At 63.3% G+C, this 53833-nt stretch carries 60 protein-coding genes and 2 tRNA genes (1 of these 62 only partly in view); 32 read left to right on the top strand and 30 right to left on the bottom strand.

The window, feature by feature from the left end:
• Positions 1 to 51 precede the first annotated feature (51 nt).
• The 3 genes from NO877_RS03810 to NO877_RS03800 form a co-directional block, all read right to left on the bottom strand.
• Entirely contained in the window at positions 52 to 1941 is a 1890-nt protein-coding gene (locus tag NO877_RS03810) for an ATP-binding protein (protein ID WP_256394978.1), read from the bottom strand.
• A complete protein-coding gene (locus NO877_RS03805) occupies positions 1938 to 3038 on the bottom strand; it encodes an FIST signal transduction protein (protein ID WP_256394977.1) in 1101 nt (366 codons plus the stop codon). The genes NO877_RS03810 and NO877_RS03805 overlap by 4 nt, the downstream gene beginning before the upstream one ends.
• 124 nt (positions 3039 to 3162) lie before the next feature.
• Positions 3163 to 4146 (bottom strand): isocitrate/isopropylmalate family dehydrogenase, encoded by a 984-nt coding sequence (locus NO877_RS03800; RefSeq protein ID WP_256394976.1) that lies wholly within the window; start codon positions 4144 to 4146, stop codon positions 3163 to 3165.
• A gap of 104 nt (positions 4147 to 4250) precedes the next feature.
• Here NO877_RS03800 and NO877_RS03795 point away from each other — a divergent pair, with 104 nt between their 5' ends.
• Both NO877_RS03795 and NO877_RS03790 read left to right on the top strand, forming a co-directional pair.
• Positions 4251 to 4616: a MarR family transcriptional regulator gene (locus NO877_RS03795; protein ID WP_256394975.1), complete on the top strand. Its 366-nt coding sequence runs from the start codon at positions 4251 to 4253 to the stop codon at positions 4614 to 4616.
• 82 nt (positions 4617 to 4698) lie between these two features.
• On the top strand, positions 4699 to 5103 hold the full coding sequence (locus NO877_RS03790; protein WP_256394974.1) for a DoxX family protein: 405 nt from the start codon (positions 4699 to 4701) through the stop codon (positions 5101 to 5103).
• Between the two features lie 52 nt (positions 5104 to 5155).
• Here NO877_RS03790 and leuD read toward each other — a convergent pair whose 3' ends face one another.
• The 6 genes from leuD to NO877_RS03760 all read right to left on the bottom strand — a co-directional run bounded on the left by leuD (position 5156) and on the right by NO877_RS03760 (position 12342).
• Complete coding sequence (leuD, locus tag NO877_RS03785) at positions 5156 to 5758, bottom strand: 3-isopropylmalate dehydratase small subunit (RefSeq protein WP_256394973.1); 603 nt, start codon at positions 5756 to 5758, stop codon at positions 5156 to 5158.
• Positions 5758 to 7218, bottom strand: coding sequence for a 3-isopropylmalate dehydratase large subunit (gene leuC / locus NO877_RS03780; protein WP_256394972.1), 1461 nt, complete (start codon positions 7216 to 7218; stop codon positions 5758 to 5760). Before leuC ends, leuD begins: the two co-directional genes overlap by 1 nt.
• 28 nt (positions 7219 to 7246) lie before the next feature.
• Positions 7247 to 8254: a ketol-acid reductoisomerase gene (gene ilvC / locus NO877_RS03775; protein ID WP_256394971.1), complete on the bottom strand. Its 1008-nt coding sequence runs from the start codon at positions 8252 to 8254 to the stop codon at positions 7247 to 7249.
• Between the two features lie 23 nt (positions 8255 to 8277).
• Positions 8278 to 8979, bottom strand: coding sequence for an acetolactate synthase small subunit (ilvN, locus tag NO877_RS03770; protein WP_256394970.1), 702 nt, complete (start codon positions 8977 to 8979; stop codon positions 8278 to 8280).
• Positions 8976 to 10748 carry a biosynthetic-type acetolactate synthase large subunit gene (ilvB, locus tag NO877_RS03765; protein ID WP_256394969.1) on the bottom strand — a complete coding sequence of 591 codons (1773 nt, stop codon included), beginning with the start codon at positions 10746 to 10748 and terminating at the stop codon, positions 8976 to 8978. The genes ilvN and ilvB overlap by 4 nt, the downstream gene beginning before the upstream one ends.
• A 352-nt stretch (positions 10749 to 11100) precedes the next feature.
• A complete protein-coding gene (locus tag NO877_RS03760; RefSeq protein WP_256394968.1) occupies positions 11101 to 12342 on the bottom strand; it encodes a LeuA family protein in 1242 nt (413 codons plus the stop codon).
• 283 nt (positions 12343 to 12625) lie between these two features.
• On the opposite strand from NO877_RS03760, the gene NO877_RS03755 reads away from it, so the two are divergent.
• From NO877_RS03755 to NO877_RS03745, 3 genes are read left to right on the top strand one after another with little or no spacing between them, the layout of a single operon-like run.
• Positions 12626 to 12910 carry a DUF5779 family protein gene (locus NO877_RS03755; RefSeq protein ID WP_256394967.1) on the top strand — a complete coding sequence of 95 codons (285 nt, stop codon included), beginning with the start codon at positions 12626 to 12628 and terminating at the stop codon, positions 12908 to 12910.
• Between the two features lie 55 nt (positions 12911 to 12965).
• The gene (locus NO877_RS03750) at positions 12966 to 13652 is read left to right on the top strand and encodes a hypothetical protein (RefSeq protein ID WP_256394966.1); all 687 of its coding nucleotides are present in this window, start codon (positions 12966 to 12968) and stop codon (positions 13650 to 13652) included.
• A gap of 2 nt (positions 13653 to 13654) precedes the next feature.
• Positions 13655 to 14083, top strand: a complete 429-nt coding sequence (locus NO877_RS03745; RefSeq protein WP_256394965.1) for a JAB/MPN domain protein-containing protein — start codon at positions 13655 to 13657, stop codon at positions 14081 to 14083.
• Here the strand turns inward: NO877_RS03745 and NO877_RS03740 are convergent, their stop codons facing one another.
• Complete coding sequence (locus NO877_RS03740) at positions 14084 to 14317, bottom strand: ribbon-helix-helix domain-containing protein (RefSeq protein ID WP_256394964.1); 234 nt, start codon at positions 14315 to 14317, stop codon at positions 14084 to 14086. It abuts the gene before it with no gap.
• Positions 14318 to 14414: 97 nt separating this feature from the next.
• Here NO877_RS03740 and NO877_RS03735 point away from each other — a divergent pair, with 97 nt between their 5' ends.
• The gene (locus NO877_RS03735; protein WP_256394963.1) at positions 14415 to 14741 is read left to right on the top strand and encodes a hypothetical protein; all 327 of its coding nucleotides are present in this window, start codon (positions 14415 to 14417) and stop codon (positions 14739 to 14741) included.
• A 21-nt stretch (positions 14742 to 14762) separates the two neighbouring features.
• Here NO877_RS03735 and aglJ read toward each other — a convergent pair whose 3' ends face one another.
• Positions 14763 to 15767, bottom strand: a complete 1005-nt coding sequence (aglJ, locus tag NO877_RS03730; protein ID WP_256394962.1) for an S-layer glycoprotein N-glycosyltransferase AglJ — start codon at positions 15765 to 15767, stop codon at positions 14763 to 14765.
• Between the two features lie 169 nt (positions 15768 to 15936).
• Between aglJ and NO877_RS03725 the strand changes: the two genes are divergently transcribed.
• From NO877_RS03725 to NO877_RS03715, 3 genes are all read left to right on the top strand, one after another.
• On the top strand, positions 15937 to 16212 hold the full coding sequence (locus NO877_RS03725; RefSeq protein ID WP_256394961.1) for a helix-turn-helix transcriptional regulator: 276 nt from the start codon (positions 15937 to 15939) through the stop codon (positions 16210 to 16212).
• 50 nt (positions 16213 to 16262) lie between these two features.
• A tRNA-Lys gene (locus tag NO877_RS03720) sits at positions 16263 to 16336 on the top strand.
• Between the two features lie 389 nt (positions 16337 to 16725).
• The gene (locus NO877_RS03715) at positions 16726 to 16917 is read left to right on the top strand and encodes a DUF8106 domain-containing protein (protein WP_256394960.1); all 192 of its coding nucleotides are present in this window, start codon (positions 16726 to 16728) and stop codon (positions 16915 to 16917) included.
• A gap of 1 nt (position 16918) precedes the next feature.
• On the opposite strand, the gene NO877_RS03710 is transcribed toward NO877_RS03715, so the two are convergent.
• Positions 16919 to 17785 carry a COX15/CtaA family protein gene (locus NO877_RS03710; protein ID WP_256394959.1) on the bottom strand — a complete coding sequence of 289 codons (867 nt, stop codon included), beginning with the start codon at positions 17783 to 17785 and terminating at the stop codon, positions 16919 to 16921.
• 58 nt (positions 17786 to 17843) lie between these two features.
• Positions 17844 to 18140 (bottom strand): PadR family transcriptional regulator, encoded by a 297-nt coding sequence (locus NO877_RS03705; RefSeq protein WP_303646871.1) that lies wholly within the window; start codon positions 18138 to 18140, stop codon positions 17844 to 17846.
• Positions 18141 to 18403: 263 nt separating this feature from the next.
• On the opposite strand from NO877_RS03705, the gene NO877_RS03700 reads away from it, so the two are divergent.
• The 4 genes from NO877_RS03700 (at position 18404) to NO877_RS03685 (ending at position 23501) form a co-directional block, all read left to right on the top strand.
• A complete protein-coding gene (locus tag NO877_RS03700; RefSeq protein ID WP_256394958.1) occupies positions 18404 to 19522 on the top strand; it encodes a M24 family metallopeptidase in 1119 nt (372 codons plus the stop codon).
• Between the two features lie 70 nt (positions 19523 to 19592).
• Positions 19593 to 20633 carry a DUF7544 domain-containing protein gene (locus tag NO877_RS03695; protein ID WP_256394957.1) on the top strand — a complete coding sequence of 347 codons (1041 nt, stop codon included), beginning with the start codon at positions 19593 to 19595 and terminating at the stop codon, positions 20631 to 20633.
• A gap of 86 nt (positions 20634 to 20719) precedes the next feature.
• Complete coding sequence (locus tag NO877_RS03690) at positions 20720 to 22969, top strand: NADP-dependent malic enzyme (protein ID WP_256394956.1); 2250 nt, start codon at positions 20720 to 20722, stop codon at positions 22967 to 22969.
• Positions 22970 to 23030: 61 nt separating this feature from the next.
• Positions 23031 to 23501 carry a hypothetical protein gene (locus NO877_RS03685; protein ID WP_256394955.1) on the top strand — a complete coding sequence of 157 codons (471 nt, stop codon included), beginning with the start codon at positions 23031 to 23033 and terminating at the stop codon, positions 23499 to 23501.
• Positions 23502 to 23548: 47 nt separating this feature from the next.
• Here the strand turns inward: NO877_RS03685 and NO877_RS03680 are convergent, their stop codons facing one another.
• Positions 23549 to 23827 carry a DUF8072 family protein gene (locus tag NO877_RS03680; protein WP_256394954.1) on the bottom strand — a complete coding sequence of 93 codons (279 nt, stop codon included), beginning with the start codon at positions 23825 to 23827 and terminating at the stop codon, positions 23549 to 23551.
• 210 nt (positions 23828 to 24037) lie between these two features.
• On the opposite strand from NO877_RS03680, the gene NO877_RS03675 reads away from it, so the two are divergent.
• The 3 genes from NO877_RS03675 to NO877_RS03665 all read left to right on the top strand — a co-directional run bounded on the left by NO877_RS03675 (position 24038) and on the right by NO877_RS03665 (position 25313).
• On the top strand, positions 24038 to 24286 hold the full coding sequence (locus NO877_RS03675; RefSeq protein ID WP_256394953.1) for a DUF8028 family protein: 249 nt from the start codon (positions 24038 to 24040) through the stop codon (positions 24284 to 24286).
• Positions 24287 to 24463: 177 nt separating this feature from the next.
• Positions 24464 to 25054, top strand: a complete 591-nt coding sequence (locus tag NO877_RS03670) for a DUF1684 domain-containing protein (protein ID WP_256394952.1) — start codon at positions 24464 to 24466, stop codon at positions 25052 to 25054.
• Between the two features lie 73 nt (positions 25055 to 25127).
• Positions 25128 to 25313 carry a DUF8178 family membrane protein gene (locus NO877_RS03665; RefSeq protein ID WP_256394951.1) on the top strand — a complete coding sequence of 62 codons (186 nt, stop codon included), beginning with the start codon at positions 25128 to 25130 and terminating at the stop codon, positions 25311 to 25313.
• A 146-nt stretch (positions 25314 to 25459) separates the two neighbouring features.
• On the opposite strand, the gene NO877_RS03660 is transcribed toward NO877_RS03665, so the two are convergent.
• Positions 25460 to 25611 (bottom strand) — tRNA-Met (locus tag NO877_RS03660).
• 206 nt (positions 25612 to 25817) lie between these two features.
• Between NO877_RS03660 and NO877_RS03655 the strand changes: the two genes are divergently transcribed.
• A complete protein-coding gene (locus NO877_RS03655) occupies positions 25818 to 26954 on the top strand; it encodes a DUF7115 domain-containing protein (protein ID WP_256394950.1) in 1137 nt (378 codons plus the stop codon).
• Between the two features lie 7 nt (positions 26955 to 26961).
• Here the strand turns inward: NO877_RS03655 and NO877_RS03650 are convergent, their stop codons facing one another.
• Entirely contained in the window at positions 26962 to 27345 is a 384-nt protein-coding gene (locus NO877_RS03650) for a DUF5830 family protein (protein ID WP_256394949.1), read from the bottom strand.
• An 84-nt stretch (positions 27346 to 27429) separates the two neighbouring features.
• Between NO877_RS03650 and NO877_RS03645 the strand changes: the two genes are divergently transcribed.
• The gene (locus NO877_RS03645; protein ID WP_256394948.1) at positions 27430 to 28086 is read left to right on the top strand and encodes a TVP38/TMEM64 family protein; all 657 of its coding nucleotides are present in this window, start codon (positions 27430 to 27432) and stop codon (positions 28084 to 28086) included.
• A gap of 31 nt (positions 28087 to 28117) precedes the next feature.
• Here NO877_RS03645 and gpmI read toward each other — a convergent pair whose 3' ends face one another.
• Positions 28118 to 29632 (bottom strand): 2,3-bisphosphoglycerate-independent phosphoglycerate mutase, encoded by a 1515-nt coding sequence (gene gpmI / locus NO877_RS03640; protein WP_256394947.1) that lies wholly within the window; start codon positions 29630 to 29632, stop codon positions 28118 to 28120.
• Positions 29633 to 29730: 98 nt separating this feature from the next.
• On the opposite strand from gpmI, the gene NO877_RS03635 reads away from it, so the two are divergent.
• Together NO877_RS03635 and NO877_RS03630 are read left to right on the top strand one after the other, a co-directional pair.
• The gene (locus tag NO877_RS03635; protein WP_256394946.1) at positions 29731 to 30426 is read left to right on the top strand and encodes a DUF1405 domain-containing protein; all 696 of its coding nucleotides are present in this window, start codon (positions 29731 to 29733) and stop codon (positions 30424 to 30426) included.
• Positions 30427 to 30497: 71 nt separating this feature from the next.
• On the top strand, positions 30498 to 31190 hold the full coding sequence (locus NO877_RS03630) for an ArsR/SmtB family transcription factor (protein WP_256394945.1): 693 nt from the start codon (positions 30498 to 30500) through the stop codon (positions 31188 to 31190).
• A 1-nt stretch (position 31191) separates the two neighbouring features.
• Here the strand turns inward: NO877_RS03630 and NO877_RS03625 are convergent, their stop codons facing one another.
• The gene (locus NO877_RS03625) at positions 31192 to 31695 is read right to left on the bottom strand and encodes a hypothetical protein (RefSeq protein WP_256394944.1); all 504 of its coding nucleotides are present in this window, start codon (positions 31693 to 31695) and stop codon (positions 31192 to 31194) included.
• Positions 31696 to 31798: 103 nt separating this feature from the next.
• Between NO877_RS03625 and gatD the strand changes: the two genes are divergently transcribed.
• Together gatD and NO877_RS03615 are read left to right on the top strand one after the other, a co-directional pair.
• Positions 31799 to 33085 (top strand): Glu-tRNA(Gln) amidotransferase subunit GatD, encoded by a 1287-nt coding sequence (gene gatD, locus NO877_RS03620; RefSeq protein ID WP_256394943.1) that lies wholly within the window; start codon positions 31799 to 31801, stop codon positions 33083 to 33085.
• A gap of 59 nt (positions 33086 to 33144) precedes the next feature.
• Complete coding sequence (locus NO877_RS03615) at positions 33145 to 33402, top strand: hypothetical protein (RefSeq protein WP_256394942.1); 258 nt, start codon at positions 33145 to 33147, stop codon at positions 33400 to 33402.
• An 18-nt stretch (positions 33403 to 33420) separates the two neighbouring features.
• On the opposite strand, the gene NO877_RS03610 is transcribed toward NO877_RS03615, so the two are convergent.
• The 3 genes from NO877_RS03610 to NO877_RS03600 all read right to left on the bottom strand — a co-directional run bounded on the left by NO877_RS03610 (position 33421) and on the right by NO877_RS03600 (position 35638).
• Positions 33421 to 33840: a universal stress protein gene (locus NO877_RS03610; protein WP_256394941.1), complete on the bottom strand. Its 420-nt coding sequence runs from the start codon at positions 33838 to 33840 to the stop codon at positions 33421 to 33423.
• A gap of 85 nt (positions 33841 to 33925) precedes the next feature.
• On the bottom strand, positions 33926 to 34666 hold the full coding sequence (locus tag NO877_RS03605) for an Nmad3 family putative nucleotide modification protein (protein ID WP_256394940.1): 741 nt from the start codon (positions 34664 to 34666) through the stop codon (positions 33926 to 33928).
• A 12-nt stretch (positions 34667 to 34678) separates the two neighbouring features.
• On the bottom strand, positions 34679 to 35638 hold the full coding sequence (locus tag NO877_RS03600) for an acyltransferase (RefSeq protein WP_256394939.1): 960 nt from the start codon (positions 35636 to 35638) through the stop codon (positions 34679 to 34681).
• A gap of 141 nt (positions 35639 to 35779) precedes the next feature.
• Between NO877_RS03600 and NO877_RS03595 the strand changes: the two genes are divergently transcribed.
• The 3 genes from NO877_RS03595 to NO877_RS03585 all read left to right on the top strand — a co-directional run bounded on the left by NO877_RS03595 (position 35780) and on the right by NO877_RS03585 (position 37520).
• Complete coding sequence (locus NO877_RS03595; protein ID WP_256394938.1) at positions 35780 to 36220, top strand: CBS domain-containing protein; 441 nt, start codon at positions 35780 to 35782, stop codon at positions 36218 to 36220.
• 62 nt (positions 36221 to 36282) lie between these two features.
• Positions 36283 to 37350, top strand: coding sequence for an aldo/keto reductase (locus NO877_RS03590; RefSeq protein ID WP_256394937.1), 1068 nt, complete (start codon positions 36283 to 36285; stop codon positions 37348 to 37350).
• A gap of 2 nt (positions 37351 to 37352) precedes the next feature.
• A complete protein-coding gene (locus tag NO877_RS03585; RefSeq protein WP_256394936.1) occupies positions 37353 to 37520 on the top strand; it encodes a hypothetical protein in 168 nt (55 codons plus the stop codon).
• 65 nt (positions 37521 to 37585) lie between these two features.
• Here NO877_RS03585 and NO877_RS03580 read toward each other — a convergent pair whose 3' ends face one another.
• The 3 genes from NO877_RS03580 to NO877_RS03570 form a co-directional block, all read right to left on the bottom strand.
• A complete protein-coding gene (locus tag NO877_RS03580) occupies positions 37586 to 38692 on the bottom strand; it encodes a CNNM domain-containing protein (protein ID WP_256394935.1) in 1107 nt (368 codons plus the stop codon).
• A 69-nt stretch (positions 38693 to 38761) separates the two neighbouring features.
• Positions 38762 to 40276: a heme-binding protein gene (locus NO877_RS03575; protein ID WP_256394934.1), complete on the bottom strand. Its 1515-nt coding sequence runs from the start codon at positions 40274 to 40276 to the stop codon at positions 38762 to 38764.
• A gap of 93 nt (positions 40277 to 40369) precedes the next feature.
• Positions 40370 to 42196, bottom strand: coding sequence for a site-2 protease family protein (locus NO877_RS03570; RefSeq protein WP_256394933.1), 1827 nt, complete (start codon positions 42194 to 42196; stop codon positions 40370 to 40372).
• 100 nt (positions 42197 to 42296) lie between these two features.
• On the opposite strand from NO877_RS03570, the gene NO877_RS03565 reads away from it, so the two are divergent.
• Positions 42297 to 42521: a DUF8024 family protein gene (locus NO877_RS03565; protein ID WP_256394932.1), complete on the top strand. Its 225-nt coding sequence runs from the start codon at positions 42297 to 42299 to the stop codon at positions 42519 to 42521.
• Positions 42522 to 42690: 169 nt separating this feature from the next.
• The gene (locus NO877_RS03560) at positions 42691 to 43347 is read left to right on the top strand and encodes a lactate utilization protein (RefSeq protein WP_256394931.1); all 657 of its coding nucleotides are present in this window, start codon (positions 42691 to 42693) and stop codon (positions 43345 to 43347) included.
• Between the two features lie 43 nt (positions 43348 to 43390).
• Here the strand turns inward: NO877_RS03560 and NO877_RS03555 are convergent, their stop codons facing one another.
• From NO877_RS03555 to NO877_RS03545, 3 genes are all read right to left on the bottom strand, one after another.
• Positions 43391 to 44314, bottom strand: a complete 924-nt coding sequence (locus NO877_RS03555) for an LLM class oxidoreductase (protein WP_256394930.1) — start codon at positions 44312 to 44314, stop codon at positions 43391 to 43393.
• Positions 44315 to 44438: 124 nt separating this feature from the next.
• Positions 44439 to 45422: a 5,10-methylenetetrahydromethanopterin reductase gene (locus NO877_RS03550; protein ID WP_256394929.1), complete on the bottom strand. Its 984-nt coding sequence runs from the start codon at positions 45420 to 45422 to the stop codon at positions 44439 to 44441.
• Entirely contained in the window at positions 45422 to 46192 is a 771-nt protein-coding gene (locus NO877_RS03545; protein WP_256394928.1) for a coenzyme F420-0:L-glutamate ligase, read from the bottom strand. The genes NO877_RS03550 and NO877_RS03545 overlap by 1 nt, the downstream gene beginning before the upstream one ends.
• Before the next feature lie 102 nt (positions 46193 to 46294).
• On the opposite strand from NO877_RS03545, the gene NO877_RS03540 reads away from it, so the two are divergent.
• Entirely contained in the window at positions 46295 to 47539 is a 1245-nt protein-coding gene (locus tag NO877_RS03540) for an eIF2B alpha/beta/delta subunit family protein (protein WP_256394927.1), read from the top strand.
• 15 nt (positions 47540 to 47554) lie between these two features.
• Here the strand turns inward: NO877_RS03540 and NO877_RS19790 are convergent, their stop codons facing one another.
• Complete coding sequence (locus NO877_RS19790) at positions 47555 to 48220, bottom strand: helix-turn-helix domain-containing protein (protein WP_256394926.1); 666 nt, start codon at positions 48218 to 48220, stop codon at positions 47555 to 47557.
• Between the two features lie 81 nt (positions 48221 to 48301).
• Here NO877_RS19790 and NO877_RS03530 point away from each other — a divergent pair, with 81 nt between their 5' ends.
• The 3 genes from NO877_RS03530 to NO877_RS03520 all read left to right on the top strand — a co-directional run bounded on the left by NO877_RS03530 (position 48302) and on the right by NO877_RS03520 (position 51510).
• A complete protein-coding gene (locus NO877_RS03530; protein ID WP_256394925.1) occupies positions 48302 to 49957 on the top strand; it encodes an NADH-quinone oxidoreductase subunit D in 1656 nt (551 codons plus the stop codon).
• A gap of 268 nt (positions 49958 to 50225) precedes the next feature.
• The gene (locus tag NO877_RS03525; RefSeq protein ID WP_256394924.1) at positions 50226 to 50651 is read left to right on the top strand and encodes an EamA family transporter; all 426 of its coding nucleotides are present in this window, start codon (positions 50226 to 50228) and stop codon (positions 50649 to 50651) included.
• Between the two features lie 205 nt (positions 50652 to 50856).
• Positions 50857 to 51510, top strand: coding sequence for a helix-turn-helix domain-containing protein (locus NO877_RS03520; protein WP_256394923.1), 654 nt, complete (start codon positions 50857 to 50859; stop codon positions 51508 to 51510).
• A gap of 32 nt (positions 51511 to 51542) precedes the next feature.
• Here the strand turns inward: NO877_RS03520 and NO877_RS03515 are convergent, their stop codons facing one another.
• Positions 51543 to 51803, bottom strand: coding sequence for a hypothetical protein (locus NO877_RS03515; RefSeq protein WP_256394922.1), 261 nt, complete (start codon positions 51801 to 51803; stop codon positions 51543 to 51545).
• Positions 51804 to 51898: 95 nt separating this feature from the next.
• Positions 51899 to 52792, bottom strand: a complete 894-nt coding sequence (locus tag NO877_RS03510) for a tetrahydrofolate dehydrogenase/cyclohydrolase catalytic domain-containing protein (RefSeq protein ID WP_256394921.1) — start codon at positions 52790 to 52792, stop codon at positions 51899 to 51901.
• Positions 52793 to 53064: 272 nt separating this feature from the next.
• Here NO877_RS03510 and pabB point away from each other — a divergent pair, with 272 nt between their 5' ends.
• Positions 53065 to 53833: the 5' portion of an aminodeoxychorismate synthase, component I gene (gene pabB / locus NO877_RS03505; protein WP_256394920.1), read on the top strand. Its footprint extends 737 nt past the window's final position; only the first 769 of its 1506 coding nucleotides appear in the window; it begins with the start codon at positions 53065 to 53067; its stop codon lies off the right edge, out of view.

Below are 53833 nucleotides of genomic sequence, written 5' to 3'. Positions count from 1 at the left end.
ACACTACTGCCGCCAGTTGCTTATATTGCGTGGCGGATGGGAACACTGGACTCAGTTGGCATCCACGTTCGCCGCCTGCGGCGACCGATCGCCGGAGGCACGCGGCAGCGTCAGAATAATCCGCGTTCCCGTGGGGTGATCGTCGATCGAGATCTCCCCGCCGAGCAGCGAGACCGTCCAGTAGACGAGCCACAGCCCCAGGCCGGTGCCGTGTTGGAGCGGCGTCTCTTGGCCCGTCTCGATGGCTTGGCGCTCGTCGTCGGGGATGCCGGGGCCGTTGTCGACGATACTGATATCGACCCAGCTGTCGGCCGGTTTGGTCTCTGAGGCGTCGACCGAGACAGTCACGACCGGCTCCGGCTGGTCGTTGTGGACGACGGCGTTGTCGACGAGTTCCATCAGCGCCATCTTCAACCGTACGTCGGCCCAGATAGCGACCGGATCGAACTCGTCGATCCGCATCGTCGCCGATGGGTGTGTCTCCTCGAATTCGGATTCGAGTTCGCCCAACAGCTCGTTCACGTCGCAGGTGACGTTTACTTCCCGCCCCTGATCGAACAACGACCGAACGGTCCCGGCCTTCTCGCTGAGCTGTTCGAGGTTCGTTACTCGCTGTTCGATCGCCGTCACGTGTGTCTGGAGTTCCTCATCGTCGATCCCATCGCTCAACAGTGCCGTGTTGCCCCGAATAACGTTCATCGCGTTCCGGAGGTTGTGCCGCAACACCCGGTTGAGCACCGCCAGCTGCTGTTGGCGCTCCTTCCGTTCGGTGATGTCCTGGAGCGCCAGCTCGAAGACCGTCTGTCCGTCTTCTTCGACGGCGATCCCCGAGACCTCACACCACACCGGATTCCCGTCGACCGTCTGGAGCCGGAGTTCGACCCCGTCTACCGACCCCTGTTCGAGCAGCTGGTCGCTGAACCGTTTGCGCTCGTCGGGATCGACGTAGATATCGGTGACCGATAGCTCCTGGAACTCCTCTCTGGAGGTCCCTTCGAGGATATCGACCAGCCCTCCATTGACCAGTCGGAACTCGCCTTCGGGGCCGGGGGTCGTCCGGTAGACGCCGATCGGCAAGTTCTCGACGAGCCGCTCGTAGCGCTCCAACTCCTCTTGGCGCTGTTTTTGACTGGTGATGTCGACGTAGAGATGGATGTACTCCCGGGAGTCCGGCGTGTCGACCGGCACCCGCCGGAAGAGGAACTCGCCGACGCCGTCGGCGGTCTCACACCGAACCTCTCTCGGCTCCGAGCCGTCGTGGAGGCTGGTGGGAGAACCGTCGGTGGCCGTCTCCACCTCGGGATTGATGAGATCGTCGATCGGGCGGTCGCGGGCGGTCCGTTCGTCGTAGCCGAAGGTGTTCTCGAAGGTCCGGTTGACCCGCTTGACGCGTTCCTCGCCGTGTTCGACCACCGTGTTGGCGACCGGTTCGGGGATCGCATCGAAGACGGCCTCGAACCGGTTGCGCTCGGTACGGAGCTGTCCCTCGACCAGCTGGCTCCGACAGGCCTCCGCAAGCTTCTCGTTGAGCGGTTTGAGTGCCGATCGCGTGATCTCGTCGATCTCCCCGCCGCGTTTCCCGAGGACGAGCACGCCGAAATCCGGCAGTTCCATCAGGTAGTAGTGGGAGCCGGTGTCGGTCGATCCCGTGATCGGGAGCTCGGTGACGAACGACAGCTGCTCGTCGACGGTGTCGGGCAGGTGGTCGATTGCGGCCCGCAGGGTATCGTTGCCGTACGGGGAGGCCGGAATCGTCGCCGTGACCTCGTAGCGAATCCCGCCGTCTTCAAGCCGCCGCTGGAAGATCGCGCCGACAGAACAGTTCAACTTCTGGAGGTAGCCCGACAGCGCGTTGTCGGCGGTGGCTTCGAGCGTCTCTTTCGGCCCGATCGAAAGCGAGATCTCGTACAGTGCCTGAATCCGTTGCTGTCTGTCGATCATGTGCCTGAGAGTGCGCCAACGACGGCCGTTTTGTTGTAGTAGTCCAGATGCCCGGAGCCGTCGTTGGCGATCTCGCCGATCGTCAGGGCACCGAACAGCGGCAGCGTTTCGGACCGCAAGGCATCCAGTTCACGGTCGAACTCGTCTTCGAGATACAGCACCCGCGAGACACAGTCGAACACACACAGTGCCTCGGGGTCCGAGTCGCCGCTCAGCGCGTGGTCGTGGGCCGTTTGGGCGGCCTCGACCAGCGAGTCGGGATCGCCCTCTAGAATCGAAACGAACTCGCCTTCCGGCATCTCGCCGAAACAGGACATCGAGCCGTCGCTGACGCTGTAGGGGTCCCGAACGATCTGTTCGGCAGCCATCCGCCCGATCCCGAAGGGGTAGGATTTGGCGACCTCGAAGAAGTTCTCCTCGGTGACGGTCTCGCCGGAGGCCTCGGCGATCGCATCACGGTACACCGAAAAGGCGGGTTTCCCGTCGAGCGTGTCGAGCGTCGAGCCCTGGGCGTCGGTCACCCGAAAGGGACCGGCGATCTCCTGCCAGCCGTGGTTGACGCCGATCTCCATCGGCTCGGCGAGGGTTGCGACGATGGCCGCATCCTGGATGACGCCCTCGTTGGTGAACAGACAGGGCTGTTGGGCCTCCAGGGTGCCAGCGCCGCCGCCGACGAAGTTCAGCTCGACGCTGTAGGTGCGGAACAGCGCCTCGATGAACGCCTCGATCGTTGTGGCGTAGGTGTCGGCAAAGACGAAGGCGGTCTCGTATCCCCGTGCGGGAAGGTCCGGATCAAGCAGCCCTCTAAACGCCGTCTCGGGGTCGCTCAGATCCCGAACCGTCGTCACGACCGGCTCCGACGGCAGCCCGACAGTCACCGCTCCCGTCTCCTGTTTCCGGCCGTCGTGTAGTATCTCGGGGAAGATCCCGCCGAAGATCGGCACATCGAGATCACCCAGTACCGACTCGAAGTCCGCGGACAGCAGCGCCGGATCGGGCGTCGACAGCAGCAAAATCCCGTTGACCGACTCAGAACCCGCCGTTGAGGCCAGCGTCTCCCGAACCCCCTCGACGGTCGAGTCGTACGTGATCTCCATTGTGTACGATCATTCAGGATAAACAGTAATATAATTGTGTTGAACGGCTCGTATTCTTACCTCGGAGCCGCACCGCACAAGCCCGACAGTACCGAACCGACTGGAGAGTCGGTTTACAGTCGATCTATAGTCGATCGACGATGGCGGCAGTCATCTCGTCGGTGTCGGCGTTGCCGCCGAGATCGCCGGTTCGCGGCCCCTCGGCGAGCACGCTCTCGACGGCGGTTTCGACCCGCTGGGACTCCTCGCTGTAGCCGAGGTGGTCGAGCAACATGGCCGCCGAGAGGATCGTGGCCGTCGGGTTGGCGATGCCCTCGCCCGCGATGTCGGGGGCGGTGCCGTGGACCGGCTCGAACAAGGCGTTGTCGTCGCCGATATTTGCCGAGGGCAGCAGGCCGAGCCCGCCGACGAGTCCCGCCGCGAGGTCCGACAGCACGTCGCCCGCGAGGTTGGGACAGACGACCACATCGAACTGTTCGGGGTCGAGACAGACGTGGGTCGCAAAGGCGTCCATCAGCACCTCGTCGGTCTCGACGCCGCGCTCGTCGGCCACGCCAACCACGCCGTCACGGAACCGACCGTCGGTCTTCCGCATGACGTTGGCCTTGTGGACGACGCTGAAGCCGTCGTGGTCGTCGCTGTCTTCGACGTAGTCGCAAGCGAATGCCGCGAGCTTTTCGGAGGCCGAGGTGGTGACCACGCGAGTGAGCGTCGAGAGATCGTCCGACAGATCATCCTCGTGGCCCGAGTAGACGCCCTCGGTGTTTTCGCGGAGGAAGACGAGGTCGGTCTCGGGGCGAACCGCGTCGACGCCCGGATAGGCTTTGGCGGGACGGATGTTGACAAAGGAGTCGACCGCGTCTCGCAGCGGGAGAATCACGTCGGCGGCGGTCTCGCCAGCGGCTCCAAAGAGGGTTGCGTCGGCATCAGCCGCGAGGTCGTAGGTCTCCTGGGGGAGTGCTTCGCCCGTGTCGGCTTTGACGGCGTCGCCAGCCTCGCCGTCGACGAATTCGAGATCGAGATCGAGCGATTCGAGAACCTCGATGGCTGCCGGGATCACTTCCTGTCCGATACCGTCGCCTTCGATGACGGCGATTTGGTGAGTCATACCGACTGTCTGTGTAGCACTGAAAAGAGGATGTCGATGTCGAAGACTCACACCCCACCCACAGCGTTATTACACCTAGTGACGTACAATTACACAAAGTTACAATGCCCGTCGACTTCGAGAGCTACCACCCGACCGATCTCCCGAGCGAGGACACCAACGGGCGTCGCATCCTCGAATACCTCGCCGACAACCCCGAGTTAGGGTTCCGACCGAGCGAACTCGCCGACGAACTCGACATCCCGCGCGGCAGCGTCGGGACGACGCTCCATCGACTCGAATCCCGCGGTTTCGTCCGCCACAAGGGCGACTACTGGGCGATCAACGCAGAAGCCTACGACGCCCAGACGGCGAGCGCAATCGGCCTCGAAACCGTCGCCGAAGCGTTCGCTGGCGACTACTACGACGAAAACCTCGACTGGGACGCCGAGCTACCGGATATCGAACTCGATTCCGGCGATACTAAATGAAGTACAGAGTATATCTTATAAAGCCGTACTGCCGTCTCTGAACCCCAAACCGCTTTTCCTCCGTCGACATACCAAGTGGTAGATGGACCTCAGTTTAGCACGGTTCAAACGCCCGCTGCTGTACGTGATGGGGCCGGGGTACGTCGTCGCGGGCATCCTTCATTTCGTCGTCCCGGAGTTGTACGCACAGATTATCCCGCCGATACTCCCCGCGCCGCTCGCGTTGGTCTACCTCTCCGGGGTCGCCGAAATCGCCGTCGGGATCGGGGTGTTGATCCCGCGGACGCGACGCTATGCGGCGTGGGCGACAATCGCGCTGCTCATTGCGATCTTCCCGGCGAACGTCTACATGGCGACCTCGATGGTCGCCATCGACGGGCTCGGCGAGGGTGATCCCTCGGCGGTCGCTCGATGGGGGCGGCTCCCGCTACAGGGCGTGTTGCTCCTCTGGGCCTACTGGTATACCGACGCCGAGAGTGGCGACTAATACCCGAACCGACTGAAAAGAAAATACCGCCACCGAACAGTTACTGCTGATCTCAGTCGCTCTGGACGTACGGCAGGTCCGCGACCGTCGACTCGACTTTGCTCTTGTTGGAGTACATCAGCGAGGTCGTATCCCAGATCCCTTCGACCAGCGCCTCTTTCATCGCGTGGTCGATGTCGACGTCGATCGTCGTCTCGCCGTAGGTGACCTCCTCGTTCTCCACGTCGATGTCGATCTCGCCGTCTGGGTTGGCCTCGATCCACTCCTGGAGTTCGACGACCGTCTCGTGGTCGGTCGTCACGGCCGGAATGCCCAGTGACTTGCAGTTGTCACGGAAAATCTCCGCGTAGGACTCGCCGACGATGCCGTCGACGCCCCAGCGCATCATCGCCTGCGGGGCGTGCTCCCGGGAAGAGCCACAGCCGAAGTTGGAGTTGATCACGGCGATCGACGCCCCGTCGAAGCGGTTGAGCGGGTGGTCGTTGAACTCGCCGTCGTCGTCACGCCGCGCGTCATAAAAGAGGTAGTCGGCCATGTTGTCGAAGGTGACCTCCTTCATGAACCGCGCGGGCAGGATCTGATCGGTGTCGATGTCGTCGCCGGGGATCGGCACGCCGGTGCCGCCGACCTCGGTGATGTGGTTCTCGGGGGCCATCAGTCCGCCGCCTCCCCTACACCGCTGGCACTGCCAGCTGGTTCGTCGTCGAGGTAGTCTCGCGCGTCGGTGACCTCGCCCTCGACGGCCGCCGCAGCGACCATCGCGGGACTCATGAGGACCGTCCGGCCGTCCTTCGAACCTTGGCGGCCGATGAAGTTGCGGTTCGACGACGACGCACAGACCTCGTCGCCTTCGAGGGCGTCGTCGTTCATCGCGAGACACATCGAACAGCCGGCGCGCCGCCACTGGAAGCCGGCGTTGATGAAGACCTCGTCGAGGCCACGGGCCTCACACTCGGCGCGGACCGATTCGGAGCCGGGCACGGCGAGTGCGCGCACGTCGTCGGATACCTTGTTGCCTTCGAGGATCTTGGCTGCTTCCTCGAAGTCAGAGACGCGACCGTTCGTACAGGTCCCGAGGAACGCGACGTCGACGTCGTAGCCGACCATTGACTGGCCGGGCTCGATATCCATGTGATCGAGGGCCTGTTCGGCGGCCTCGCGGTCGGTCCGGGCCTCGAAGTCGTCGGGCTCCGGCACCGTGTCGCTGATCTCGATGACTTGACCGGGGTTGATCCCCCACGTGATCAGGGGGTCGATGCCGTCGGCGTCGACCGTCACGACGTCGTCGTACTCGGCGTCTTCGTCGGACTTGATGGACTCCCAGTACTCCTTGCGCTCTTCGAACTCGTCGCCTTCGGGGACGTACTCGCGACCTTCGAGGTAGTCGTAGGTGGTCTCGTCGGGGTTGATGTAGCCCGCGCGAGCGCCGCCCTCGATGGACATGTTACAGACGGCGAGTCGACCCTCCATGTCGAGGGCCTCGATGGCCTCGCCGCCGTACTCGTAGACGTGGCCGACGCCGCCGTCGACGCCGAGATCCTGGATGATCTTCAGGATGATGTCCTTGGCGTAGACGCCCTCGCCGAGTTCGCCCTCGACGTTGATGCGGCGGACCTTCTGCTTGTCAGCCGCGATGCAGCCCGTGGCGAGCACGTCGCGGATCTGGCTGGTACCGATACCGACACCAATCGAGCCGAAGGCGCCGTGAGTCGCGGTGTGGCTGTCACCACAGGCGACGGTCATCCCCGGCTGGGAGAGGCCCAGTTCGGGGGCGACCACGTGGGTGATACCCTGTTTGCCGGATTCGAAGCCGAAGAAGGTGATGCCGTTGTCGCTCGTGTTGGTTTCGAGCGCGGTCAGCATCTCCTCGGCCTGATCGTCCTTCAGCGGCCGTTTGCGTTTTTCTTCCTCAGTGGGCGCGATGTGGTCGGTCGTCGCGAACGTCTGGTTCGGATAGGCGACCTCCAGCTCCCGCTCCCGAAGCATGCCGAAGGCCTGCGGACTCGTGACCTCGTGGACGAGATGGAGCCCGATGAACAGTTGATCCTGTCCGTTCGGCAGTTCGGTTACTTTGTGCTTGTCCCATACCTTGTCGTACAGCGTTCCGTTGCTCATTGATATCCTCTTGTGTCGTTCTGCATTCTTATTCCTCGTCGGCCCACGAGAACAGCCCGCGGAGTTCCTCGCCGACGGCCTCGATCTCGTGGTTCTTTTCGGCGTTGCGGATCTGGTGGTAGCCCGGTCGACCGGCCTGGTTCTCTAAGATCCACTGGCGGGCAAACGTCCCGTCCTGGACCTCTTCGAGAACTTCCTCCATCTGCTCGCGGGCGTGCTCGTCAACAACGCGGTCGCCGCGGGTCAGGCCACCGTATTCGGCGGTGTCCGAGACCGAATCCCACATCTCACTGAGGCCGCCCTCGTACATGAGGTCGACGATCAGTTTGAGTTCGTTCATACACTCGAAGTAGGCCATCTCCTCGCTGTAGCCCGCCTCGACGAGCGTCTCGTAGGCCTGTTTGACGAGGCTGGTGACGCCGCCACAGAGGACGGCCTGCTCGCCGAACAGATCGGTTTCGGTCTCCTCGCGGAACGTGGTCTCGATGGTCCCCGCGCGGGTACAACCGATTCCTTTCGCGTAGGCGAGGGCTCGCTCTTTTGCGTCGCCGGTGACGTCCTGGTAGACTGCGACCAGTCCAGGAGTCCCTTCGTCGGCCTCGTAGTTCCGCCGTACCAGATGCCCCGGCGATTTCGGGGCGACGAGCGTTACGTCGATGTCCTCGCGGGGCTGGATCTGGCTGTAGTGGATGTTGAAGCCGTGGGCGAACTGGAGGGTGTCCCCCTCGTCGAGTTCGTCCTTGATCTGGTCGTAGACCGCGGGCTGGACCGTATCTGGGACCAGCACCGAGACCACCTCGGCCTGGGATGCGGCCTCGGTCGGGGTTGCTACGTCGAGGCCGTCGGCCTCGGCGGCCGCGCGCGAAGAGGACCCTTCGCGGAGGCCGACGACCACGTCGACCCCGCTGTCGTGGAGGTTCTGTGCGTGGGCGTGGCCCTGGCTGCCGTAGCCGAGGACGGCTACCGTCGTGTCGTCGAGATACGTGCTGTCTGCGTCGTCGTCGTAGTAGATCGTCGCGTCGAGTTCGTCTGCCATGTATGTGTGAATGTTATCCGCTCTTAGTTGGTGGTTTCGGCTTGGCTTTCCGCCTCGCCGTCCTGTTCACTGCCGCCATCGGGCTCGACGCCGACCGCCGTCGCCTCCGCAGCGGGCTTCTCGCCGGGGGTTGTGGGTCTGTCGCCGCGCGAGAGCGCGGTCGGGCCGGTCCGGGCGACCTCGATGATGCCGAACTGGCGGTAGGCGTCCATCGCGTCGGCGATCTCGTCGTCGCTCCCGGTGAGCTGGACGGTGATCGTCCGCGGCCCGGCATCCAGCGTCTCGCCGTCGTACATTTCCGTAATGGCCTGAACCTTGTCGGGCTCGTCGCCGTTGACCTTCAGCAGGACGAGTTCGGAGCGGACCGCGCGCTCTTCGAGTTCGCCGACCGAGATGACCGGCTTGAGCTTGGCCAACTGTTTTTTGATCTGGTCGATGCCGGGCTCGGTCTCCTCGACGAGCAGCGTGAGCCGCGCGTTGCCCTCGACCGTGGTTGGGCCGACGGTGAGACTCTCGATGTTGAACTGGCGGCGGGAGAACAGTCCCGCGACGCGCGCGAGCACGCCCGGCTCGTGTTCGACCAGCGCCGAGATCATCGCGGTCCGGCTGTCGGGTTCGGCCTCGACCTCGGGGTCGATCCGAATGCCCTGACTGTTTCGCCGTCCGTCCGGGTGTGGCCGTTCCTCCGGTGGTGGGCCTTCCAGCCCCTGTTCGTTCTGACTCATAGCTGATCCTCCGAGAGTGCGAATTTGCCGTTCGGTGCGCCACTGGCGACCATTGGGTAGACGTTAGCCTCGGGGTCGATGTGGAAGTCGATCACCGAGGGGCCGTCGTAGTCCAAGGCCTCCTCGATCGCGGGGGCGACCTCGTCGTAGTTGTCGACGCGCCAGCCCTGTGCGCCGAAGGCCTCGGCGAGTTTGTCGAACTCCGGCATCCAGTTGTACTCCGAGGCCATGTGGCGGCCCTCGAAGAAGGCGTCCTGCCACTGCCGGACCATCCCGACGTACTCGTTGTTGAGCACGGCGACCGTGATATCGAGGTTCTCCCGAACCGCGACCGACAGCTCCTGGAGCGTCATCAAAAAGGAGCCATCGCCGTCGAAACAGACGACGTCCTGATCGGCGTCGGCGGCAAACCGTGCGCCGATCGTGGCGGGAAGCCCGTATCCCATCGTCCCCAGTCCGTGGGAGGAAACCCACGTCCGGGGCTCAGTGAACTCCCAGTACTGGGCGGCCCACATCTGGTGTTGGCCGACACCCGACGTCACGATGGTGTTGTCGGCGGTCGCTTCGTCGAAGGCCTCGACGATGAACTCCGGCCGGAGCGGCGCGTTCTTGTCGACCGGGTAGTCCATTGGATACTCGTCTTTCCACGTCTGGCACTGCTCGCGCCACTCCCGGGCGTCGGGATCGTGGTCCATTTCGTCGGTCAGCTGATCCAGCACCGTTCCCGCATCGCCGATACAAGGGTAGTCGGCGTGGATGTTCTTGCTGATTTCGGCGGGATCGATATCGACGTGGACGACCTCCGCCTCGGGGGCGAAGGTGTCGATGCCGCCGGTCAGGCGGTCGTCGAACCGGGTACCGACGCCGATCAAGCAATCAGTATGGGTAATCGCCATGTTGGCATATCCCGTCCCGTGCATCCCGGCCCACGAGAGACACAGCTCGTCGTCCTCGGGGAACGTGCCGATGCCGGGCATCGTCGTTGCGACCGGAATACCATGATCGCGCGCGAAGGCGCGGGCAGTCTCAGAGGCCTCGGCCTTGATGACGCCGCCGCCCAGTAGCAAGAGGGGCTTCTCTGCGCGCTCGATGGCGCGGGCAGCCGCTTCGACGTTCTCGGGGTCGGCCGTCGTCGGTGGGTCCTGTCCGGCTGGCAGTTCCGGCTCGCCGGGCTCGACGTCGGTCTCCTCGAAGCTCACGTCCTTCGGGAGGTCGACCAGCGTCGGGCCGGGGCGTCCGGATTCGGCCAGTGCAAACGCGTTGCCGACCGTCTCGCCGATGGTGTCGGCGGAGTTCGCGAACCAGTTGTGTTTGGTGATCGGCATCGTGACGCCGGTGGTGTCGGTCTCCTGGAACGCATCCGAACCGACCATGTCGCTGGGGACCTGGCCGGTCAGCGCGACCATCGCGTCGGAGTCCATGTTGGCGTCGGCGATCCCGGTGACGAGGTTCGTTGCACCGGGGCCGGAGGTCGCCAGGGCGATCCCCGGCGAGCCAGCGACGACGCCGTAGGCGTCCGCGGCGTGGGAAGCCCCCTGCTCGTGGGCCATCGTGACGTGTTCGATCTCCGAATCCCACAGCGCGTCGTAGACGGGCATGATCGCCCCGCCCTGGACGCCGAAGGCGTGTTCGACGCCCGCGTTTTCCAGCGCGCGGACGATCGACGACGAGCCGTCGGTGACCGGCTCGGCCTCGGTGGCTGCCTGTTGGTCGGCCTCGGTCTCCGCGTCGGCCTCTGGGTCGGCAGCCGTCTGTGCGGAGTCGCTCATCTATGGCCTCCTGGATAGGCTGCTGTCGATCGAGTGGCTGTGCGTCTCGGCTGGATTGGGTGTGTGGGTTGTGTCATCTGCTGTCGACTCTGGATGGGTAGCTGACCACTGGGTGGCCTGATGGAAATTCGGTTCGTCTCGGTGGGGAAAAGTGTGGAAGGGGCTAGTTGGCCCCTACAATACCGAGGACGTCGACAGCGACCGCTCCGCGGAACAGTGGGCCGGGAGTTCGGTTCGACTGTCGCATTGTGTTCGACCGAACAACGTCTGTCATTATAATACTTACGCGTTCGCCGACGCGTCGCTGGATACTGCTGTCGCTCACCGGTCGAAACTACCCCGAAGAGGGCCATCAGGTTCGGACCTCCTCGGGCACCCGCTTGACACCGACCTCGTCGGCGAACCGCTCGATGACGCTGTCGGTGACTTTCTGCTTTTCGGCACCGAACTCCTTGACGAGCTTGGTGACCGCCCGTACTTCGGAGTCGCTCGGCTCGTAGCCGTTGTCTTCGAGCCGCTTGCGCACCGAGTGGGTCCCGGTGTGTTTCCCGAGGACGAACTCCCGGGAGGCACCGACCATCTCCGGGGTCATCACGCCGGGTTCGAACGTGTCGGTGTTTTCCATCACGCCCGCGGCGTGAATCCCGCTCTCGTGGGCGAACGCGTTGCGGCCGACAACCGCCTTGTTCACGGGGATCGGGATGTCCGACTTCTCCTCGACCAGCCGAGCCAGCTCCGTAATCCGGGTGGTATCGATCCCGGTATCTACGTTGTAGAGGCTCTCGGCCGACATGACGACTTCCTCGTAGGCGGCGTTTCCGGCGCGTTCGCCGATGCCGTTGACCGAGACCTGTGCCTGATGGGCACCGGCCTCGAAGCCCGACATCGCGTTCGCGCTCGCCAGCCCGAAGTCGTCGTGGGTGTGGACGTCGATCCGTGCGTCGGTGTGTTCGCCGACCAGCCTGATGAGATCCGCGAACCGCGAGGGAGTCGCGACCCCACAGGTGTCGGGGATGTTGATCCAGTCGACGCCAGCCTCGCTGACTGCCTCGACTACTTCGACGAGGAACGCCTTGTTGGTCCGGGTGGCGTCCATCGGTGAGAACATGACCTCCAGCCCAGCGTCCCGTACCATCTCGACGCAGTGGACCGCGCGATCGATCGCCTCGTCGCGGCTCGCGTGCATCGAGTCCTGGAGCTGGACATCGCTGGTGCTCACGAAGACGTGAACCATATCCACGCCCGCGTCGATCGCCGCCTCGACGTCCTTGTCGACCACCCGGGCGAGGCCACAGGTCGTCGCATCGGTCGCCGCCGCGATATCCGAGACCGCCTCGAACTCCGGCTCGGAGTTGACGGGGAACCCGGCCTCGATGACGTGGGTACCCATCTCGTCGAGCAGCTCGGCGATGGCGCGTTTGTCGTTGTAGTCGAACGATGTACGTGGCGACTGCTCGCCGTCACGCAGCGTCGTGTCGAAAATTCGTACTGACTCTATTTCGTCAGTGCTGTCTAATGTGCCCTCGAAGAACTCGATCCGCCGGGGAATCCGACGAGTCCTCCGTGTCGTTGTGAGACATGTACTTGATGGCATGGCCGAGGGCATATATAAAAGCACCGTTTCACTGAATCACTCGACCGCTGAAACCAACCGACAGCCGCCACGATCCCCCGTAGAAAGCCAGCTCACCGACTGTCGACGATCGACTGGTTTCGACCGCAAAGCCGCCCGACCGTGTATTTATATAGGTGTGTCGACCGTACATCAGCAGTTCAACGGCCGGTTTCGGTCCAAGCGTGTCGACCGACTACAGAACACCACAGCCGAGAGGTCACTGCGACCGAACGCTTTTCGTCTCCCCTGACAACGGATGGGTATGACCGATTTCGATCTCGATCTGCGGGACGCGGAAGCAGAACTCGGCGACCTCCCGAGCGACCAGGTGGTTCTCGGCATCCTCGACGGCGAAACAGCGGCCGACGAGTGGATTCAGGCGGTCAGACAGGGCAACATCCTCGTACTGTCGGTGGAGGGCGATCTCAACACGCTGGCGGCTGGGTTCGCCCGCGAAGTCAAGGACATGGGCGGCGAGCTTATGCACTTCCGGGAGTTCCTGATCGTCACCCCGGCGGAGATCCAGATCAACACCGACCGGCTCTGACTGACTCGCCTGCCGAGAGCCCGGTTTTTAAGCTCGTTCGGCCCGTTCTTCAGGTATGCCGATGAAAGGAGACGGGTCGACGGCGCTCCACGAGATAGACCGCTTCGACGGCGGCGTTGGCTGGATCGCCTACCCCGACGAAACGATGGAGCGGGCGAGCCACGCCCTCCGGACTGACGACGGCCTGTGGCTCGTCGACCCGGTCGACGCCGAGGGTCTCGACGACCTCCTAGAAGAGTTCGGCGAGGTCGCAGGGATCGTCATCTGTTTAGATCGCCACAAACGCGATGCGGCCGCCATTGCCAATCGGCACGACGTGTCGGTCCACGTCCCGCGGTGGATGACCGGCGTTGCGGGCGAGGTCGACGCCCCCATCGAGCGCGCGGCGGGCGAACTCGGCGACTCGGGCTACGAGCTGTTCCGGATTCGGGACTCCTCGGTCCCGCCGTGGCAGGAAGCCGGGCTCTACAACCCCGACAACGGCACGCTCGTGGTTCCCGAATCGGTTGGCACAGCAGACTACTTTCTCGCCGACAACGAACGGCTCGGTGTCCATCCGATGTTGCGGCTGACGCCGCCACGGGCGGCACTCGCGGGGTACGCCCCCGAGCGGATTCTCGTCGGCCACGGCGAGGGCGTGCTCACCGATGCCGCGGCCGCACTCGATGATGCCCTCGACTCCTCGAAGCGCAATGCACTCTCGCTGTACGGAAAGACTGTTAGGCAGTTCATAACGGGGTAGTAGTGGCCGTCTACGCCACCGAAGGGCTCCTCGAAGTCCTCATCGAGTTCGCTGCCGACCGCGAGCCGGAGGAGGCCAACGTTCCGATTGCCGCGACACCCGCCGGCGAACTAACGGGCCTCGACAGCCAGCTCGCCGACCTCGCTCCAGGAACACCGGTGCTCACCCACTTTTATCTACCCGATGCGGCTGGATCGGTCACCGCCGTCTTCGGGGTTGATCTGGGAACGCCCTCGGGTGGGGCCCAAGCGCGATTCGTCTCCCATCCGACGGGCCCACGGGCAGTAACCAAAACGGACGATCTGGCGGGCGTCGTTCTCGTTGCCGTGCCGCCGTGGGAGGTCCGAACGGTCACTGCGTTCGACCGCAACGGTACGGAGCTGGAACTGCGTCGGCTCGACGCGGAGCCGCCGGTCGAGCGGATCGAGTAGCTACTCCAGGTAGCCGAGATCGCGGAGCTGATCGGTGATCTCGGTGAACTGATCCTCACGTAGCTTCCCGTCGGTGTCGTCGGCCTCCCGCTGGTTCCGCTGGTGTTGGATCACGATGCTCCGGAGGAGGAAGCGGACCAGATCGCTCGTCGAGGTGAAACTCGTCCCCTCGATCGTCTCGTCGACGCGTTCGGCGAGATCTTTCGGAATCGAGACCGTGGTGTAGTCGGCCATACCAACCACACGGCCAGCCCGCCGAATAAACCACGCGTTTCGTCCCACTCGCCACAGTGTGGCTGGCTTTTTAGGAATCGAGTCCGAAACTCGATCAATGGGAGCCAGACCGCCGCAGAACGACACCTCGGAGCCGGATGTCATCGAGTTCGGGATCGCCGCGCTGTCGGCCCGGCTCGACGAGGCCGACGTGGAGTTTCCGACCACGAGCACCGAACTCTGTGCAGCGGTCGACGATACCGCGATTCCGGTCGATGGAACAGGGAGTACGATGGAGCTCCAGGAGGCACTCGACCGGGTGCCACAGGATCGCTTCGACAGCGAGTCGACGCTGCTCGATCTGTTACATCCCGTCTTCGAGGAACACCGCAAACAGGGCGGAAAGAGCGTCTTCGGGCGGCTCCGGACGCTACTGCCGTTTTAAGCTGTCAGTCGGGCACTGGGTCTACTCCGCGTTCCGTGGTGGCGACCGCGAGGAGTCCGCTGACTCGGCGGCAGTCGAATCGGAGCCAGCAGTCGTCGGCTCCGGTGTGGTGTCGGCTTCGAGCCGATCGATTCGCGTGAGCTGTTCGTGGTGCAACGAGAGGATCAGATCCGCGAGCACGCCGAACATCAGCAGTTGGACCCCAAAGAGGATCGCCGCCGTCGCCCCGACAGCGACGATTTCGTGGCCGATATTATATCTGACCCATCGGAAGATGACGAAGGCAGCCAACGCGAGGCCGCTGGCAGTAGAGAGGAGACCGACGCTGCCGAAGTAGAACAGCGGGTTGCTTGTTTTGGCTTTCCGGTAGAGCTCCAGGAAGATGATCCCGCCGTCTTTGATCGGGTGGAGGTTCGTCGCAGAGCCGTCCGGTCGCTCGCGGTAAGTGATGGGGACGACTTCGGTTTTAACGCCGTTTTTCGCGCACTCGACGGCCATCTCGGTTTCGATCCCGAAGCCGTCGGCCGACAGCGTGAGCCGTTCGAACGAATCGGTCCGAAACGCACGGTAGCCCGAGAGGATATCCCGGTAATCCTCGCCGTGGATGAACTGAAAGCCGCGATTGATCAGCCGGTTGCCGATCCGGTTGAGCTTCGTCATCGCCCCGGGCTCCATGTCGGCAAACCGGTTGCCGATAACGTGTTCGAAATCACCGACGAGCAGGGGCTCGAGCATCCGTTCGGCGTCCTCGGCCCGGTATGTCATATCCGCATCGGCCATGAGAACGTAGTCGGCCTCGATCGCTTCGACGGCCTCGCGGATCGCCTGGCCCTTTCCCTCTCCGGACTGTGTGATCACCGCTGCGCCCGCCTCGTGGGCGAGCTCGCGGGTCCCGTCGCCCGAGCCGCCGTCGACGACGAGGATGTTACTGAAGCCAGCCTCCTGGTAGGCCCGGATCACGTCGGCGATCGTGGCGGACTCGTTGAGCGTCGGCAAGAGGACACAGACATCCGCGCTCGGTGGCATTACCGTGTGTCACGAGCGGGTAGGTAAAACTGTGTTTGTTTTGGAGGTATCCCAGCGCGAACAGCTCCTGCTGTACCCGGCCACGAATTCACAACATATTATAATATTATTTGAATTTGTACATGAATCATCAAATGGTATAAGACGCACCGAGTGAAATCAGTGACCGATGTACGATCTAACCGGGTTTCAACGTGATCTGATCTACACCATCAGCGGCACTGAGGAACCCTACGGGTTAGCGATCAAAGAAGCCCTCCAGGACTACCGGGACGAAGAGATCAACCACGGTCGACTGTATCCGAATCTCGATACGCTCGTCGAGAAGGGATACGTTGAAAAAAGTGCGAAAGATCGGCGGACGAACCTCTATACGCTGACCGAGAAGGCGACCACCGAGATCGACGTCCGGCGGAGCTGGGAAGACAGTCAGCTCGCCGACTGACGCCGACAGAAGGAAACGCCTTTTAGGGCCTGCCGGATACGGGTAGGTGAGGGCTGGTAGCTCAGTTTGGCAGAGCGACGGACTCTTAATCCGTCGGTCGCGTGTTCAAATCGCGTCCAGCCCGCTTTTGCTCCGAGCACTACCGCGAGGAGCAATGCGGTTACAGCGATTTGAATGCAAGGAACGAACCGAGCGCAGCGAGTGGAGTGACTGAGTGTTCAAATCGCGTCCAGCCCGTTTTCCTGCGAACAACGTGAGTAGTGAAAACGTTACGCGTATTTGAACGCAGCGAGCGAACGTAGTGAGCGAGTGAGTGTTCAAATCGCGTCCAACCCGTTTTCCTACGTTGTCGTGAACACCGTGAACGACAGCTCGAAGCGGGTGCCGCTTCGGCGAACAACGTGAGCGACTACTTGAAACAGACCTGACACACCAAATATCACTCTACTGGCACGAACGTCAGTAACGATCATCGCAAACAGGGTTATGACCGTAGAGGCACTACCGAACGGTATGAATGGACAGCCCTCCACAAAACAGACTCCAGCCAGACGGAAGACGGTCCTGTTCTGTCGCGGCTGTGAGTATCAGGGACCGCCTGACGGGCCGTGGATCATCCACCGGAAGCCCGACTGTGACGTCTATCTCTGTCCGAACTGCAACACCACAGTCACTGTGCGTGACCGGTTCGGCGAGGTCGAATAGGTCAGTTGCTGCTCGTCGACTGTCCCGTCGGAACCGATTCAACGTTGCTCCGAAGTCGCCAGCCAACAGCGGCAACGATACCGACCGCGAGGAAGTACAACGCGAAGTTGAGACGCTGGACTGCAGCGGTGTAGAGCACTAGATCCCGCCCGAGAAGCATCGCCCCGAACAGAACCACAAGTGCGCCGCCAGCCAGCCACGCGCCGACCCGGTCGGCCGTCGAGAGCCAGAACGTCGCCGCGAGCAGCGCGCCGATAGCGACGAGCGATACCGCATAATACCACGCCTGTGCGCCCGGCGAGTAGTTCAACAGCGGCACGCCACGACTGAACAGGCCACTGACGAGCAGTGCTCCGAGCGCGACACCGACGGCGAGTCGGCTCCGAGCCCGTGGCGGCCGTCGGTGGTGCTGCCGGAAAGCAAACAGCGTTGTCAGCGTCAACAACGTAAAGATCGTCAGCGCGACGACGAGATGAGCGGCGTGGGTCGGCGGCGAGTAGCCTCCAGGAACCAGGCCACCGATCGTTACCGTGATCGCCCCGACAGTGATCTGCAGCGGGAGCAGTACTACCGCGAGCGTCGAGGCGAGCCTGCTCCGCCGGTCGCCGCGTTTCCAGGCCCAGCCAGCCGTACCGAGGATGAAAAAGCCCGTAATCATTGCGACGACCCGGTGGAACCACTCAATGAAATCCGGATTGATCGTCAGCGCAGGGATCAGTTGGTCCGAACACAGCGGCCACTGTGCCTGACACGCCAGTCCCGAACCCGTCGCTGCGGTGTACACACCGAGGGTGATCAGCGACAACGTAAGGGCGGTCGTAAACGCCGCGAACCGACGAAAAGACAGCCAATCGAGGCGGTCGGTCATTAGCCGACAGTTGGGCCGCAGGCTACTTATCCCTATCCACCTGCGCCGACGATCAGGTCTACTGTGCCTCTTGTGTGGGCGAGACGTACTGTTGTTCCCACCGTCGACGGTCCTCGATCAGTTCGTCACCCTTCTCGGTGAGTTCATAGTAGTTGGTTCGCTGGTCCTGACTCCCCTTTTCGACCAGCGAGTGTTCGACCAGCGCATCGAGGTTCGGATACAGTCGCCCGTGGTTGACGTTGTCGACGTGCTGTTCCATCTCGCGGCGGATCGTCTGTCCGGATGGCTGGTCGGAGCCTGCGATGACGTACAGGAGGTCGCGCTGGAAGCCGGTCAGTTCGAATATCTGAGTCATACAGGCGATGTAGTGTGTAACCCTGTATTGTTAGTCGGTGTGAAATGTGAATAATGGCTGAAAAACAGTACCACGAATCTATTTTCTTGATACTACCACACAACGCTTTGCTCGACGGCTGTATCGAGTGAATCACGGTCAAGTAAACGCTTCCTACTGGTGTTAGGCACCGATTAATCGACGGATACCGTCGGTTTCTCCGCGAGACGTCTCGTGTGCTGAAGCGGTCCGAATTGAAGTACCCAGCGGCTGTAGTCGGTCGTATGTCTCCCTCGTCAAGGCGGACTGCCGAAGAGTTGAGCGAGCGACGGGCCCGAATCACGACGTTCCTGGATGACCGAAATATGGACGCCCTCTGGCTGGGTCGGCCCACCAACTTCACGTGGCTGACCGGCGGCTCGAACGTCGTCGACCGAGCATCGGCGGTCGGCGCCGCGGCAGCTGGCTACAGTCGCACGGAGGGGTTTCGCGTCCTCACGAACACGATCGAGGCACCGCGACTACGCGACGAGGAGCTTCCCGAAGCGTTCACCGTGACGGCCGCCGACTGGTATACCGACTCGCTGGCCGAGTTCGTCGCCGCCGAATCACCGGCGTCCGCGGCCGCCGATTTCGACGTTCCAGGACTCGTCCAACCGGACCTCTCGACGCTCAGACAGCCGCTTTCGACCGCCGATATCGACCGATACCGTGGGCTCGGTCGGGAGACCGCAGCCGCCGTCGAGGAGGTCTGCAGAGAACTCTCCCCGACACAGACCGAACAGGCGGCGGCGGTCGACGTCCGGACCGCGCTCGAATCGCGGGGGATCGAAGCGCCGGTCGTGCTCGTCGGTGGCGGCGAGCGCGCCCAGCAGTACCGGCATTATACACCGACTACCGCCCCACTGGGCGACTACGCGCTGGTATCGGTGACTGCCCAGCGCGGCGGACTGTATGCGAGTACGACGCGAACGGTCGACTTCGACGCCCCGGCATGGCTCGACGAGCGGTTCGAGGCGGCCGCCCGCGTCGAAGTCTCGGCGCTTTCGGCCACCCAGCGGGCTGCCCGCGAGGGATCGACTGCGGGCGAGGTCTTCGGTGCGATCCAATCGGCCTACGAGGCGGTTGGGTGGCCCGATGAGTGGCACAAGCACCATCAGGGCGGTGCCGCGGGCTTTGCGGGCCGGGAATGGATCGCGACACCGACCGACGCATCGGCGGTCCTCGCGCCACAGGGGTATGCCTGGAACCCGACAGTACAGGGGACCAAAAGCGAGGGGACGGTGTTGGTGACCGCCGACACCGCCGAGCCACTGACGATGACCGACTCGTGGCCGACGCGGTCGGTATCGGCTGTCGAAGGTGACCTCACCCTTCAGCGTCCCGTCCCGTTATCAGTGTAACCCGGTGTAACTATGATGCTGGTTTTATAAACCAATAACCTATTTTTCCGTTGCACAGAAAGGGTGAGCCATGTCTTGGTACGCCGTCGAGAGCGTCGACGAGGCGATCGATACGACTCGGTCGTTCTTGTTCCCCATCGAGCCCGGCCGGTGGCTACGACTGGCACTGATCGCGTTCTTCGTCGGCGTTGGCGGGAGCGGTGCCTCCATACTCTCGAACACGGCGAGCCTTCCGGCGAATATGCCCGCCGAACCCACGCCACAACAGCCCGCTCCAGTCCCATCCGAGCTCTCGCTGGAGACCCTCCCGATCGACCCACTCCTGATCGCCGCGATTATCGGAGGCGTCGTTATCCTCGGTCTGGGGCTGACACTAATTTCGGAGACACTGCGGCTCGTCCTCTACGACGCCCTCCGGACGGACACCGTGCGCATTCGTGGTCCGGCCCGTCGGCGGTTCGGACAGGCAGTTCGACTGTTCGGATTTAAATTGACTGTCAGCGTCGTCTTCGTGCTTCCGTTCGTCGTTCTCGGTGCTGTTATTGCGCTCGATACAGTCGTCCTCGGCGGTCCGGCGCTGCTGGTCGGTGGAGCGCTGCTTGCGGTGTGTCTCGTGCTGTGGTTTATCGGGTATCTGATAATCAGCCGTGTGACAAACGAGTTCGTTGCGCCGATAATGGTCAAGACCGACAGCGGCGTGCTCTCCGCGTGGCGTCGGTTCTGGCCGGTCGTCCGGAACGATCTCGCTCAGTTCGGCGTCTATGTCGTCGTCCACTTCCTGCTGCTGTTGGCGATTTCGATCGGCCAGACGATCCTCGCGGCCATCGTCTTCGGCATCATCGGCACCGTCGGTGCCCTCGGCGGGCTGCTGGTAGTCCTCGGCGTCTTCGGCGGACTCAACGCAGCGCTTGCGTCGACAGTTGGTGTGATCGCACTCGGTGCGATCGTGCTGCTGACAGTGGTTGTAGCGACCGTCTGCTATCTACCGATCAAGATCGTCGTCCTGACGTATGTCTTCAGCTACGAACTGTCGGTCCTCGGAGCCGCCGACGAGGAACTCCGATTGCTACCTGTCGATGTCGACACCGAGACGACGGCGAACCCGACCTGATAGCAAGCGCACCGAGTTCGACAGTCGTCGAATCTGACAATCGACGCACACACACCTTTTTCAGGTGTCCACCGAACCGCTGTGGTATGGGACTCGACGACGACGCACGGGAGTATCACCGGCGTGATCCACCGGGCAAAATCGAGATCGCGACGACGAAACCGACCAACACCCAGCGGGATCTGAGCCTCGCCTACTCGCCGGGTGTCGCCGCGCCCTGTCTGGATATCGACGACGATCCGGACCAGGCCTACAACTACACGGCCAAATCCAACCTCGTCGGCGTCGTCTCCAACGGCTCGGCCGTCCTCGGGCTCGGAGACATCGGCGCACAGGCCTCCAAACCCGTCATGGAGGGCAAGGGCGTCCTCTTCAAGCGGTTCGCGGATATCGACGTCTTCGATATCGAACTCGAACTCGACGACCCCGACGCGCTTGTCGAGACGGTCGCCGCCATGGAGCCGACCTTCGGTGGCATCAACCTCGAAGACATCAAAGCCCCCGAATGCTTCGAGATCGAGCGACGGCTCGGCGAGCGGATGGACATTCCAGTCTTCCACGACGACCAACACGGGACGGCGATCATCTCGGGGGCTGCCCTGCTCAACGCCGCCGACATCACCGGCAAATCCCTCGACGAGCTCGATATCGTCTTTTCGGGCGCGGGCGCGTCGGCGCTCGCCACCGCGCAGTTCTATGTCTCGCTCGGCGCAGAGGAGTCCAACATCACGATGTGTGACTCCTCGGGGATCATCACGACCGACCGGGGCGACGAGCTCAACGAGTACAAACAGCAGTTCGCCCGCGATGTCGACGACGGGAGCCTCGCGGATGCGATGGAGGACGCCGACGTGTTTGTCGGTCTCTCGGTCGGCGGGATCGTCTCACAGGAGATGGTCCAGTCGATGGCCGACAACCCGATCATCTTCGCGATGGCCAATCCCGACCCCGAGATCAGCTACGAGGACGCCAAAGCCGCCCGCGAGGACGACGTGATCGTCGCGACGGGGCGGTCGGACTACCCCAATATGGTCAACAACGTCCTTGGATTCCCGTTTATTTTCCGCGGTGCGCTCGACGTACGGGCGACCGACATCAACGAGGAAATGAAACGTGCGGCGGCGATGGCGCTGGCGGATCTGGCCAAACAGGACGTTCCGGACGCAGTAGTCAAAGCCTACGGCGACCAGCCACTCCAGTTCGGCCCCGACTACGTGATCCCGAAACCGCTTGATCCCCGCGTCCTCTTTGAGGTTGCGCCCGCAGTTGCCGAGGCCGCGGTCGAAAGCGGTGTCGCCAGAACCGAGATCGATATCGAAACCTACGCTGAGACCCTCGAAGCCAGACTCGGCAAATCCCGCGAAATGATGCGCGTGGTCCTCAACAAGGCCAAAAGCGACCCCAAGCGGCTTGCGCTCGCTGAGGGCACCGACGAAAAAATGATTCGGGCGGCCTACCAGCTGGAGGAAGAAGGAATTGCCGAACCGATCCTGCTGGGAGACCACGAGGAAATCACCCGCATCGCCTCGCAGTTGGGGCTGTCGTTCGAGCCGGAGGTCGTCGACCCCGCCGAGCGGAGCCTTGATGCCTACGCCGACCGGCTCTACGAGCTCCGTCGCCGGAAGGGAATCACCCGGGGGGAAGCCGCCGAACTCGTCGAAAAGGACACCAACTACCTCGGCAGCGTGATGGTCGAGATGGGTGATGCCGACGCGATGCTGACCGGGCTGACCCACCACTATCCCTCCGCGTTGCGGCCACCGCTGCAGGTGATCGGCACCGCCGAGGACGCCGACTACGCCGCCGGTGTCTACCTGATGACATTCAAAAACAAGGTGGTCTTCTGTGCGGATACGACCGTCAACCAGGACCCCGACGCCGAGGTGCTCGCGGAGGTCACCAAACACACCGCCGAGTTGGCCCGGAGTTTCAACGTCGAGCCGCGAGCGGCGATGCTGTCGTACTCCAATTTCGGCAGCGTCAGAAACGAGTCGACGGCGACCATTCGACAGGCCGTGTCAGACCTCCACAGTGATTCGGCGGTCGACTTCGCCGTCGACGGCGAGATGCAGGCCGACACCGCCGTCGTCGAGGAGATCATCGACAACACCTACGGCTTTTCCGAACTCGACGGTCCAGCGAACGTGTTGATTTTCCCGAACCTCGAATCGGGTAATATCGGCTACAAACTGCTCCAGCGGCTCGGCGGCGCGGAGGCGATCGGGCCAATGTTGGTTGGGATGGACAAACCGGTCCACGTCCTCCAGCGCGGCGACGAGGTCAAAGACATCGTCAACCTCGCGGGCGTGGCCGTTGTCGACGCACAGCAAGAGTAGAATCGATCGCGGATCACTATATGGTACATATTTATATCTACATTAGTCACTAGAGGCAATCATGGCCGAGCGAGGTCCCGAGCTCACCGCACCCGAACGGATCGAGAGCGGTGATTTTTCGGGTGCGTTACGGATCGGATCGAAAAACGAGGCGGAGGTCTACTGGTACGTCCCGAAAAACCAGATCGTCGAAACCACTGCGCCGGAGTCGACGCCCGACGATGCCGAGACATACCGGCTCTCGGAGGAGACCGTCGGCGAATACATCCACCGAACCGAGCGTGACGGCAGTCGGTGGTCGCTGAACCAGCTGGGGGAGTTCCTGCGGAACGTCGCCTCGTTCCGTGACGTCCGGATTCTCACCCTCCGACAGGAGGAAGCGTACGCCCTCTGTCGGATCTCGGGTGTCGACAGGGAGACCGCCGCCGCCCTGCTCGGGATCTCCGAAACCCTGCTTGCCGATCACCTGTCGACGGCCCAAAAGAAAATCACTTGTGCGTTCAATCTCGTCGAAGCGGTCAACAAACACTGAACAGCCAGCCGTTGTCTCGTTCGCCCTTTGTCCCTGGTAGTCGGTTCCTACTCGGCGGCTTCGGCCGCGACCACCGAGCCGATCATCGACCACCCCTCCTCGTCGGCTTCGCTTCGCCCGACGAGGATCGATTCGTTGTCCTCGCTGGAGACGAGTCGGTAGTCGGCGTCGTCGTCTCGACGTGCTGCTTCGGCCTGAAACTCCTGCTGGAAGAACTCCGTCCAGGACATCTCGAAGACTGCCTCGGTGCCGTCGTCGAGCGTGAGCCGAACTGGCTTCGGCGTCAGATTGTGAATCCGCTTTGCGATCGGATTGAGATCAGCCATATGTGGCTGTTGGTATCGGTTCGGATAAACGTCCCCGATTTGGATGCCGGTAGTCGCTTGCTACTATCGGTTGGATACCATCTCAGTACTGATTGGGAGTGTCAACAGTACAGATACGAACAGTATACGGAGCCTACCAATCGTGCAACAGTCACAAGCAGCCCAAACACTGTTGCAGGTATTTGTGGTTGGCCAACAGTTTCATCGGTAGTGGTCCCACAGATGTCGCTCCCGCCCTCGCTCAGCCGCCTCGGTCGCGTGGTGTACAGTCTGCCAATCTCCATCGGTCATCTCCTCGCCTCAGCCCGCGGTATCGCCTTCTGGACCGCAGTGGCCCTCCCGTTCGGCTACCTGCCACTGTTCGGTCTCGACATGGTCGAGCTCACCATGGAGACATTCGTGCTCCTCCTGGTCGTTAATATCGTCGCCCTCGTCGTTGGTCACTCCTATCACCGGTAACCGATCCACAACGGTCGCATACTTCGGCTCCTACTCCGGACCGTCACCACCATTTGACGATTGCTTCGAAGATGGTCAGCAGCGTGAGTCGACGACCGGTTCGACCGGTCGCACCAGCAGATCGATATCGAGACCACATCCAATGGGGTTAGGTTGCCTCGGGACAGAAGACGGAGTATGACAGACAGCGAGGACGCGACGCCCGAGGATACCGACCGCTGGATGGCCGAGGTCCGACAGATGCGTGCGGACAAAGACGAGTTCTTTACCGACCATCCGCAGTCGCCGATCCAACCGGAGTACCGCGACGAATTCGAGGGGTTGAACTACTTCGAACCGGACCCCGACTTTCGTGTTCCGGCCCGCGTTCGCGTCTACGGCAACCCCGATCCGATCGAACTCGATGTGACCGCGGGGTCGCCGATCCGGTATCTTCGCTCGGTGATCTTCGAACTCGAACTCCGCGGCGAGCGGATCCAGATGGCGGGCTACCGCCAGGAGAGCGACGACGACCGGACGATCTTCATCCCGTTCCGCGACAAGACGACCGGCCAACAGACCTACCATCGCGGGCGCTACATGGAGATGGAGCCCGATGAGGACCTCGTCAACGGTGACGTGGTGACGCTCGATTTTAATCTCGCGTACAACCCCTTCTGTGCGTACGCCGAGACGTTCGCCTGCCCGCTGCCGCCGGAGGAAAACTGGCTGGAGGTCGTCGTTCCGGCTGGCGAAAAGAAACCGCCGGAAGCGATCGTCGACGACTGAGTGGTCGGATCAGTCGACACACATCGTTTGCTGAAGGACAACGCTCAATATCGTTCGCTCGTGAGAACGGAGTATGGTAGACGTACCGAACCAAGCAGGTGTGGGTATCGGACTGATCGTCATCGGGTCACTGCTGTTCATTCCCGGTATCGGGATCGGCTCTAGTAGCCTCGTTTTCGTCTCGCTCGTGGCCGCAGCACTGTTGTTGACTGTCGGCACCTATCTGTTCGGCACCAGCGAACCCGGCCGCTCTGTCTGAGAGCCGCCGTCGGCACCGCCTGTTCGGTACTGACGTTTCACTTCCCTCGTCGGCGAGCCGCTGGCTCGCGTAGCCGGTTCCTAACTGCTGTTCCCATCGTGTGAAAACCGCCGGAAGAAGTGCTGTCGCTCACGGATATAAAACCATGGCCGGGGTGGGCTCCGAACCCACGATCTCCGCATAACCCAGGTACGAGGCTCGGCAGGCCTCAATGGGGCGGACGCTTCCAAGGCGGTAACCGCACCGAATCTCAGTAACCCTATGAGTGCGGCGCTATGTCCAGCTAAGCCACCCGGCCTCACCTTGCCATAGCCCGATTGCACTCTTTAAGCTTCTCATCTGCGACGGCCTCGTGGTATGCGACCGGCTCACTCCCGGGTGGCCCGATCACGGTCACTTCGTCCGTTCGAGAGGAGGGTCGACACCGACAGGCCGAGCGAAACAGCACGAAACACTGATACTCATACCCGCGGATTTATCAGCCACGGACGGTACTCCCTCACAATGAGCCTGCCCGAGCTACTCGAATCCGCCTTGGACGGTGAACCATCGGTTGCAGAGGTCCAACTCGGCGGGGAAGACGTACTGGTCGTCACCCCGAGCCGGACGGTCGTCTACCGCGCGGACGGACTGCTATCGGACGAATCGATCGAGAGCTACCCCCACGAGGCCGAGGAGGTCGACCTCTCGGTCGGCCGACGCAAGGCCAAACTCACCCTGGACTACGGGCTCGACGGCAGCGAGACGCTGGCGTTCCCGGCCAAGCGGGTCGAGAAGGTGCTCCACCCGATCCTGGCAGGCGTTATCAGCGCGGCCGGTATCACCGAGGCCGGTGAGACGGTCCACAAGACGTTCCGGTTCAGCGATCTCACGCTGATCGTCACGAGCAAGCGCGTCATCAAACACATCGGCTCGGCGGTCTGGGACACCGACTTCGAGGCCTTCGAGTACAGCGGGCTGACCGACGTCGACTTCGAGGAGGGCAGCGTCGCCACCTCGATCGTCCTCACCCACAACGGCCGACAGAACCGATTCAAAACACCCAACAGCGACGCCCGAGCGGTCCGCGAGGCCATCGTCGAGGCGGTCTGTGAGTTCCACGGCGTGACCAGCATCCAGGAGCTCCGCGAGGCGATGGCGAGTCAGGAAGACGGCGAGGGCGTCGACCCCGAGTCGACCGACCGGCTGGATTTCGGCAACGGCCCCGATCCGCTCAGCGCCGAACCGGGCGAGCTCGACTCGCAACCGACGAACGCGACCCAGACGGAGTCCGACACGTCCGTCGACGAGGGGCTGGCTGCCTCGCTCGACGAAACCAACTCACAGTCGGCCGACGGGAGCCAGCCGACCGAGGCCCAGTCGGCCGATCAGCAAGCCGAGACACAGCCGACCGACACCGCCCAGCGGACCGACCAGCCGCAGGCTGTCGTCGAATCCTCTCCAAACGGTGAGCAGGCCGACGCCGAGACGTTCGACGCCTTCGAGGGCTCGCCGTTCGAGTCCGCAGGCCCGGTCGACGAGGACGACATCTCGGCGCAGATCGCCGCGTTGGCCGAAAAAGTAGACCAGCAGGAACAACAGCTAGCCCGGCAGGCAGAGCTCATCGAAACGCTGATCGAAGAACTCCGCCGCGGTCGGTAGCGAGCGGCTACTCCTCGCGGCCGACGACTTTTCGGATACACGACGAGCCGAACGGCCCGAGTTCGCCCGACTCGAACTCGATGAAGTGGCCCGACGAAATCCCAGTCCCACAGCGGCGACACTCGAATTCGCCCTCACGAACGGTGACCTGACTCTCGAACCGTACGAAGGTGCCACCGCGGCGGGTTCGAATCCGCCCCTCCTCGCGGTCGATGATTCCCCGCTTGTCGGCGGTATCCAGGATCTCTCGCGTGAGCGTAGGGTTCGTGGTAACGGTTTCGAGCCGGTCGATCGCCGCGGCGAGGTCTAGCTCGTCGGCCTCAAGATGGGCCAGCAGGTCGACGCCGAGTTCGATCTTGTCCTGCCGCGACGGTGTCTCCGACGCTGTCACAGTCCCGCGTTTGCAGCCCCGTTACATAATCGTTCGTTTGCCATCGAACACAAAGCGTATGACTGTGCCTGAACGCCGACAGGTATGCAGCGACGAACACGGCTCGCAGTCGGGGGTGTGACACTCCTCGGTGTCGGCCTCGCGGCGTGGGTCGTCTCGCCTGCGGTCGCCCTCGCCCGGTTTGAGGCGCTTGCGAGCAACCCACTGCTTTTCGCCGCCGTGATTCTCGTCGTAGCCCTCGTTCGCCCAGCCTGCGCGTGGCCTACGCTCGTGTTGTCGACGGGGATCGGCTTTGCCTACGGGCTCTCCGGCCTCCCGCTTGCGCTGGGCGCGCTCGTGCTCACAAGCCTGCCACCCTACTGGTTCGGGGCCTCGACGGCCGGGAGCGGTCGACTCACGACCGCTGGACAGACCCTACTGGCCGAGACCGGTGGCGTCCGCGGTGTGACCGCCGCCCGGCTGTTGCCGCTGCCGTCGGACGTGATTTCGGCCGGGGCCGGAGCGATACACGTTCGATTGCCGCCCTATCTGGTCGGGACCGCCCTCGGCGAACTCCCGTGGGCGGTGCTCGGCCTAACTGTCGGCCGGTCGGTCGACCACCTGACGACGGGCGAACTATCGGGTGCGGTCGATCCGTGGCTGGTGGCCGGAATGACCGCGACGGCAGTGTTGTTGCTGGCTGGGCCCTGCTATCGGCTGGCGTCGGCGCGGTGGTCTCTGAAGTTGCCAGCCGCCGAGTAGGCAGTGGCTACTCCAGGAGCAATCCACCAGACTACTCCAGGAGCGACTCGCCGGTCATCTCGTCGGAAGGCTCCAGCTCCATCAGTTCGAGCAGTGTCGGCGCGAGATCACAGAGCGCCCCACCGGAGCGGACGGTTCGGCCGCCGTCGTCGCCGTCGGGACTGAGATAGATCACCGGAGCCGGGTTGAACGTGTGGGCCGTGTGGGGGTCCTCGACGGTCCCCATATCGTCGGCGTTGCCGTGGTCGGCGGTGATCAGGGCGTGGCCGCCCGCCTCCTGGATCGCCTCGACGAGCCGCCCGAGCTGTTCGTCGACGGCTTCGACCGCGGCGATGGCCGCCTCGTAGTCGCCGGTGTGGCCGACCATGTCGGGGTTGGCGTAGTTGATCACGAGCAAATCGCGGTTGTCGGAGTCGATCACCGAGATCGCGGTATCGGTCACCTTTGCGGCGTGCATCTCCGGCTGGAGGTCGTAGGTCGGTACATCGGGACTTTTGACGATCTCCCGGCGTTCGCCCTCGAATTCCACCTCGCGGCCCCCGTTGAGGAAGTAGGTCACGTGGGCGTACTTCTCGGATTCGGCCAGCCGGAGCTGTGTCAGGCCCGCATCGGAGACGATTTCGCCGAGGGTGTTTTCGGGCTGCTCGGGCGGGTAGGCCACCGGCAGGCCGAACGTTTTGTCGTACTGTGTCAGCGTGACGAGTTCGATATTCGGCGGGCTGGTGTCGATCTCCCAGACGGGATCGATGTTTGCGAGCATTCGAACGATCTGTCGGGCCCGATCCGCACGGAAGTTGAAGAAGATCACCGAATCGCCGTCATCGAGGGCGGGCTCATCGTCTACTAGCGTCGGCTCGATGAACTCGTCGGTGTCGCCACGCTCGTAGCTGTCTTCGACCGCCTCGACCGCAGTTGGGGCCGTGTACTCGGCCTTTCGGTTGACGATCGCATCATAGGCGCGGTTGGTTCGGTCCCAGTTTTGGTCCCGGTCCATCGCGTGGTAGCGGCCCGAGACGGTGGCGATGTCGCCGGTCTCGTGGTCCTCGATCATCTCCTGGACCTCGGCGAGATAGCCCGCTCCGGATTTCGGGGCCGTATCCCGGCCGTCAGTAAAGGCGTGGGTGACGGCCTCAACGTCGCGGTCCCCCGCGAGTTCGATCAGGGCTTCCAGATGGCTGATATCGGAGTGAACCCCACCGTCGCTGACCAGCCCCATCAGGTGGACCTTCCCGTCGTGGTCGGTCGCGTAGTCGAGCGCGGCGTTGAGCGCCTCGTTTTCGCGGAAGCTTCCGTCCGCGATGGAATCCTCGATACGCGTGTAGGACTGTTTGACGACCCGGCCGCCGCCGATGTTGAGATGGCCGACCTCGCTGTTGCCCATCTGGCCCTCTGGGAGGCCGACCGCCCGGCTATGCGTTTTGAGCGTGCCGAACGCGCCGGACTCCTGGAGTCGATCGAAGTTCGGTGTGTCGGCGGCCCGGACGGCATCGAGATGGTCGTGGTCACCGAGTCCCCAGCCGTCGAGTATGATAAGTGCGCCTCGCATGGGTGGATGTCTCCCGCCCCAACTAATTACGCTTTGCTTCATTCGGCCGACTGTCGTGGACGGAAACCGGTTTGAGTCGGCACACCGAACCCCGTACCATGTCGGACCGCGAACGCCAGTCGCCGACGCCTCGTCGACCCCTTCCCTATCGGTACGCCGAGGCCTATCTCTCTCACGGGCCCAGTCTGGTCGCGCTGCTCGTCGTGACGGCGACGGCGTTCCTGGTCGGTGTTCGGTTCTACGTCGAGACCATGCCCGCCGTGCCGACGCTGCTGTGGCCGTTGTATGCCGACTCGCCGACCGCCATCGCACTCGTGACGCTGTCGCTGGCTTCCCTGTTGCCGAATTTGGGGCGGCGGCTCCGCGAGGCCCCGATCAATCGACCGCTCGCGTATCTCCACACGCTGGCGTTCGTCTGGCTCGTCAAATACGGCCTGTGGACCGCCGTCGCGCTCAATCTCCGGCCGGAGTTGTATTTCGGGTTCAGCGCGGGGGCGCTCTACGACTACTGGTTTATCATCGGCACCCACCTGCTGTTCGTCGTGTTGGCCTTCGCAGTGCTCCACTACGGCCGAACGACGCGCGGCGCGCTCGGCCTCTCGCTTTCGTTGCTACTTATCAATGATATGATTGACTACGGCCTCGGTCTCCATCCACCGCTCCGGTACGAGCCGGGGTTGCTGTTGGCTGGGGTCACTGTCGGGCTCTCGGTCGGCGTCGTCGCGCTGGCGGCCTGGCAGTTCGACCTACTATCGGATGAGAAAGACAGTCAGAACCAACGGACAGTAGCGTAATCGGTGCCGATACGGGCGCCTATCACTCACGAGGTAGACAACGTTTTATTCACGCTCACGTAATCCCGGGTATGGATTCGGCGGTACTCTTGGATCTCCTCGGCAACGAGAACCGTCGACGGATTCTTCGACTACTCTCGCAGAAGCCCTGTTATGTCACCGAGATTAGTGAATATCTCGGCGTGAGTCCGAAGGCGGTCATCGACCACCTCCGCAAACTGGAGGAGGCGGGGTTGATCGAGAGTCGAACCGACGACCAGCGCCGGAAATACTTCAATATCACTCGAAGCCTCCGGCTGGAGGTCGACGTCTCGCCCCACGGGTTCGGCGCGAAAAGCGCCTATCCGGCCAGTTCGACCCTGGATATGTCCGGCCGCTGTCCGCATCTCTCTCTCGACGGGGTCGCCACGAACGGGAGCAGCGAGGCCGAACACGACGCCGCCGAGAGCGACCGGAGCGATATCGAGGAGCTCGCCGCGGAGTTCGGGCGGCTCCAGTCGCTGGATCGGGAGCTGTCGCTGGCCCAGCGATGGGTCCACGGGCGGCTCACCGAAACACTTGACGAGCTGACCGAACGCACCGGGATCGACGCCGACTGCCAGTTCTACGCCAAGATACTGGCCGCCATCGTCGATACCGACGGCTCGACCGAGGCGGTCGAAGCCGCACTAACTGCCCCACCGGAGGCCGTCGATCAGGCGCTCAGTCGGCTCGCCGATGCAGGAATACTCAGTTACGACGACGGCCAGTGGCGTATTCGGTGACTCAGATCTCTTGGGTCAGACCGTCACGGAGATCGCGGCCGAAGTAGTGACCGACGACGGCGAGTACGGCCCCGATACCGACGCCGACCCCACCGAAAGCGAGGCCGTACTCTCTGAAGAAGCGCATGCCGACCGGCAGGACCCCGGTCGACAGCAGGCTCAGTGCGAAGCTCGCCCCGACGATGAGGCCCCCGGCGACCGCGGTTTCGAGATACCGGCGTTCGGCGGCCACGAGGCCGACGACGAAGGTGGCGACGAACAGCCCACCCAGCGAGCCGAGGGTGCCGACGATCGGGATCGCCCCGCCGCCGCCGACACCGACGGCGATCAGCGCCGCCGACAACAGGAAGGCCTTGAGCGAAAACAGCCCCCCGAGTCGGCCAGCGGCGTCGTCGCTGGTGTCGGCGGCTTCGGTGTCAGGAGCCGATCGATCGGCGGCCGTCTCATCACTGCGAATATCCTCGTCGACGATCTCGTCGAGCACCTCCTCGTCGGAACGCGCCATACCCGCCTTTCGAGGCCCGGATGTATGGCTGTTATGCCGCGGTCGACCGCGTGTGTCGGCTCGAAAGGGTGGTTTCAAGTCGGCCGCTGGGTTAGGCTGGGATATGAATCCAGGAGACCGTATCCGCGTCGAGCGCGGCGGCGTCGACAACGAGGGCGTCCTGATGCCCTCATCGAGTGCCGACCATCTCGTGGTCAAACTCGATGGCGGCTACAACATCGGCATCGACCGCAAGGACGCCAGCGTCGAGGTCCTCGAAACCGACGTCTACGACGTCGGCGATGAGGACGAACCCGACGACGGGAGCGTCTCGGAGATCGAGTTCGACGACGACCTGCCGACCATCTCACTTATTTCGACTGGCGGGACAATTGCCTCGACGGTCGACTACCGCACCGGCGCGGTCACCGCCCAGTTCACTGCCGAAGACGTGCTGCGGGCAGTGCCCGAACTCGCTGGACGTGCCAACTACCGGGGCCGTGTCGTCGCCAACATCCTCAGCGAGAACATGGACCCCTCGATCTGGCAGCAACTGGCCCGCGCAGTCCACGAGGAGATCGAGGCCGGAGCCGACGGCGTCGTCGTCATGCACGGCACCGACACGATGCAGTATTCGGCCTCTGTGCTCTCCTTTATGCTCGATACCCCGGTCCCGGTCGTCTTCACCGGGAGCCAGCGGTCGGCGGATCGACCCTCCTCGGACAACGTGATGAATGCGGTCTGTTCAGTTGAGGCCGCCAAAGCCGACTGTGCGGAGGTCCTGCTCTGTATGCACGACTCGGCCAGCGACGACCACTGTGCGCTCCACCGCGGCACCCGCGTGCGGAAGAACCACACCTCCCGACGCGATGCCTTCGAGACGGTGGGCAACGAGCCGCTGGCCCGAATCGAGTACGCCGCCGCCCAAGACGAGGGGAGCGACGGCGAGGTGGCCGCCGACGCCTTCGAGTTCAACCGGGACTACACCGAGCGCGGCGCAGTCGACCTCGCGCTGAACGACGATCTCGATCCGGATGTCGAACTCGTCAAATTCACCCCCGGCATGGACCCCGCCGCGTGGGACTACCTCGACGACAAAGCGGGCGTCATCATCGAAGGCACCGGCCTCGGCCACGTTCACACCGACCTGATCCCACGGATCGAGGAACTGGTCGAGAGTGGTACGGTCGTCGCCATGACCAGCCAGTGTCTCGAAGGCCGGGTCTGTGATCGGGTGTACGATACGGGTCGGGATCTCCTGGATGCCGGAGTCGTCGAAGCCGGAGATACCCTGCCGGGGACGGCGAAGGTCAAACTCATGTGGGCGCTGGCAAACCTCGGCGATGCGAGCGAGGCGATGGGCCGGTCGCTGGCTGGCGAGATTACCGAAGAGTCCCAACCGTGGCGGTAGTCACCGGCGACTAGTCGGCGAACCGCTGGGTTCTTTCGTCTCTCCGAACACGTAGCGGTATGAACCACGTCGCCACGCCGCTCGTCGTCTCGGTCTTCGTCGACCGGCCGATTTTGGCCGTGATCTATCTGATTACGATCGCCGTCTCCCTGTGGCTGTTTCGTGATGCACTCCGCCGCGGAAAGTCCGTTATCGTCGCCGCAGGCTGGGCTCTCGGCGGGATCGTCCTCCCGGCAATCGTCCATTTCGCCTATCTGTATCTCCGACTCAAAACCGAAGGGAGCATGACCGAACCCCCACTCGACGACTCGGACTGATTTATAAGTAGTCGACGGCTACTTTTCCTCAACCGGGAGCATCACGACCGGCGTGTCGCTTTTGGCCAGCAGCGAGGTCCGCACGCCCCCGGCGAGCAGATCGAACCACGCGCTGCCGCCGCGGGAACAGAAGACGATCGCCGAGGCCTCAGCCGTCTCGGCGGCCTCAATAATGGTGTCGGCGATGGCGTCGCCGCGGTAGATCTCGGTGTCGACTGCCATCCCATCGGCGGTGGCCCGCGATTCGAACCGCTCGACGGCCTCGTGGGCGCGCTGGGATTCGGCATCGGTCGCGTCTTCGGCGAGCACGTGAATCACGAGCGGTCGACAGGCCGCCGGATCGTTGTGAGCGACCAGCGCCTCGTAGGTCGCCTCGGCGTCGTCCGGCCCGGCGACTGGGAGGATCGGACTTTTAAGTAGGTCGTCACTACTCGGCATGTGTTCGTGCTCCTGGAGTCGACTGCTGGGACTGGCTCGCGTACATACGGACCGTTCACCGACGAGCGGCATATTTCTTTGTCCCTTATAAAGAACGCTCACCATCGACGATCGCTCGCAGCCGCTCGGTCGCGTCCTCGTCGAACCAGAGTCTGCGACGCCACCACGGACCCTTGCCGGAATCGTTCGAGCATTCGGTGACCAGTCGGTTGGCGGTCGACCCGCTCTCGGCCGAACTCAGTGGGACTGCGCGGTCGAACAGCCGGGAGTCGTCGGTGCCGACCACCAGCACCTTCGCGTCGAAGGGTTCGCGCTTGCAGTGGGCGTTGGTGGCGACACCCTGGGACTCGAAGTCGGTCAGCGACTCGCAGGCTGCAGTGTCGTAGACGCGGTCGACCCGGAACTCACCGATCAGATACGCCCCCCAGTCGGGGGCGATCCAATCGACCGCCGGGCCGGTATCGACGCCGTCGGGTGGTTCATGGCTGGTGAGGGTGGCATAGAAATAGAGCGAATCGCCCGGCTGAAGTTCTGCGAGCGGCCCGGCTTTGACGCCGTGTTCGTCGCCGTAAGTGTAGTGAGAACAGCAGGGATAGTCGGCGAACTCGGGGTCGAGATGGACCCGCCGGTCAAGCAGATCGTCGTCGACCGAAACCGGCAGTGGGCCGAGGTCGGCGAGGAGATCGCCGTACGTCGGGACTGGCTTGGCGGTCGGCTCACGCTCGGGAATCGGTATATAAACGAAGCTCCCATCGGGATAGATCGGACCGCGAAACCCCGGGAGATTGGTGTTGGCGGCGACGTTGATCGCGATGCTTCGGGCCACGGGAAGGAGTGCCTACTCGGTGTCCGGTCCGCTCGACTCGGGTTCCGGGTGTCCGGCGGGCGGTCGTTTGGCATCCGGCGGCGACAGCGACCGTTGGAACTCGTCGAAGATCTCGATTTCGTTGTCGATTTCGTATTCGATCTCGCGGTCGGTCTGGTTGGTTTCGAGCCGCCCGTCGTCGATCGGTTCGGCCGTCGACTCCCAGCCGGGTTTGATTTTGACACTTTTTGCTGGCATCCCGACGACGATGTGATGGTCGGGCACGTCGCCCTGGACGACCGCGCGCGCACCGACGATCGAGTTCTCGCCGATCCGGCAGCCAGCCCGCACCATCGAATCGTAGGTCACGCGGGCGTTGTCCTCGATGATCGTGTGGTAGTTTCGCACCGAGGTCTGGTCGACGATGTCATGATCGTGGCTGTAGATGTGGACGCCGTCGGAGATCGATGCCCGGTCGCCGATAGTGAGCTTCCCGCGGTCGTCGAGGTGAACGTCGTCGTGGACGACCGTGTTGTCGCCGACGGTGATGTTGTGGCCGTAGGTGAAGGTGATCCCCTTGAAAAAGCGGCAGTTGTCACCACACTCCTCGAAGAGGTGGTCGGCGAGCATGCGGCGGAACTGGAGGGCGAACTCGACGTTATCGGCCATCGGTGTCGCGTCGAACTGCCGCCAGAGCCACTGGAGGTGTTTCGACCGCTGGAACTTCTCTTCGTCTTTCTCGGCGTAGTATTCAGCCTCGACGGTCGTGTTGCACGGGTCATACCCCTGGAGGCGAACCCGCGTGGCCCGCGAGACCGACTCACCGGCCTGCCAGGCCTCGTAGGCTTGCCTATCGCCGAAGAGGTCGATGAGGACGTCCTCGACGACCTCGCAGGTTTCTTCGTCCGAGGACAGCCGCTCGTCGACCTCATCGATGAATCCCCGGACACCCACGGCGGCGTCCGCGGGTAGTGACACGTGTCGCTTCGTCATTACACCCCGATTGACCGCGAGTATGTAAAGGAATTCGGTTGTGTATTCGGGCTGTCCAGCCACCGGACGACAGGGAGGGAAACGTACAACCTGGGCCAGTGCGCCGAAAAACCAATATAGGTTCACCGAGAACGTCCGAGGATGCGCGTCAAGGAACTGATGAGTCGGGAGATCGTGACCGTTCCCGTCGGGGCCACGATGAAGGGCGCGGCCGGACAGATGCTCCACAACAGTGTCGGCAGCGTGATCGTCATGAATGACGACACGCCCGCGGGGATCGTAACCGAGATGGACGCCCTCCGGGTCGGCTACGCGACTAATCGCCCCTTCGAGGAGGTACCTGTCCGCAAGGTGATGAGCCGACCGCTCGTGACGATCGAGCCGAACAAGACCGTGCGGACGGCTATCGGCCGGATGCGCACGGAGGACGTGAAAAAACTCCCGGTGGTGTCGGGGTTCGATCTCGACGGCATCATCACGATGACCGACATCATCCTGAACCACGGCGAGCTGCTGAACGAGGCTCGCAACCTCGAATCCGGCCACGGCAACCGTGATCCCGACGAGTGGCGCGGCGGCTGACCGTTCCCAGCCAGTGAAAACGAACCAGTTTCGCTAAGTGGACCGACCTCCTACGGCGTGGTATGCGACAGCAAACGCTCGGCGACTCCGGTGTCGAGGTCAGCGAAGTCGGCTTCGGCGCGTGGGTCGTCGGCACCGACTGGTGGGGCGACCGCACCGAAGACCAGGCCATCGAGATGATCCACCACGCCATCGACGAGGGGATCACCTACTTCGATACGGGGGACGTCTACGGCCACGGGAACTCCGAGGAAGTCCTCGGCAAAGCGCTGGCCGACCGCCGCGACGAGGTCACGCTGGCCACAAAGATCGGCTACGATTTTTATAACAATCCGCAGGCGGGCCACGGCGAGTTGCCCAAAGAGATCACCCCCGAGTACATCCGGGAGGCCACCGAGAAGAGCCTCGACCGACTCGGCGTCGACTCCGTCGATGTCCTCCAGCTCCACAACGCGGACGTCGAGGAGGTCGACGAAGACATCCTGGAGGTCTTCGACGAACTCAAAGAGGAAGGCGTTATCGGGGCCACCGGCTGGGCGCTCGGCCCCTCGATCGGCTGGCTCGCCGAGGGCGATATGGCGATCACCGAGGAGTTCGACTCGCTCCAGTTGGTCTGGAACCTCTTCGAGCAGGAGGTCGGCAACCACTTCCTGGAGACTATCGAGAAGACGGGCTCGTCGACCAGCCTCATCCCGCGGGTGCCCCACTCCTCGGGACTGCTCAACGAGCAGGTCACCCCCGACACCGAACTCGGCGAGGGTGACCACCGCGGGTTCCGTCCCGACGAGTGGTACGAGACGGGCTGGGAAAAGCTCGAAACCCTCCAGTTCTTGAAGGGCGGCGAGGACGGCACTCCCGAGCGCACGATGGGACAGGCATCGATCGCCTACCTGCTGAGCCACAACCCCGTTGCAACCGTGACCCCGACGTTCCGGACGAAAGACGATATCACGGAATGGGCCAAGGCTTCCGAAGTGCCACTGACTGACGAGGAAGTCGCCCGCGTCGACGAACTGTACGCAACGAATTTCGGAATCGACCGCTTCGACGGGATGGACAGTCTCCGATCCTCAGTCGATGGGGAGGACCTCCGTGATGCTGGGTTGGCCCGAAAAGTAGCAGGCGACTAACGATGGGCAGGCTTCGGTCGGTCCTGAAACTGACAGCGGTCACCCACACGGTCCTCGCGGCGGGCGTGGCCGCCCATAGCCGACTGACCGACCGCGAGGCCGGAATCTGGGTACCGGTCACGCTCGGCTTCGGGCTGTTCGGCGTCGCGGGCTACCTCCTGGATCGGTAGCCGAGCCCCGCAGTTCGGCTCGAAACCACACGACTACGACCGGAGCGATCGCTGTCGGACTACTTTCACTCCGGATCGACACGACCGGACAGTGACGGCTCCGTCGACTCGGCGAGTTGGACATCCAGCGGGTCCTCGACGTCGCCGACCACTGCTTCGAGAACGTCGGTTGCGGTGATGAGGCCGACGATCTCGTCTTCCCCAGTGTCTTCGACCACTACGGCGAGCTCTTGGCCCTCGTCCTGGAGCCGGTCGACGGCGTCGCTGACGTTCATGTCGGCGGGGAGACGAAGCAGCGGGACGGCCAGCTCCTGGAAAGTGGTTTCGCCCGCCCGGAGGTCGTCGATAGCGTCGACGACCGTCGGGACGTAGACGACGCCGACCGGCGTGTCGTCGTCCTCACCGAGCACCGGAAACCGGGTGTTTGGACTCGCTCCGATGCGGTCGAGGTTCGCCTCGACCGGCTCGGCCGCCGAGAGCCAGACGATATCCTCGGCGTGAGTCATCACGTCGTCGACCGGGATCTCGCCGATGGTGAAGGCGTTGAGGACCTCCTCCATCCGCTCCCGTGGGAGGTTGCCGCTGTCGAGCAGCGAGGTAAGGCGGTGACGGAGTTCGGCGCGTGTCTGGACGGTCTCGGTGTGGGTATCAAGCCACGCGCCGGTCATCTCGACGCCGAACAGCCCGAGGGTCCATTTGGCGACGCCGTCGCCGATCCAGATGGCAGGGTAGATCACCTTCGTGAACCAGTAGAGGAAGGGGGTACCGTAGCGGGCGACAAAGCGGGTTCGTTCGACGCCGAGGTAGGTCGGCGTCTGCTCGCCGTGGGTCAGATGCAGGAGGTTGATGATCCCGAATGCGAGGAGTCCCCCGGCCCCGATGGAGGCGAAGACCGTGTTCTCGAACAGCGGCGAGAGGATCGACGACAGCGCGGGTTCGGCGATGATCCCGACGGCGATGCTCGTCGCGCTAATGCCCACCTGACAGCTCGTTAGATAGATCTCCAGGTCGGTGGTCATCTCCCAGGCCCGCCGGAGGCCGGGCGAATCGAACGCCGACTTGTCGTACTGCCGGACCCGCGTCAGCGCGAACTCGGTGGCGACGAACACTGCGTTCGCACCGATAAGAGACAGCCCGGCGATGAGTCGAAGGCCGATTTCGAGGCCGTTCATGCGTGAGGCGACGCCACGCAGCCGCAAGAAATCCGGTGGCGATACGCCTACGCGAGGATGGCGAGCCGATTACGCGAGGAAGACGTGTCGGGGGCGGTCGGCCAGCACGTCACGACCCCATTCGACGGTGTCGCGGAACTCCTCGGAGCCGAAAAAGCCCATGGCGTCCTCCTGGGAGGCCCACTGGCTGGCGATGAACATATCGTTGTCGTCCTCGTGGTTGACCATCAGATCAGTGTCCATGTGGCCCTCGGTCTCGGCGAGCACGTCGCCGACGGTGTCGAACTTCTCGACGAAGTCCTCACGAGAGTCGGGTTTGACCGTGTAGAACATCCCCATCGTCCCGAAGCCGGACTCCTCGCCGGCCCGCTCGACGATTTCGGGGAGCTCCGAGAGGAAGCCCGCGGCGGTGTCGGCGGCGCTGGCGGTCTCCCAGATCGAGACGACCGCGCGACGGCTGCCGTCTTGGGCCCCGTAGACGGCGGTTTTGACGTGGGTGTCGTAGTGGTCGAAGTTCGACCGGAGCCCGTCGACCTCCTCGAACAGCTCCTCGGTGTCGGCTTCCGAGTACAGGACTGTCGCGTAGACGTCCTCGCCGTGGGGTTTGCCCGCGTAGATGTCGAGGTCGGCCAGCTCGCCGCGGATCGACTCCTCGTCGGCAGGGTCGTCGGCTGGCTCGTCGTGGTGGTCTCCGCCGTGAGCCTCACCGTGGTGACTGTCACCGTCGCCGTGGCCATGGCCGTGGCCGTGTGAACTGTCGGCGTCACCGTGGCCGTGGTGGTGACCGCCCGACTCGCCGTGGGACTCGGCTTCGCCGGTCGGCACCGTTTCGCCGGCGAGATAGGCCCCCAGATCCTCGGCGGGGAAGCGTCGACCCACGTAGAAGGAGCCGAACTCGCCGTACTTCGAGGAGACGTCGTCGAACCGCATCTCGTAGACGATGTCCTTGATGTCGGTCGGCTCGGCCGCGAACAGCGTCACCCCCCACTCGTAGTCGTCGAACCCGACCGACGAGGAGATGATCTGTTTGATCTTGCCGGCGTACCCTTTGCCGGTCTCGCCGTGGACGGCCATCATCTCGGCGCGCTCGTCGAACGAGAGATCGTACCAGTTGTACTCCTCGCCGCGGCGTTTGCTCATCGGATAAAACGAGACGTACTCGTCGTCAGGGATTTCGGGTTTGAGTTTCCCTTCGATGTAACGTTCGAGCCCGGCGTCGACCTCGCCGTCCTCCTGGAAGTACTCGTCGGAGACGTAACCCGAGACCTCGGTAACCGAGACGTAGGAGGTCGGCTGGTCGGTGAGCCCGGCGAGGGCGGTCCGCTCGAAGGCGCGTTCGGCCGTCGACACCGCGTCGAGCGTCGGCCGGAGATGGAGCACGAGCAGGTCGGCCTTGTGACCGATGATCGAGAACACCGCGGTCGTGCCCTCCTCGACGGCGGCCTGCTCGTTGAGATAGTCGACGCCCTCGTCGATCGCCCGCTGGCGGTCGGCTTCCGGCGTCTCGCGCCACTCGTCCCAGTCGATCGTCCGGAAATCGTGCAACACGTACCAGCCCTCGTCTGTCGGTGGGACTTCTGCCATACCTCCGCGTTCACCCGCCGGAAGTATGGGTTTTGCGTGTTGAATCCGCCAGCGACAGTCCCCGGTCGACTGACCGCAATCGACTGCCAGCGATCAGTTCAGTAGCCGTGGACCGAAGACCATCAACACGAGACTCACCAACATGATGAGGCCGATACTGGTCGTGATCGCCCGCGTGAAGGCGGGCTTGGAGTCGACCGGCAGCCGCGAGACGATCGATTCCGCGGAGGTTCGGAGGATTCGCCCCCCGTCGAGTGGGAACGCCGGAATGCAGTTGAACAGCGCGAGGTTGAAGTTGACCCAGCCGGTCCAAAACAGGACGTTCGCCAGCAGGAACACCCCACCCTCGCCGAGTACCGACAGTGGGCCGACAACATCGTAGAATCCTGCGTTGGCTTCGACGAAGCCAGCGAAATTGAAGCCGAAGGCGGGATCGATAACCGCGGCAAACGGGAGGATAAGCAGGAACAAAAGCGAGATCGCAACCCCGCCGCCGACATCGCCGGTGAGGATCGAGAGGTAGTTGTCGGCGGGGTACAGCATCGCACCGACGCCGTCGGCACTAACCCCGCTCAGCGGTGCGCTCCCGACGATCCCGATGAAGACCTGTTCGTCCTCGTCGGAATCGTTTCCGAACAGGTCGACAACGGGCTGATACCACGGCTCGGGTTCGCCGTCGAGTTCCACATCGTATTCGGCTCGCTCACCGTCGACATAGGCGACGACCGACACCGTCTCACCCGGCTGGCGGTCGTCGAGGGCTGCGGTCACGTCGTCGATATCGAAGACCCGCTCGCCGCCGATTTCGGTGATGACGACCGGTTGGCCAGCCGGAATCTCACTCGACAGTGGACCCGCCTCCGAGACCGACGTCAGCACGCCGAGCGGCCCAGTGATCGTCCGCTCGTCACCCGAGGTGCCGTTGCTGTAGGTCAGGGTGACGTTCGAGCCGTTTGCGGCCGCCGTCTCGATCTCCGCCTCGGTCGACACCGGCGTCCCATTGACGGCAGTGATGGTGTCGTTGGCGGCGATACCCCCCTCGCCCGCGAACGGTGAGTCCCCGGATACCGAGGTGACGAGCATCGAGCGTTCGACCATCACCGTCCGCCCGTCGGCGAGTTCGATCGCCACCGTCTCGTCGTCTGGCGCTTCGAGGGCCGCCGACAGCTCCGCGCCGGATTCGACGGGGGTGCCGTCGACGGCGACGATCCGGTCGCCGTTCCCGATGTCGGCGAAGTCGGCAGCGCTTCCTGGATAGACGCCGCCGACGGCCGCACCTGGCGATGTGGCGATAGCGCCCCCGACCGGGCCGAACAGCAGCGCGAAGACCAGCGCAGTGATGAGGAGGTTGTTGAGCACTCCCGCCGCGAACATCCGGGTTCGGGCTCCGCGGTCGGCCTCCTTGGCGCTCTCCTCGCTGGGTTCGACGAACGCCCCGATGGGCAACAGCGCGAACAGCACGACCCCCATCGAGTCGATGTCGATGTCCTCGACGCGGCACAGAAGGCCGTGGCCGCCCTCGTGGACGACCAGCCCGACCAGCAGGCCGATGATGATTTCGGGGGCGACCGACAGCGGCAGGAACTCGTTGACGCCGGGGATCACCAGCGCGTTGCGTGGGTTCTGGAGGACGGTCTCGGTCGGCGGCGACTGGAGGATCGACACGCTCTGGACGATTAGCATGAAGAAGGTGCCGACCATCGTCACGAGCGCGATGCCAACACCGACGTTTGCGAGGGCGCGCCAGACGCGTTTCGGCTTTGCGAGTCGGGTGAGCAGCGCGCGCCCGCGTCCGGTGTGGATCGTCAGCAGAGGGCCGGAAACCTTGAACGAGTCGGGCAGTATCCCCCGTCTGTCGAGGGCGACCGCCACGGCCGAGTAGGCCAAGATCCCGGTGAGAATCCAGAGTAGCGTACTCATTGCCAGCCCTTGGTTTCCCGAACAGGAAAGCGGTTCGGGTCTGGCTCGGCCGCCCGTCGACACCTGAACACACATATACCCGGCGTACAAAACGGCGGGTATGAACGCCTTTATCGACTTCACCGTCCGCCTGCTGACCGATGCGATCCAGATGCCCGGACTGATCGGCGAGGTCGCGCTCCGAAGCCCGCTGTCGGCGGTCATCGTCGCCACCGGCACCGCCTTCATTCTCTTGTCGGTCGGCGTGCTGGGCTACAGCGCCCTCGGCGCGCTCGGCATCCCGCTGCCGAACCTCGGGAGCGGTCCCAACGAGCGGATCGAGTAACGGGCCGACCGGAGCCGAGAGTTCGGGTTTGAGTATAAATCGACCAGTTTTCGGTCCCCGATTTCCACTACGTCAGTTATAGAACATCGTCAAGTAACACGGATGTAACCACCTGACACGAGTGTCCGCGAGTGTTTAACACGGTCTCGGTGCTATTTTGAGTAGATTCATGTCTCAAGAGAAAGCCGAGTACGCAGCCGAAACCGAGATCGACGACAGCCTCGACACCCAGCCGGACGACGAAACGGTCGAAGCGACGGTCGAGTCCCTCGAAGCCAACGGGTTCGAGGTCGTAGTCGTCGATTCGGCCGACGAAGCCCTCGAAACAGTCCAGTCGCAGATTCCGGCTGGCGCGTCGGTGATGAACGGCCACTCAACGACGCTCGAAGAGATCGGCTTCATCGAGTATCTGACCGAGGGCGACCACGAGTGGGAGAGCCTCCCCGACGAGATCTGGAGCATCGACGACGACGCCGAACGGCAGGCCGCCCGGCGCGAGTCACAGACCGCCGACTACTTCCTCGGTGGGATCAACGCGATCTCACAGACCGGCGCGCTCGTCGCAGCCGACCGCTCCGGCAGCCGGATCGGTGCCTACCCCTTTGCCGCGGGCAACGTCGTCATCGTCAGCGGCGTCAACAAGATCGTCCCGACGCTCGACGATGCGTTCGACCGGCTCGAATCGGTCGCCTACCCGCTGGAAAACGAACGCGCCAAAGAGGCCTACGGCGTCGAATCCGCGATCGCCAAACAGCTCGTCTTCCGGCAGGAACTCGACGAGGGACGGACGACGGTCGTCCTGGTCCGCGAGTCGCTGGGCTACTAATCGATGTCGCGGAGTCGGCCAGCACGTCGATCGGTCGCAGCCATCACAGTTCGTCGATAATCCCGTCGGCGAACGTCGACATCGCCTGCTGCGGCTGGTCGGACCGCAGGCCGACGATGACGTGATCGAGGCCGAACGATTCCAGTTTCCGGAAGTACTCCCTGAACCACTCGACGCCAGCCCGGTAGCCGAGATGCAGCGGCTCGGGGTCGGCTGTCGGATCAGCTGCCAGTTCGACCTGCACGGCGATCACGAACGGTTTCTCCCCTGCGAGCTCTCGCCAGTCGTCGAGATACGTCTGCAGTGTGTCCTCCGGGAGATGGTAGAACAGCCAGCCGTCGCCGTGGTCGGCGATCCACTCGATGGACTGCCGTGCATACCCCGTCGGAAGCAGTGGCAGCGTCTCGGTCGTCGGCTTCGGCAGCACGTCGAGGTCGCCGTCCAACTGCCCCCAGGAGCCATCGAGCGTTGGGTACTCCTCGCTCCATATTGCTCGGAGGGCCGCGACGCTCTCCCGAACCAGTTCGCCGCGCTCGTCAGGATCGACACCGAAGGCCGGATACTCGGGATCGCGGTCACCGGAGGCGACGCCGAGGACGAGCCGCCCGTCGGAGAGCCGATCGACGCTGGCGGCCGATTTGGCGACGTGGATCGGATGCCGCAACGAGAGGACGACACTGGAGGTGCCGAGGGCTATCTCGTCGGTGTGGGCCGCCAGATGCGAGAGCAGCGGCCACGTGTCGAACGCGCCGCCAGCGTCGCCGAACCGCGGCCAGTAGGTCGGCACGTCCCGCGCCCACAGCCCGTCGAAGCCGACCGATTCGGCGTGGCTCGCCAGCCGGGTTTCCTCCTCGATAACCGGTGTCGACTCCCGCTCGCCGGTCAGCGGAAATCCGAGTCCGAAGGAGAGCTCGGCCGAGTCGAACAGCCGTCGATACCCTGCGTTCGCATGCCCGAGATCACTCATCGAAACCGCTTGTCGACCGAGACGTATGTGTACTCGGTTGCGGTGGTGCTGGCAGCGCACGCCGAATCGAGTGCAGTATTGAAGAATACGGTGGCTACGCGGGTCGTAGGCGGTGACTACTGGGTTAGTCGATCCGGTTGTAGGCCTCGGCTGCGAGATCGATGGCAGTTTCGAGATCCGGCCCGAGCGGCGAGCCGACGACGATGCTGTCGGCGTGGTCCAGGACGGCGGCCATCCGCTCGCTGACCTCGGCGACATCCCCGGCGATACAGAACGCCTCGATCATCGCCGGTGTGACGAGTTCGAAGGCCTCGGAGAACTCCCCGGCACTGATGTGGCCGCCGATCTCGCTGGCCAGTTCGTTGTCGATATTGTGGCGGTCCAGGACCGGCGGTGCGGCTCCGGCCGTAATAAAGGCGACCGGCGGCCGGGCGGCCTCGCGGGCGGCCTCTGGGTCCTCATCGACACTCACGCTGGCGTAGGCAGCGAGATCGAACGCGCCGCGGGAGTCGGGGCGGTCGGCCAGTCCCTTTGCGACCTGATCGCGGGCCCACGCGAGGTCCGCTTCGTGGGAGCCATTGAAAAGGAGCCCTCCGGCGTGTTTGGCGGCCATCCGGCACATATGGGGCCCCTCGCCGCCGACATAGACCGGAATTTCGGCCCCGCTCGGCGGTTCGTAGTTGAGTCCCGCGTCGGTCGCCTCGAAGGTGCCGTCGGTGTCGACGCGCTCGCCCGCCCAGAGCTGCTGGGCTGTTTTAAATGCCTCCAGGACGGGCCGGAGCCCACGGTCGTCAGCGTAGCCCAGATTGGCGAGCGTCGAGGGGTCGCCCGGCCCGATGCCGAAGACCGCCCGTCCGCCGGTGGCCTCGTCGATCGTGGCGACCTTCGAGGCCAGCGTCACGGGGTGGATCTCGAAGGGGTTGGCGACCCCCGGTCCCACCCGGAGGTCGTCGGTGGCCGCGCCGATGTGATGGAGCGCGGCGAAGGCGTCGCGGTTGTTGTAATGGCACGACGAAAACAGCGTGTCGTACCCGGCTTCTTCCGCCTGAATCCCGAGATCGGTGAGTCGCTCGATGGGGTGTTCGGGCGTGAGTTCGATGCCGAACATCAGGCTTCTCCCTCCTGTGGGTTGTGGGACCAGCCACGCAACGCCTGGCGGACGTAATCGCCCTCAAGCTCGCGGAAGTGGTTCTGACTCCCCGGCAGGTCGCCGAATTCGAAGCCGCGAACGACGACCACGGGCGTCCCGCCGTTGCCCTCGCCAGCGACGAGGTTGGCTGCGGCGGCCAGTTCGTCGATCACGTTCTGGACGGTGACACCCATCTCCCGGCCGTCGCGGTCGAGCTGGCCGCGCCAATCGCGGCTTGCGGGCATCCCGTCCCAGCCGATGGCGACCCCGCGCTGGCCGTAGCGGAACGGCCGCCCACAAGTATCGGTGACGATCACCTGATCGGCCGGGAGTTCCTCCTGGATGCCTGCGGCGCTCTCGCTGGGGCGCTTGGGGAGCAAGAGGAGATCGCCACCCGGCACGTTCGAGCGGTCGATCCCGGCGTTGACGCCCACGTGACCGAACCGGGTTTCGGTGAGCAGGAAGGGCGACTCCATGAGGAGTTCGACGCTCTCTTCGAGCACTGCTTGGGCGAAGCGAGGGTCCTTCTCACGGTCGTCGAGTTCGGAGAGGCGGGCGGCGATCTCGCGGGCCCGCGGTCCGGCGGGGAAATCGTCGAGATCCGCAATACGGCCTTCGGTCTTCGAGACCACGGTGCTGGCGACACAGACCACGTCGTCGGGTCGGAGGTCGACCCGCTCGCGGATGAGAGCGGCGAGATCGTCCCCCGGCTCGATTTCGGGGATGTCGTCGACGGCGAATAGTTCCATGGCTCGTATTCGGGTATCGACTCAAAAAGGGCGACGATAGGGGCCGGTCGAACCGGTGTTGCTCGCCCAGCGGAGATATCAAGTATCGTGGGAATGGAAACCATGGTATCGATCGGCAACGACAGTAAGGTGATGAGCGAGATCGTCACTGCGTTCGTCCGAAACCGGGGGGCAGTGCTGTTGACCCAGCCAGCCGACTCGGAGCACGACCGTTGGGATGGGCTCTCAGCGCTCAGCGAGGGTGATTCGGTGACGCTGGCGGCCCAAGCCCGGCGGATCGTTCGGGGGGCCACCGGGCTCTCGTCGCTGACGCTGGCCTACGCGGGCGAGTCGTTCACCGTCGGCGAGGGCGGCGAGCGAACGATCCACCCCGTGTTGTTCGACACACCCACCCGCGAGATCGGCGACCTAGAGGGGGTCGAGGCCGTCGAGTGGGTGCCGCCAACGGCGATCCGCGACCGGGAAACGGTTCCCGGACTCTGGGCGGCCTACGAACAGGTCGCCCCCTCGCCGACGACGATCGCCGCCGACACCGTCCACGGCGCGGCCGCGCTGTCGATTCGGGCCCTCGGCGTGCTTCGGGACCGAGCAGCGGTCGTCGACGAGTTCGAGGAACTGGTCGAGACGGCGCTCGAACTTCAGGACGCCCGGCCGAGCATGGCGGTGTTGGAAAACCGGCTCAACCGCGTGATGAGCGGGGCCGACCGCTCGCCGCAGGCGGTCCACGACCGGGCGATCGAGGAGATCGGGGCCGCACTCGATGCCGACGCGACCGCCGCGGCAACCGCCGCCGACAGGCTCGATGGCCCGATCGCGACGCTGTCGTGGTCGGGGACAGTCAGGGACGCACTCGCCGAGCTCGGCGAGCCGGTGACGGTCGCCGAATCCCGCCCCGACCGCGAGGGGATCGATCACGCCGAATCGTTGGCCAGCGAGGGGGTCGACGTGACGGTGACGACCGACGCGGCGCTTCCCGCAGTGCTGTCGGATCGGGAGTTCGGGGCCGTCCTCGTCGGTGCGGACACGATCCTCCCGAACGGGGATATCGTCAACAAGGTCGGCACGCGGATGCTCGCGCTGGCGGCCGACAGGGCCGACGTGCCGGTGTATGTGGTTGCTGCGCGGGATAAAGTCGCCACCGACGACACCTTCCACAGCGAGGAGGGACCGGCGGCCGCGGTCTACGACGGCGAGGCGTCGATCGGGGTCCGAAATCCGATCTTCGATCTGACGCCGGGAGACCACGTCACGGGCGTCCTGACCGAAGACGGGCTCCTGGACCAGCGTGGCATCTCGGTCGTCGCCGCCCAACACCGATCGAACGCCGAATGGGTCGACGCGCTCTGAGCCGGGGGGCTCCACTCAGCCGTACTGCCGCAGGCCGCAGAACGCGGCCATCACCGCCGCTTCGGCTTTTCTGAGGTGCTCGGCGGCTGTACTCGTCGAGCACTCCAGCGTGTCGGCGACAGCCGCGACACTGCCCTCACGGGGCACGGCGTAGTAGCCGACGTCGACGGCGGCCCGAACCGCCTCGCGCTGGCGGTCGGTAAGGCCGGGGTCGAACAGCGACTGCCGCCAGTCGTAGTCGCCGACGCGCTCGACGGTCACGTCGACCGCGGCTGGCAGCGATTGGAGGGTCTCCTGGAGCGCAGCCGACTCGCCGACGACTGTGAGCGTGGCCACGCCATCGGGGAGGAACTGGATCGGCGGGATAACGATCACCCCTGTTCGCTGGAAGGCCCCGAAGGTCTCCTCGTCGACATCGGGCCGCCGCTGTCGCAGAAAGGTGTAAAAACTCCGGTCGTCGATCCCGGTGATCTCGAAGTCGACGACGCTGTCGGCGGCCGCCAGTGCAGCCGCGTAGGGCTCGCGGTCGCCGACGACGTAGAACAGGAAGGTGTCCTCCTCGCCGAGGGTGTTGCCGTGGACGAGCACGTCCCGGTCGACGGCCGTGGAGGCGTCGATGAACTGGTGGATCGGGTGCCGTACCTCGGGGGCGAACCGAAGCCTGAGATCGAGGTAGTTCACACCGACCGTACTGGCCCTACTTATAAATAACCGGTTGAGTGAGGCAGAACTATCGGGTAGACGGCCAGGAACTAGTCGGGTATGTCGAGCCACGCCGCGAGCCAGGAGCTGGAGAAGTCGGATGTTCCAGCCGTTCTCGGGCCAGTCGTCGATCGGTTACAGGGTCGAGAACAACACCGCAACGCGCCCGCCGGGCGGATCGCCCCACAAAACGTACCCGACGTACTCGGCACGCTTAAAAACGAGTCGGGGCTGGACCACCTCGCCTGTGTCACCGCCCAGCAGTATCCGGATCGCTACGAGACGATCTACCACCTCCGGGACTACGACGACCCCACGCGGGAGGCAAGCATCGTCGTCCCGACACCCAGCGGAGAGCCGCAGTCGAGCTCCGCCGCCGGGGTATTCCGGACGGCCGACTGGCACGAACGGGAGGCCTACGATCTGGTGGGGATCACATACGACGACCACCCCGATCTCCGCCGAATCTTGCTGCCCGAAACGTGGCAGGGCCACCCGCTGTCGCTCGAATACGACGCCGACCAGCCGCAGATTGTCCCGCTCCGCGAGCAGGACGGCCACCTCCATGATCAGGTCGCCCAAGAGGGCGAGGGGACGATGTTCCTCAACATCGGCCCCCACCACCCCGCCACCCACGGGGTGATGCACCTCAAACTCAGCCTCGATGGCGAGCAGGTCGCGGCCGTCGACCCAGACATCGGCTACATCCACCGCTGCGAGGAACAGATGTGCCAACAGGGGACCTACCGCTACCAGATCATGCCGTACCCCGACCGCTGGGACTGGGGCGGTGGCGGCCTACTCAACGAGTGGGCCTACGCGCGGGCCGCCGAGGACCTCGCCGATATTGCCGTTCCCGAATATGCACAGGTGATCCGGACGCTGGCCGCCGAGTTCAGCCGCATCCTCTCGCATATGCTCGCCATCGGAGCGTACGCGCTCGACGTCTGTGGGGATTTCACGGCGACGTTTATGTACGCGATCCAGGAGCGCGAGCGTGTCCAAAACATCCTCGAAGACCTCACCGGCCAGCGACTGATGTTCAACTACTTCCGGCTCGGCGGTGTCGTCTGGGACCTCCCCGAGCCGCGGGCGGATTTCTTCGAGGACGTTCGCGGGTTCGTCGACGGGCTGCCCGAGCGACTCGCCGATTTTCACAACCTACTGACCGGCAACGAGATCATCCAGACTCGAACGGTCGGCACGGGCGTCATCGACGCCGCGACGGCCAAGGACTACGGCTGTACCGGTCCCGTGGCTCGGGGGTCGGGTGTCGACTACGACCTCCGGCGGGACGATCCATACGGCTACTACGACCGATTGGAGTGGGACGTGATCACCGAACCCGACGGCGACAACTACGCCCGACTGCTGGTTCGCCTCCAGGAGGTCGAGGAGTCGGCCAAAATCATCGAACAGTGTGTCGACCTCCTCGAAGACTGGCCCGAAGACGAGCGGACGATTCAATCGAACGTCCCGCGGACGATCAAGCCCGACGCCGACAGCGAGATCTATCGGGCCGTCGAGGCCGCCAAAGGCGAACTGGGTATTTATATTCGATCTGATGGCACCGAGACACCAGCGCGGTTCAAGATCCGCGGGCCGTCGTTTTCGAACCTCCAGGCGCTGCCGGAGATGGCTGAAGGCGAGTACGTCCCCGATCTGATTGCCACCCTCGGGAGTCTGGATACGATCATGGGTGAGGTCGACCGCTAACCACGCCGCGGCGCGGCCGTGGATGCGTGGATTCTTACTTCGGGAGTCCGAACAGCCGCTGGTGGCAGTGACGACAGTTACCCCCTCCGAGCCCCTTGTGACGAGGCACCACACTGAGCCACCATCTACTGTATTGACCGCTAGACCGTCAAGGGGATTTGTCGTATTTCCGGTCATATGAAATAATCGAGGGAATTACAGAGAATATTTAAATACTAGTCAGTATAAGCGGTGGATATTTTTAAGGAGCGATACGAAACCCTCTCTGATGGAGTTTGCCGAAATGAATTCGGCTGTCTTGTTCGGTTTGATTACAATGGTGACTTGGGGGATTTGGACCGTCTTGGGCAACGCCGCATCGGAGTCTATTGATCCGAGGACTGCCGCTGCCATCTCATATCTCATAGCGGGACTCTTTGCACTTGGATTTGTCATCGTATCAGATGCTTCGCTCGCCGTTACTGCGAGAGGAGGACTGCTTGCTGGCGTGGCGGGGTTGTTCACCGGAATCGGCCTTATTTCGATGTACGTCGGGTTCTCCCATGGGTCGACGACGATCGTCGCAACGTTCGGTGCGATGTACTTTGTCGTCGCGGCCATCATCGGTATGGTTATTCTCGGAGACGAGGTTACGACGACGAGAGTGATTGGCATCGCGTTCGCAGTTGTTGGGATGGTCTTGGTTGCCCAGTGAAGTCCCACGGGTCGGATGGCCTGTCGCATTCGACAGAGAGTTCTTTCGGATCGCGGTGCTGTGTACCTTCGTGACACTGCAGACACACAATTATTATTTCATTGCCGTCGTATTGGTTGGTATCTGATCGATCCGCGCAGGATAGGTCATCCCTGCCAACTGGTCCCAGCTGGGGTTTCCCGTCCCGTTCACAGCATCATATTCAATGTCCGTTACAGCCAAAATACACATTGACCACGACCGCCTCACTCTCGCACCAACCCTCCAACGCCTCGATGACGTCGACATTCGTGCGATTACCCACGGGAACACCGCTCCCGGTGCGACGGTGTTTCCATTCCTTATCGAGTACAACGACCGCGAGCAACTCGAACAAGCACTTGCAGACGACCAGACCGTTGAGGCGTACGATCTCATCGATTGGACCGACCACACGGGTATCTATTATATCGAATTCACACCTGAAACGAAACTGATCAGCACCGTCGTCACCGACGTGAACGGGTTTCTCGTCCATACGGAAGCGGTTCGGAGCGGATGGCTCGTCCACCTGCTGCTCCCGGATCGAAACGCACTCAACGAGATCTGGGAGTATGCCACCGAGAACGACATCTCGCTGGATATCATCGAAATATACGGAAACAGCGGCACCGGTGACGAAGTATCGTACGGACTCACAGAGGAACAACGGATCGCCCTCAAAACCGTCTACGAGGGCGGGTATTTCAACGAACCGCGTGATATCTCGCTGAACGAAGCCGCCGCGGAAATCGGCCTCTCGTCGACCGCGATGAGCGGTCGACTCAGACGTGGGATGCGAAACCTCATCTCGGCAACGTTGTTCGACGATGAGACGTAGTCGATGCTGCTCGATCCTGTTCCTGCTGCGACCTATTTTGGCTTTTTCGTTCGATAGACCGGTCGTAAGGCGGTCGTATCTTGCAGCCCGTTGAGCCAAACATTGAGCGCCACCGCTACAAGCAAGAGATAAATCGGGAACAAGACTACAAACACGTAGCCGACAACCGGCGTCAAAATCCCGATCCAGGACAGGATTCCGATTGCGACCGCTCCGAGCACGATACTGCTTACGATACCGAGTCTAAATGCCTCCGTTTCAGCGGGGCCCGGTGAGATTCGAACATTGCCCATATAGTAGGGCCGGACTGGTGTTTGATAAATATCCTGCGACACCGAATATCACGGTAGCGAGTCCCGAATACAAAGGACGAACCGACGGGAGCGAACTACGGGAGTTCGACGGCCGTCTCCGATTGGAGGCTCGCCGCTTTGACCGTATTGTGCATCAACATCGCGATGGTGAGCGGTCCGACCCCGCCCGGGACCGGCGTGATCGCCGACGCTTTTCCTTTCGCGCTCTCGAAGTCGACGTCGCCAACGAGCTCGTACCCCTTGTCGGTGTTCGCATCGACCCGATTGACGCCGACGTCGATCACCGTCACCCCCTCGGAGAGCAGCGCTCCGTCGACTAATTCGGGAACGCCAGCCGCGGCGATGACGATATCGGCACTGCGCGTCTTCTCGCCGAGGTCTCTCGTCCGGGAATGACAGACGGTCGTCGTCGCATTGCCGCCCGCACCGTACTGAATGAGCAGGTTTGCCATCGGTTTCCCGACGATATCGGACCGTCCAATGACGACGACATCCTTCCCTGCAGTCTCGATGTCGTAGGCCGCCATCAGTTTTTGAATTCCGTGGGGTGTACAGGGCTTGTACCGAGCGTTTCCGGCGACCAACCGGCCGACATTTTCGGGGTGGAACCCGTCGACGTCCTTGATCGGATCGATACGTTCGAGCACCTGTTGTTTGTCGACGTGGTCGGGCACCGGCATCTGTACGAGGATGCCGTGAACCTCGGGGTCGTCGTTCAGCGCATCGATTCGCTCGAACAGCGCTGCTGCCGATTTATCCGGATCAATTTCGTGGTGGAAGCTGTTGATTCCGAGCTCTTCGCACGTTCGTTGTTTCATCGAGACGTAGGTCTCGCTTGCGCCGTCGTCGCTCATGAGGACGGTTGCCAGCCCCGGCGTGGTACCGGCCTCGGCAAGGCGATCGGTCGCGGTCGCTACGTCGGCCTCGATTCGATCTGCGAGTTCCGTGCCGTCGAGTATCGTCGTCATAGATCAGTGAGTGCTGCTGCAGCGGCGAAGTCGTGCTGCAGTTCAGCGTTCCGTACTGTCCTCGGCATCGAATCACATAGCTAATGGTGTGGAATAGCACACCTATTCTTACGTGATCGGATATTCGTCCCGGAATCGTCTCGAATATCTGATGACATCGGCAGTAATCACTCTATAATTTTGTCTCACCAAAGGTTTTTGTCGGGAACGGTCCGTGTTTGTAGATACTTTCACAGGGGAGTCGGTTCCCTCACACGAGGAACGTGTCCCACATGAGTGAGATTCAGATCGTCACCGACGTCGAATCGTTCATCGAGACCGCCGAGTCAGCACCGCATGGTGCTCGAATCCCAGTCGAACTCCGTCTCACCGTGTCGGACCCGTTCGAAGCCTATCGTCGCGCCCGAACAGCGGAGACGAGCGGCTGTTACCTCGAGACCACCGGCGGCCAGACGGGGTGGGGGTATTTCGCCGTTGATCCGGTCGACCAGCTACAGGTCGACGCTGAGTCGGTCCAAGAGGGCGATCGATCCAGTCTTGCGGCGATCGACGAACTACTCGATCGTCAGCAGTTGGTTCGGGGCGAGTGCGACGTTCCATACCCCTGCGGAGCATTCGGGTGGTTGTCATATGACATTGCACGAGAGCTAGAGGACATCCCGTCGACGACCGACGCTGACGGTCTCCCCCGGGTCCAACTGGGCGTGTTCGACCGTGTCGCCGCGTGGAAGGAGCCACACGACGGCGAAGTGGACGTTCGTATCACCGCCTGTCCCGTCGTCAGGGATTCGCCTGCGGCGGCCTACGAGTCGGGTCGCAAGCGCGCCGTTGAACTGGCAACCGAAGCCCGCAACGGTGACAAGGCGGTCCGGTCCCAACCCACTGCCGCGACACACGCGACGTTCCAAAGCGAGTGCGGCGAGGCGGCGTTCGCCGAGCGCGTCCGGCAGATCAAGCAGTACATTCGAGACGGCGATACGTTCCAAACAAACGTCTCCCATCGACTCGTCGCACCGGCAGTGGTCCACCCAGTCGAGACGT

This window comes from Halohasta litorea, from assembly GCF_024494645.1.
Lineage (GTDB): Archaea > Halobacteriota > Halobacteria > Halobacteriales > Haloferacaceae > Halohasta > Halohasta litorea.
Note: the sequence above shows the minus strand (reverse complement) of the source record. Positions and strands in the feature narration are given on the sequence as shown.

What these genes read in the sequence shown, in the direction of transcription:
- NO877_RS03530 (WP_256394925.1), top strand. Translation starts at nt 48,302, where the DNA reads ATGTCGAGCCACGCCGCGAGCCAGGAGCTGGAGAAGTCGGATGTTCCA.
- gatD (WP_256394943.1), top strand. Translation starts at nt 31,799, where the DNA reads ATGAATCCAGGAGACCGTATCCGCGTCGAGCGCGGCGGCGTCGACAAC.
- NO877_RS03520 (WP_256394923.1), top strand. Translation starts at nt 50,857, where the DNA reads ATGTCCGTTACAGCCAAAATACACATTGACCACGACCGCCTCACTCTC.
- NO877_RS03625 (WP_256394944.1), bottom strand. Translation starts at nt 31,695, where the DNA reads ATGGCGCGTTCCGACGAGGAGGTGCTCGACGAGATCGTCGACGAGGAT.
- NO877_RS03515 (WP_256394922.1), bottom strand. Translation starts at nt 51,803, where the DNA reads ATGGGCAATGTTCGAATCTCACCGGGCCCCGCTGAAACGGAGGCATTT.
- NO877_RS03740 (WP_256394964.1), bottom strand. Translation starts at nt 14,317, where the DNA reads ATGGCCGACTACACCACGGTCTCGATTCCGAAAGATCTCGCCGAACGC.
- NO877_RS03545 (WP_256394928.1), bottom strand. Translation starts at nt 46,192, where the DNA reads ATGGAACTATTCGCCGTCGACGACATCCCCGAAATCGAGCCGGGGGAC.
- NO877_RS03595 (WP_256394938.1), top strand. Translation starts at nt 35,780, where the DNA reads ATGCGCGTCAAGGAACTGATGAGTCGGGAGATCGTGACCGTTCCCGTC.
- NO877_RS03685 (WP_256394955.1), top strand. Translation starts at nt 23,031, where the DNA reads ATGGCCGAGCGAGGTCCCGAGCTCACCGCACCCGAACGGATCGAGAGC.
- leuD (WP_256394973.1), bottom strand. Translation starts at nt 5,758, where the DNA reads ATGGCCCCCGAGAACCACATCACCGAGGTCGGCGGCACCGGCGTGCCG.
- NO877_RS03760 (WP_256394968.1), bottom strand. Translation starts at nt 12,342, where the DNA reads ATGCCATCAAGTACATGTCTCACAACGACACGGAGGACTCGTCGGATT.
- NO877_RS03700 (WP_256394958.1), top strand. Translation starts at nt 18,404, where the DNA reads ATGTCTCCCTCGTCAAGGCGGACTGCCGAAGAGTTGAGCGAGCGACGG.
- NO877_RS03735 (WP_256394963.1), top strand. Translation starts at nt 14,415, where the DNA reads ATGGGAGCCAGACCGCCGCAGAACGACACCTCGGAGCCGGATGTCATC.
- aglJ (WP_256394962.1), bottom strand. Translation starts at nt 15,767, where the DNA reads ATGCCACCGAGCGCGGATGTCTGTGTCCTCTTGCCGACGCTCAACGAG.
- NO877_RS03580 (WP_256394935.1), bottom strand. Translation starts at nt 38,692, where the DNA reads ATGAACGGCCTCGAAATCGGCCTTCGACTCATCGCCGGGCTGTCTCTT.
- NO877_RS03680 (WP_256394954.1), bottom strand. Translation starts at nt 23,827, where the DNA reads ATGGCTGATCTCAATCCGATCGCAAAGCGGATTCACAATCTGACGCCG.
- NO877_RS03695 (WP_256394957.1), top strand. Translation starts at nt 19,593, where the DNA reads ATGTCTTGGTACGCCGTCGAGAGCGTCGACGAGGCGATCGATACGACT.
- ilvN (WP_256394970.1), bottom strand. Translation starts at nt 8,979, where the DNA reads ATGAGTCAGAACGAACAGGGGCTGGAAGGCCCACCACCGGAGGAACGG.
- ilvB (WP_256394969.1), bottom strand. Translation starts at nt 10,748, where the DNA reads ATGAGCGACTCCGCACAGACGGCTGCCGACCCAGAGGCCGACGCGGAG.
- NO877_RS03510 (WP_256394921.1), bottom strand. Translation starts at nt 52,792, where the DNA reads ATGACGACGATACTCGACGGCACGGAACTCGCAGATCGAATCGAGGCC.
- gpmI (WP_256394947.1), bottom strand. Translation starts at nt 29,632, where the DNA reads ATGCGAGGCGCACTTATCATACTCGACGGCTGGGGACTCGGTGACCAC.
- NO877_RS03795 (WP_256394975.1), top strand. Translation starts at nt 4,251, where the DNA reads ATGCCCGTCGACTTCGAGAGCTACCACCCGACCGATCTCCCGAGCGAG.
- NO877_RS03805 (WP_256394977.1), bottom strand. Translation starts at nt 3,038, where the DNA reads ATGGAGATCACGTACGACTCGACCGTCGAGGGGGTTCGGGAGACGCTG.
- NO877_RS03710 (WP_256394959.1), bottom strand. Translation starts at nt 17,785, where the DNA reads ATGACCGACCGCCTCGATTGGCTGTCTTTTCGTCGGTTCGCGGCGTTT.
- NO877_RS03690 (WP_256394956.1), top strand. Translation starts at nt 20,720, where the DNA reads ATGGGACTCGACGACGACGCACGGGAGTATCACCGGCGTGATCCACCG.
- NO877_RS03665 (WP_256394951.1), top strand. Translation starts at nt 25,128, where the DNA reads ATGGTAGACGTACCGAACCAAGCAGGTGTGGGTATCGGACTGATCGTC.
- NO877_RS03810 (WP_256394978.1), bottom strand. Translation starts at nt 1,941, where the DNA reads ATGATCGACAGACAGCAACGGATTCAGGCACTGTACGAGATCTCGCTT.
- NO877_RS03645 (WP_256394948.1), top strand. Translation starts at nt 27,430, where the DNA reads ATGCAGCGACGAACACGGCTCGCAGTCGGGGGTGTGACACTCCTCGGT.
- NO877_RS03525 (WP_256394924.1), top strand. Translation starts at nt 50,226, where the DNA reads ATGGAGTTTGCCGAAATGAATTCGGCTGTCTTGTTCGGTTTGATTACA.
- NO877_RS03560 (WP_256394931.1), top strand. Translation starts at nt 42,691, where the DNA reads ATGTCTCAAGAGAAAGCCGAGTACGCAGCCGAAACCGAGATCGACGAC.
- NO877_RS03790 (WP_256394974.1), top strand. Translation starts at nt 4,699, where the DNA reads ATGGACCTCAGTTTAGCACGGTTCAAACGCCCGCTGCTGTACGTGATG.
- NO877_RS03570 (WP_256394933.1), bottom strand. Translation starts at nt 42,196, where the DNA reads ATGAGTACGCTACTCTGGATTCTCACCGGGATCTTGGCCTACTCGGCC.
- NO877_RS03600 (WP_256394939.1), bottom strand. Translation starts at nt 35,638, where the DNA reads ATGACGAAGCGACACGTGTCACTACCCGCGGACGCCGCCGTGGGTGTC.
- NO877_RS03555 (WP_256394930.1), bottom strand. Translation starts at nt 44,314, where the DNA reads ATGAGTGATCTCGGGCATGCGAACGCAGGGTATCGACGGCTGTTCGAC.
- ilvC (WP_256394971.1), bottom strand. Translation starts at nt 8,254, where the DNA reads ATGGCAGACGAACTCGACGCGACGATCTACTACGACGACGACGCAGAC.
- NO877_RS03540 (WP_256394927.1), top strand. Translation starts at nt 46,295, where the DNA reads ATGGTATCGATCGGCAACGACAGTAAGGTGATGAGCGAGATCGTCACT.
- NO877_RS03725 (WP_256394961.1), top strand. Translation starts at nt 15,937, where the DNA reads ATGTACGATCTAACCGGGTTTCAACGTGATCTGATCTACACCATCAGC.
- NO877_RS03610 (WP_256394941.1), bottom strand. Translation starts at nt 33,840, where the DNA reads ATGCCGAGTAGTGACGACCTACTTAAAAGTCCGATCCTCCCAGTCGCC.
- NO877_RS03565 (WP_256394932.1), top strand. Translation starts at nt 42,297, where the DNA reads ATGAACGCCTTTATCGACTTCACCGTCCGCCTGCTGACCGATGCGATC.
- NO877_RS03705 (WP_303646871.1), bottom strand. Translation starts at nt 18,140, where the DNA reads ATGACTCAGATATTCGAACTGACCGGCTTCCAGCGCGACCTCCTGTAC.
- NO877_RS03575 (WP_256394934.1), bottom strand. Translation starts at nt 40,276, where the DNA reads ATGGCAGAAGTCCCACCGACAGACGAGGGCTGGTACGTGTTGCACGAT.
- NO877_RS03800 (WP_256394976.1), bottom strand. Translation starts at nt 4,146, where the DNA reads ATGACTCACCAAATCGCCGTCATCGAAGGCGACGGTATCGGACAGGAA.
- leuC (WP_256394972.1), bottom strand. Translation starts at nt 7,218, where the DNA reads ATGAGCAACGGAACGCTGTACGACAAGGTATGGGACAAGCACAAAGTA.
- NO877_RS03670 (WP_256394952.1), top strand. Translation starts at nt 24,464, where the DNA reads ATGACAGACAGCGAGGACGCGACGCCCGAGGATACCGACCGCTGGATG.
- NO877_RS03615 (WP_256394942.1), top strand. Translation starts at nt 33,145, where the DNA reads ATGAACCACGTCGCCACGCCGCTCGTCGTCTCGGTCTTCGTCGACCGG.
- NO877_RS03585 (WP_256394936.1), top strand. Translation starts at nt 37,353, where the DNA reads ATGGGCAGGCTTCGGTCGGTCCTGAAACTGACAGCGGTCACCCACACG.
- NO877_RS03630 (WP_256394945.1), top strand. Translation starts at nt 30,498, where the DNA reads ATGGATTCGGCGGTACTCTTGGATCTCCTCGGCAACGAGAACCGTCGA.
- NO877_RS03715 (WP_256394960.1), top strand. Translation starts at nt 16,726, where the DNA reads ATGAATGGACAGCCCTCCACAAAACAGACTCCAGCCAGACGGAAGACG.
- NO877_RS03550 (WP_256394929.1), bottom strand. Translation starts at nt 45,422, where the DNA reads ATGTTCGGCATCGAACTCACGCCCGAACACCCCATCGAGCGACTCACC.
- NO877_RS03635 (WP_256394946.1), top strand. Translation starts at nt 29,731, where the DNA reads ATGTCGGACCGCGAACGCCAGTCGCCGACGCCTCGTCGACCCCTTCCC.
- NO877_RS03655 (WP_256394950.1), top strand. Translation starts at nt 25,818, where the DNA reads ATGAGCCTGCCCGAGCTACTCGAATCCGCCTTGGACGGTGAACCATCG.
- NO877_RS03755 (WP_256394967.1), top strand. Translation starts at nt 12,626, where the DNA reads ATGACCGATTTCGATCTCGATCTGCGGGACGCGGAAGCAGAACTCGGC.
- NO877_RS03590 (WP_256394937.1), top strand. Translation starts at nt 36,283, where the DNA reads ATGCGACAGCAAACGCTCGGCGACTCCGGTGTCGAGGTCAGCGAAGTC.
- NO877_RS03750 (WP_256394966.1), top strand. Translation starts at nt 12,966, where the DNA reads ATGCCGATGAAAGGAGACGGGTCGACGGCGCTCCACGAGATAGACCGC.